The organism is Pseudomonas sp. 5Vm1k (genome assembly GCF_056161485.1).
Window position 1 is genome coordinate 1 of record NZ_JBSPCZ010000034.1, and the last position, 43621, is coordinate 43621.

Consider the following 43621-nt stretch of genomic DNA (forward strand, 5'->3'; position numbering starts at 1 on the left):
AGGTAGTTGGCACCGATTGAGTGCCGCTGAACCCTCGAAAGATCCGTCGGCCGCGGGTTCTAGCGGTCAGCTCGGAATCTCTTGCAAGGTCCTGGTCGGTGCCAAATCCGCTGCTAACTCACAGCGTTGCGCACGCGCAGGGCCAGGCCCTTCAACGGAGTGCCCTGCAGCACGTAGGACAGTTCGATATCCTTTTCGCTTTCTGTCAGGTTTGAGCCGCCCAGCTTGGCCAATTCAATATTGTCTCCGCTCACGTAGCGCAGCATGCCATTGAGCCCCGGCAAGCCCATGGCCACGAAATTGTAGTCATACCGTACCTGCCAACTGCGCTCCTTGGGGTTGAGAAACTCGGAGCTCAGAGTGCCTTCGGTGATTACCAGCGGCTCGGTGCCGAACAGGTAGGGCATGGCAGTCTTGCCGGTTAGTTGCATGTAGCCGGCACCGAATTTGTGAGCTCCCACGGCGTACGTCAGCATTAGTGCCGCATTACGGTTGTCTACCGGGCCGGCGTTGGCTGCGCCATCTTCCCCGGTGACGAACAGACGAAAGTCGCTTTTCAGGCTGCCGGGGCCCATCGGACGAGTATCGACAAAGCCGTAGAAGTCCTTGCGGTACAGGTCTGCGAGCTCCGCGTGGTAATACTTCAATGTCAATTGCGGCGACCAGGCATAGTCGCCGCCGAGGAAGGAAAAACGGTCCGACTCGGCGGCACCATTGAAGCGTCCGTTGGGTGAGGCCACCGACATCTTCTGGTAGTCGGTGGAGTCACGCAGGTTGATGCGGTCCAGCCAGCCGACATGCAGGGTCAGGTTGTCGATTTCCTGGGACTTGAGGTACGCGCCACGGAAGGTCTGTGGCAGCAAGCGGGTAGGGCTGGCGAAGGCGATTGGCAGGAGCGTACTGATGGTGCCCAGTTGCAACTCGCTTTTCGATGCCCTGACCTTGGCGGTCAGGCCCAGCTCCGAATATTCACTGGCCGGTTCCCGGGTGGTGGGGTTGTACGGCAGCAAGCCAGTGCCCGTGCGATCAGGCGAAGAGTCCAGGCGCACACCCAGCAACCCCGAGGCGTCCAGACCGAACCCCACAGGTCCTTCGGTATAGCCCGAGCGCACGTTCAGGATGAAACCTTGCGCCCACTCACGGGCAGCTGCCTGGGGCGTGGCATTCACGTAATTGCGATCGAAGTAGTAGTTGCGCATCGTCAGATCAGCGTGGCTGTCATCGACAAAGCCGCTGGCGTAAGCCTGGGTAAAGGTTAAAACGCAGGTGCAGGCGCTGAGCGCCCGAAGAGTAGTCTTGAGCATGCCGGTGTTCACTTTTATTGTTGTTGGGGGGGGAACCCGCACCGCTTGGGTACGGGGTATTGCGAGTGGGTTGTCAGTCAGGCTGAGAGCCGTTGCGTCGTACTGACAGGTAAAACATCGCCAATGCCGCGATGACAATCCCCGGTGCCGAGGCCATCATCACCCCGGTGGTACCGGTGCCCAGCGCAAGCATCTTGCCGGCTACCAGCGGGCCGCTCATCGCCCCCAGCCGGCCAATGGCGACCGCGCTGCCTACGCCCGTAGCGCGCACGGACGGGCGATAGAAATGCGGTGCCAACGCATACAGCACGCATTGCCCGCCGGTGGCAAAAAAACCGGCGACGAAACCGGCCGCGAGCATGCTCTGAAGTTGGCTGGCCATGCCCAGCGCGGTCAGCGAAGCGAGAACGCCGATATAGATCAGCGCCGACAGAGCCCAGGCCGGCAGTCGGTCCATCACCCAGCCCAGCAGTAAAGTCCCGGTCGCGGCGCCAAGCTGCAGGGCAAACATCACCCAGCTTGCTGATCGGGCGCTGAAACCCTGGCCGACCAACAAGCTAGGCAGCCAGTTGATCAAGATGTACACGACCATGAGGGTAAAGAAATAACTCACCCAGATCATCGCGGTCGGCAGTGCTGCGCCCTCGCGGAACAGGCCCCGGACCACGCCGATGGGGGCGACGTCCTGGACGCTGCGAAACTGCGCCGACTCCGGCAGGTAAAGCCCGAGCAGCGGCGCGATCAACAGCGGAACCAGCCCGCCCACGTAGAACACCACCTGCCAGCCACCGGCCAGTTGAGCGATGCCAATGCTGGCCGCCACCGCAGCACCCAGCGGCACGCCGCAATACATCAGGCTCACGGCCATGCCACGCAGGCGCGGGCCAGCCACTTCACTGGTCAGCGCGATCAGGTTGGGCAAGGCGGCGCCCAAACCCACGCCCGTGAGGCAACGGGCAACCAGCAAGCTGTTGAAATCCCAGGCCATGGCCGTGACCAGCGAGAACAGCCCGAACAGGGCCACCGACGCCATCAGCACGCGTTTGCGGCCGATGCGGTCAGCCAGCAGGCCGCCCAAGAAAGCACCGGGCAGCAGGCCGAAAATTCCGGCACTGAAGACCCAGCCCATATGTAATTTATCCAGCTCGAAGGCGGCCGCCATGCCTTGGGCAGCGATCCCGGAGGCCTGCAGATCAAGGCCCTCCATCAGGGCCACGAGGAAACACAGACCGATGGTCCGCGTCATGTGCAACGGTGTTGTCAGTTTTAGCGCAGTCATGGGCAGTACCCGTTTTATTGTTGTATGGGCAAAACAGGGCCGACCGACCGCTGCGTGGGCGGTCAGCCGGTGTGGTGCTCGGTCAGCGTTTGAGCAGATCTAGCGCGACGTCGACGATCATGTCTTCCTGACCGCCAACCATCCGCCGCTTACCCAGTTCGACGAGGATGTCGAGGGTCTTGAGGCCGTACTTGACCGCAGCGATTTCGGCGTGGCGCAGGAAGCTTGAGTAGACGCCGGCATAGCCCAGCGCGAGGGTTTCGCGGTCAACCCGAACCGGACGGTCCTGCAACGGACGAACGATGTCATCGGCCGCGTCCATCAGCGTGTAAAGGTCGGTGCCGTGGTTCCAGCCCAGGCGCTCGGCGGCGGCGATGAACACTTCCAACGGCGCGTTGCCGGCCCCCGCCCCCATGCCTGCAAGGCTGGCATCAATGCGATCGCAACCTTCCTCGACGGCGGTGATCGAGTTGGCCACGCCCAGGCTCAAGTTGTGGTGAGCATGCATGCCGGTCTCGGTTTGCGGTTTGAGCACAGCCTTGAACGCACGAAAGCGGTCGCGGATGTCCTGCATGTTCATCGCCCCACCGGAGTCGGCCATGTATACGCAGGTGGCGCCGTAGCTTTCCATCAGCTTGGCCTGAGCGGCCAACTGTTCGGCCGGGATCATGTGGCTCATCATCAGGAAACCGACGGTGTCCATGCCCAGCTCGCGGGCGTATTCGATGTGCTGTTTCGAGACATCCGCTTCGGTGCAATGGGTGGCGATGCGCACCACCCGGGCACCGGCGTTGTAGGCCGCTTTCAGGTCGTGGACCGTACCGATGCCCGGCAACAATAAGGTCGTGATTTTGGCGTGACTGATCACATCGGCGGCGGCTTCGATCCACTCCAGATCGGTGTGCGCCGCAAAGCCGTAGTTGAAGCTCGAGCCTTGCAGGCCGTCGCCGTGGGCGACTTCAATCGAATCGACCTTGGCCTTGTCCAGGGCGCGAGCAATGTCCTGCACATTCTGGATCGAATACTGATGGCGAATCGCGTGGCTGCCGTCGCGCAAGGTCACGTCGGAGATGTAGAGTTTTTTGCCAGGATTAAAAGTCATGTCGATCTCCTCAGGCGTTCAGCATCGACTGCGCCATGCGCTCGGCGGTGGCCAAGGCTGCGGAGGTCATGATGTCGAGATTGCCGGCGTAAGCCGGCAGGTAATGGGCGGCGCCTTCGACTTCGAGGAACACCGAGGTCTTCAGGCCCGAAAATTTTCCAAGGCCTGGAATGTTCAATGGTGCGTTTTCAGTGATCACGTCGAACTGCACTTTTTGTTTAAGGCGATAGCCCGGCACGTAGGCCTGCACGGCAGCGGCCATTTTTACGATGGAGGCCTCGACCTCAGCCTGATCGGCTGCCTCAGACAACACGAACACCGTGTCGCGCATCATCAGCGGTGGCTCGGCCGGGTTCATCACGATGATCGCCTTGCCCTTGGCTGCACCGCCGATCACCTCGATGGCTTTTGAAGTGGTTTCGGTGAATTCGTCGATATTGGCGCGGGTACCGGGGCCGGCAGACTTGCTGGCAATCGAGGCGACGATTTCGGCGTAATGCACCTTCGCCACGCGCGACACCGCCGCGACCATCGGGATGGTCGCCTGGCCACCGCAAGTGACCATATTGACGTTGAGCCGGTTGAGGTTCTGCTCAAGGTTGACCACCGGAACGCAGTACGGACCGATGGCCGCGGGCGTCAGGTCGATCAGGCGGATGCCGGGTTTGATCGAGCGCAGGAACGCATCGTTCTTCACATGCGCGCCAGCACTGGTGGCATCGAAGACGAAGTCGATGTCCTTGAACACATCCATGCGGGTCAGGCCTTCAACGCCTTCATGGGTCACCGCCACGCCCATGCGCTGAGCGCGGGCCAATCCGTCAGAGGCCGGGTCGATGCCGACCATGACCGCCATTTCCAGGTGCGTGGCGTTACGCAGCACCTTGATCATCAGGTCGGTGCCGATGTTGCCGGAGCCGACGATGGCGACTTTGAGTTTTTTCATTGTTATGACCTCTATTGCACGCAAGTTGCCGATCACTCGGCAGTGAACTCCACACCCACCCGACCGATGCCTTCGATCTCGGCCTCGAAACGGTCACCGGCAGCGACTGGCACCATCGGTCCGAGTGCTCCGGTGAGAATGATGTCGCCGGCCCGCAACGGATCGCCCAGGCGCGCCATGGTGCGGGCCAGCCAAACGGCCGCATTGAGCGGATGACCAAGGCATTCGGCGCCGCTGCCGCTGGACACTTTTTCACCATTGCGGGTCATGCACATGCTGGCTTGGCGCAGGTCGAGCCCGTCGATATGTCGAGCCGGCCCTCCCAATACAAAGCAGCCACTCGAGGCGTTGTCCGCCACGGTATCGACGAAGCGGATGTTCCAGTTCTGCACGCGGCTGCCAACGATTTCCAGTGCCGGGACGACCCAGCCAGTGGCCGCCATCACGTCGGCAAACGTGGTGTCGAGGAGGGGCAGATCGCGTTCGAGGATCAAGGCGATTTCGGCTTCGATTTTGGGTTGCAGCACGCGGCCCAGCGGCACGCTTTCGTTATCGCCGTAGCACATGTCGGCGAACAGCGTGCCGAAGTCCGGCTGGTCGACGCCCAACTGCGCCTGCACTTTGGAGTTGGTCAGGCCGATCTTGCGGCCGACCACGCGGCGGCCGTTGGCCACGCCGTGGGCGACGTTGAGCCGCTGGATGGTGTAAGCGGCCTCGGCGTTGTCTTCGCCGATTTGCTCGCGCAGTGGCGCGATGGCTTCGCCGTCAGCCTCGGCCTGGCGCAGGTTAGTGGCCAGTCGTTCCAGGGTGTCTTGAATAAGGGTCATGTCAGCCTCGGTGATCAATGGGTCAGGAAGTCCAGGACCATGCGGTTGAAAGTCTCGGCGTGTTCCCACTGGGCCCAGTGGCCGCAGCGATTGAACACATGCAGTTGAGCATGGGGCAGGCCGGCCAACAGGCGCAGGCCAGTGTCCATGGGCACGAAGCGGTCTTCGCGGCCCCAGACGATCAGCGTTTGGGCGGTGATCTCATGCAGGCGATGGCTGAAATCCGGAAACTGCTTGGGGTTCAAGGTGCTGCTCTTGACGAAGTTTTCCAGGTGGTCGCGGCGCGCAAGGATATTGTCCAGGCGGGTCTGGAACAGTTCGTCGGTCATGCTGCTGGCGTCGAAAACGAAGACGTTCATCATCTTCTTCAGGTTTTCGATGGTCGGTTCGCGGTACAACGCGCCGATCAGCTTGATGCCCTCGGTAGGCTGTGGGACGAAGGCGCTAGGGCCACCGGTGCCGCCGCCCATCAAGACCAGTTTGCCGATGCGCTCCGGGTAAGCGAGGGCAAACGCCACGGTGCTGTGCCCGCCCATGGAGTTGCCGATGATGTGCACGCGGTCCAGATCCAGCGCATCGACCAAACCCTTGAGGGCCTGGGCGTTGAGGTCCGAACGCGAGCCGTCGCAAACGATCGGGTCGCTTTTGCTCCAGCCTGGGCAGTCCATGAGAATCACGCGATAACCGGCGTTCACCAGCGGTTCGATGTTGCGGTGGAAGTTGGCCCAGCCGCTGGCGCCGGGTCCGGAACCGTGGAGCATGATCACGGTTTCGGCACCTTGACCCACGTCGTTGTAATGCAGTCGCAGGTCCAGCTCGCCCTCCTTGATACGGGCCAAACGGCTGGTGGACGCTTCGGTGAATGCAGTGGCAGTCATGACAGTTCCTCGGATTCAGTGGTTGTTGTTCAGCGGCTGGGCGCCAAGGCCGGCGAAGCCTGCGATCCATTCGGGAATCAGACGGTAGTAGCGGCCCTCTGTCTGATAAGGGCCGAAGGCGGACAATGCAGCGAAGGCAGCGACCCAGGTTTTCACTTCGTGGGTGGACTTGCCGGCCAATGCCGACAGCTCGTCATTGCCCAGCGCATCGAGGTCGCTCAGCCGACCCTGTTCGAGGGTGTCGAGAAACTGCCGGTCCCACGTAGGGTTGAGCGGGTGCAGGCTGTGCTGGTCTTCAACGAAGTCCCGGGCTGCCTGAATGACCCTCTGCTGACGCGCCTGGCGTTCATCGGCAGGCAAGTTGCGGCCGCTGCCCATCAGGCGATCGGCCATGCGCGCATCGACCCTCGCCAGTTCCGGAACCGGAGGCTGATGGGACAAACCACCGGAAGCCAGAAACAGCACGCGTTTATTCAGCGTCAGCGACCACTGGCCGATGGCTTCACCGAGCAGGCGCGCACGCTTGAAACCGGGCAAAGGCACGGCCACTGAGTTGATGAACACTGGAATCACCGGGCAGCTTTGCAAACCGCCAAGCAATAATTCCAGCGGCTGGGCGAACGCGTGATCGACCTGCATGCGGTAGGACACTGCAGCGTCGACACCCGCTTCGAGGACCGCCTGCGCGCAGGATTCGGCCAGCGCTTTGGGGACGTCCAAGGGACCGGCTGCGGTGTCGAAATCACCGATGGCGTGGGCGACCATGCCGATGCAGAAGGCCGGCATCACGTCGTAGAAAAAACCGTTGTAGTGGTCGGGGCCGAAGAGCACGATCAGCTCCGGGTCGAAGCGGGTGATGCGCTCGCGGGCGTCGGCGAGCATGCCGTCGACTTCGGCCAGCACGTCAGGCGTCGGGTCGACGTAACCCACCAGCGGCGTGTGCGACAAGCAGTGCAGAAAGGCGCTCATCTCAGGCCACCTTGCTGGCAATGATCGCCGCGGCAGGTTGCGGCAATACCTTGAGGGCCAGGGCCAGTTGATCGCAGGTCTGGCCGACGGTTTGCGGAATGGCCAGCCCGGCAAGGAAGCGGTCCGGGCGCACCAGGGCGATGGACGCCGAACCACGGGCGAACCATTCCTTGAGACGGCCGGTGCTGTCGCCGATGCGAATCACACCCTGGCTAACGTCACTGGCGGCTTTGAGCTGGACGTCTGGCAACACTTGGATAAAGCGTGTGCCCAGTGCTTGCCATTGTTCTTTCTGTGCAGCCGTCAGGCCCCAGGTCGGGTCGCAGCCCCAGGCGATGATCGCGAAGTGCTCGCCGATCACTTCATCCAGCAATACCGTATCGCCTGCTTCGGTCAGCACCCGAGGCTGAATGAACATCTTGCCCACGGGGGAGCCTTTTTCGTTGGGTACGATCAAGGCGCCCTGGGTGTATTGCGGCATCGGCTTGAAGCGCATTTCCACGAAGTAGCGTTTGACGGGCGGCACATAGTTGAGCAGCCACGACACGCCATCTCGCAAGGTGCCTTGCCAGCGCTTGGGTGGTGCAAGCACGTGGCCGGCGAGCACGGAAAGGTCAATCATCGCCTTGGCGTGGTCACGGCGTTCCTGTTCATAGCTGTCGAGCAGGCTGTCGGCGGCCAGGCCCTTGATCACCAGTGACAGTTTCCAGGCCAGGTTGGAGGCATCGCGCATACCGCTGTTGTAACCCTGGCCTTGCCATACAGGCATGATGTGCGCGGCGTCACCGGCCAGCAGCACCCGGCCCTCACGGAACCGCCCGGCCAGGCGGGCGTTGTGGGTATAGACGCGGCTGCGGATCAATTCGATGTTGTCCGGGTTCGGCAGCACCTTGCCGAGAAGTTTGCGCATGTTTTGCGGTTTGCTCAGCTCGGCTTCGGTCTCACCGGGCATCACCATGAACTCAAAACGGCGCACGCCGTGGGGCAGGGCGGCGGAAACGTAAGGGCGCACCGGGTCGCAGCACAGATAAACATGCGGCGTGCTCAACGGGTCGTTGGCAATGTCGACTACGATCCACTGATTTGGCGCGGTTTTGCCTTCGAAGCTGATGTCCAGGCTGCGCCGAACCAGGCTATTGCCGCCATCGCAACCAATCAGATACCGGGCATGCAAGCGTTCGCTGCGGCCGTTCTGATCCTTGAGGTTGAGCACCACAGCGCTGTCGCTTTGTTCAAAGCTGTCGAGCTCACGGCTGAACAGCACCTTTACGTTGGCAAAACGCTGCAAGCCTTCGAACAGGACACGGTCGGCCAGGGGCTGGATGAAAGCATTGCGCCGCGACCAGCCGAACTCATCGGTCTTGGGCTGTATGTCGGCAAAGCAGCGACCCTTGGGCGTCAGGAAGCGCATGGCGTGCCAGGGGGTAGTGTGCGGCAGCACGTTGTCGGCCAGACCGACGGCCTGGAACGTACGCAGGCTTTCGTCGTCCAGACCGATAGCGCGGGGGTAATCGATCAGGCTGTCGAGCTTTTCCACTATGGTGACATTCACACCACATTGGCCCAGGTAATTGGCGATCATCAAGCCAACAGGACCGGCGCCGACGATCGCGACGTCGGTGGTCAGTTCCAATGTGGAAGGCGTGGGGGCAGAACTCATGGGTATCTCCGTACAGCGCTTTTGGATTTCTTGTTGGGCGCAGTATGGAAATCGCAGGGCTGGTCGACAACGACAACCCTTGATAGGGTGCACTAGGTGCACATCATTGATTTATAACAATAATGGAGCCGTCCATGAGTGACACAGAATACAAGTCCGTACGTGGGCTGATGCGCGGTCTGGCTCTGATCAATAGCTTGAACCGCTTCGATGGCGGGGCCAGCACGGCGCAACTGGCCGAGCAGAGCGGACTGCATCGCACCACGGTCCGACGGTTGCTGGAGACCTTGCAGGCAGAAGGTTATGTGCGGCGCAGTGAGTCAGATGACAGCTATCGACTGACGTTGAAGGTCCGCGAACTCAGTGAAGGTTTTCGCGATGAGCAATGGATCTCCTCAATCGCCGCACCCTTGCTCGGTGAGTTGCTGCAGAAAGTCGTCTGGCCCACCGACCTGTGCACACTGGACGGCGATGCCATGGTGATTCGCGAGACGACCCATCGCTTCAGCCGCCTGTCGTTTCACCGCTCCATGGTTGGCCGGCGTCTGCCGTTGTTGATGACCGCGACGGGGCGCGCGTACTTTGCGTACTGCTCGCCCGCTGAGCGAGAAGAACTGATTGAGTTGATGATCAGCCGTGAAGATGAACAGTCGGTGCTGGCGGCGGATCGCCGTTTTGTCGATCGGCTGGTGGAGCACACCTTGGCCAAAGGGTATGGCGAAAACAACTCGCACTGGGGCCTGGAACGCAAGATTGCCGCCATTGCGATCCCGGTCATACACGAAGAACGGGTGATGGGCTGCCTGAACCTGGTGTACATCGCCAAGGCGATGCCCATTGAGGAAGCGGCGCGCCGTTATCTGCCGGCGATGCAGGGTGTCGTGAAACAGATCCAGGCTCAATTGGGCTGATGTTGCCTGCGTTGAAAGCCAATTCACCAAGTAAAGCTTACTGGCGTTCCACCGACAGAAAACATCAGAACTGGCCTTCACCGAATTGGGTTCGGTATTCTGCGGCTTTTCTCCAAACGGTATGAAAATCCTATGCGTCCACTGACCGATCACGCACCAGACACATTTGCCTCTATACGATTCGTTTTGACTGATATGGATGAGACGCTGACTCACCGTGGGCGTTTGGCAGCTGCTACCTATGAGGCGTTGGAGCGTCTCCAGGCAAGCGGCATTAAGGTGATACCTGTGACTGCCGCACCTTCCGGATGGTGTGATCAAATGGCTCGGATGTGGCCAGTGGATGGTGTTATTGGGGAGAACGGTGGACTGTTTTTCAGACGCGGCACGGACTCCCATAAACTCGTGCGGGACTATTGGCATGACGGCGATCAGGCCACCCTCGCACATCAAAAAAGAAAGCAGCTCATAGAGTTTGTCCTGGACCGATTGCCTTGGGCCCGCCTGGCGGAAGACCAGGATTTTCGACAGACAAGTGTGGCATTTGAACTACCCGGCGAGGATGCCCATCGCCAAGCGTTGGGCGATGCCCTGAGTGCCGCCGGTGCCGAGCATACGTTTAATAACCTATAGGCGTTGGGCTGGTTTGGGGCCTACGACAAACTGACCATGGCGCGACGCGTCCTGCACCGGATCTACGGACTTGGCACCGAGCAAATGTTGGACAAGGTTTTCTACAGTGGTGACTCGCTCAATGACGGCCCAATGTTTAATTTTTTTCGGCATACCTTGGGTGTCAGTACCATTCAGGAGTGCCTGCATCAATTACCGAAAGCGCCGGCCTGGATTAGCACCGGGCCTGGAGGGGCCGGATTTGTGGAGGCAGCTGAGGCGATCTTGGCCTGTCAGCGTTAAACGCCTATAAGTCCCGCGTTGCCGGCGCAGTAATCCTGTACTGCTGTGCGTAAAGCAATCAGTCGGATCAGAACCTATAGCGGCTGCCTCCTTCTGCCTACTCTGAACATCCGGCAAGTATTCTTCCGGCAATGTAGCCAAACGTCATGCCCGGGCCGAGGGTGATGCCGCCGCTTGGGTAGTAACCGTTCATGATGCTGTTCATATCATTGCCCACGGCGAATAAGCCGGGGATCGGCGCATCATGTTTATCCAATACCCGAGCACAGGCATCCGTGTTCAAACCGGCGAAAGTCCCCAGACTGCCGGGCACCAGCTTCACGGCGTAGAACGGCCCTTGGCGCAGGCTGCCCAATGAAGGGTTGGGGCTGTGCAGCACGTCTCCTTGAGCTTTGTTGTACAACGACTCGCCGCGATCGAAGAGTTGATCGTGACCTTCCTCGGCGCCCTGATTGAATGCGCTGACTGTGACTTGGAGTTGCTTCGCATCAATCCCGCATTGGCGCGCCAGTCCGATCAAGGTCGGATCCTTGAGCAGGTAGCCTTGGCGTACGTAGGATGCCGTCGGAAAAGGAAATGGCTTGGACCAGCCCAGACCATAGCGTCGCTGGGCACGATGGTCGCAGATCAGCCAGGACACCGGCGTTTCTTCCAGCCTGGTGACATTGAACAGCGCACACATGTAATCGTGATAGGAGTTGGCTTCATTGACGAAGCGCTGACCATCCTGGCGCACGGCGAGGAAGCCCGGCTTGGCCCGATCCATCAGATGCGGAAAACCGCTGAAACCACCGTCTGCTCGCGGCACCCGGGACACCGGCGCCCAGGCCGCGGCGTGCGGCAGGTCGGATACAACACCTGCCCCGACGCTTTCGCCTAGGCGCAGGCCGTCGCCAGTATTGCCCTTGGGTGCGGCGCTCAAGTGCTCGGTGCCATTGGGTGCATGGGCAAACAGGCTGGCAATGCGCTGTTGATCGTGTGGGAAACCGCCACAGGCGAGCACGACACCACACCGCGCACGAATTTCGACCAGTTGCCCCGCCCGTTCGATGCGTGCCCCGACCACGCGATCATCCCTGTTCAGCAGCGCTCTCACCGGCGCATCCGTCAGCAGACGGACGTTGCGATCCAGCGCGCTTTTCAACAAACGGGCGACCAGTGCGTTGCCGTTCACCAGGTGCATGCCTCGGCCATGCCTGATCAGGTCATGGGCATGGTGCAACAGACGCTTGCCGGCGTAGAACAGTGAGTTCGCAGACCTGCTGGCATTGAGGAAATGATTGAGGTCTGCGCCGCCGGCGATGCCCATGCCGGCGAGGCTGATGACGTCGAGCGGGCGCCGAAGTTTGTTGATCCAGGGTCCTAGTCGACGGCCGTCGAACGGTAGGGCGCAGACCGAGCGGCCACCTTCGGAGTAGCCTTCGCTGGCGTGAAAGTCCGGCATCTTGCTGCCGGAGAAAAACTGTACCTCGGTATGACGCTGAAAGAACTCGACCATCTTCGGACCTTGCTCCAGATACTTCTCCACTCGCGGATCAAGCACGTCGCAGTGCAGTTCATTGCGTAGGTAGATCCGGGACTGCTCGATGTCTTCAACTATTCCGTCGGCGATGGCCAGTGGGTTGCGCGGAACCCATAACCAGCCTCCCGACCAGGCACTGGTACCACCCAGTTGCGGCTCCTTTTCAACCACAATGACGTCCAGGCCGAGTTCGGCGGCGGTGACCGCCGCTGCCAGCCCCGACGCTCCAGAACCGACGATCAGAACATCACAGAGTATTGGGTCGCTGTTGTGCATAGAGGGTTACCGCAAAGAGGAATGAGGTTGGGCCAGGCCGGCGGGTTGTGTCAGGCTGCCTTTGATGAATACCGCGATGCCAGCAATCAGGGCCGGAACTGCCAGAGCCGCGAAGACCGTATCGAATGACCAGCCAGCACCGAGCATGTGAGCGCCGGCGAAGCCGCTAGCGATTGATCCCAGCCCGCCGATGCCTCGCATCCAGCTGACACCGGTGGCGCGTGCCGGCGTGGGATAGAAGTTGGCCGACAGCGCATACATGCAGGCGTTACCACCATTCATGCAGAAGCCCGCCGCAGCGGCGAGTACCGCGAACAATGCGAAACCGTGGTTAGCGGTGCCGATCAGGAAAATCGCCAGGCCGCCCAACAAGTAAGTTAGCGCCAGTGTGTGGTGCGGGTTGCGGCGATCAATGAACCAGCCGAGAAACAGCGAGCCGAAGGTTCCGCCAAACTGGAACAAAGCAGTGATCAGCGCAGCATCACTGACACTCAGGCCATTGTCTTTGATCAATGTCGGCAACCAGCTACCGAGCAGGTAGACCAGGAACAACCCCATGAAATAGGTCAGCCAAAGCAGCAGCGTCCCGGTGAAGAAACCCTTGGACAGAATTCGCCCCACCGGGCTGGCGCGAGGGCGTTCGACCTCGTCGATTGTGAAACGTGTCTGGTCGTTTGCGAGTTCTGGTGCCAAACGCTGCATGATCCGTGCACTGCCTTGTTGGCTCTGCACCGGACGTCGGGTGACTAGCCAGCGCAGGGACTCCGGCAAGCCGGCGATCAACAACGGCAACGCCAGCAGTGGCAATAAACCACCAATGAGCAATACGCTCTGCCAGCCAAAAAGGGGGATCACATAGGCCGAGGTAAAACCGCCCGCAGCCGCGCCGAAGGTGAAGCCACTGAGGACCAAGGTAATCAGCATCGAGCGTCGATGGAGCGGGGTGTATTCGCTGACCAGAGTACCTGCATTCGGCATGGCCGCGCCCAGACCAAGACCGGCCAACAGCCGCAGGACTTCCATCCATTCCAGGTTCGGGGCGAAGGCCGAGGCGAGGGTTAGCGCACCGAAGAACGCCACAGCGCAAATCAGCACAGGCTTGCGTCCCAGGCGGTCGGCCAACGGTCCGGCAATCAACGCGCCGATGGCCACGCCAATCAAAGCCGCACTCATCACGGGTCCCAGGTCCAGCTTGCTGACCGCCCATTCACGGGCCAGTTCGGGGGCGATGAAACCCATGATTGCGGCGTCGAAACCGTCCAGCGCAATCACCAGGAAACACAACACGACAATCCGCCACTGAAGGCGACTCATGGGGCGGGCGTTGATCAACTGGTCGACATTGATCGATTGCAAGGCGCTCATGGCGACCTCCATTATTATTTTTATTAGCGATGGCTGGCCGCTCCTTGTCAGAAGCGGCTCAACGCTGCTGCGGGGCTATTTCAATGGCGAAAAATCGGTCGGACGCAGCAGTCGAGATTCCAGGGTTACCACCGCGTCCAGTTCCTTGTTCTGCCGTGCGAATGCCTGCCAGCGTGGGTCGGCAGCCATGGCGTTGCGACGGGTAATACGGTCGTCGAGACTGGTATAGCCCCAGATATGCACCACCTGATTGGCTTCGCCGAATTCGGTTGTGAAGAAGCCAACCAGATTGCCCAGATGCTCTTCCTGCACGGCCAGAGCGGCACTTTTGTAAAGAGCCAGCCAATCGGCGAGTCTGGTCGGTTTAAGGGTGTAGGTGCGCAGTTCGTAGTACATGGTTTTCTCCAGTGCGGGATGGGTGTACAGCGGTGTTTTCGAGGTGGCTGGCGATATCGCTTGCTGCGAGGTAGCCGAAGGTGATGCCTGGGCCGAGGGTAATTCCGGGGCCAGGGTAGGTGCCGTTCATGATCGAATTCATTTCATTGCCAGCGGCGTAAAGGCCGGGGATTGGTGTGCCGCCCTGATCCAACACGTTGGCCTGGCCATTGGTGACCAGCCCGCGGGCGGAGCCGAGATCTCCGGTAAACAACCGGATCGCGTAATAGGGCGCCTTACGCAGTGGTTTGATGCACGGGTTGGGATGGTGTAACGGGTCACCCATATAGCGGTTGTAGGCTGTGCTGCCCTTGCCGAATTGTCTGTCGACGCCTTGCTCCGCATCGGCGTTGTACTGCGACAGAGTCTCTTCCAGGGCGCGCGCATCAATACCGACAGCGCTGGCTAACCCGGCCAGGCTGTCGGCACGCAGCAGGTAACCGGCGTCGATCAACGCGCTGTTGTCGACCGGCCGCGGTCGCGCCAGACCCATGCCGTAGTTGTTCAGAGCATCGGCATCACAGATCAGCCAGCAGGGCGCATTTGCGCCGCCGTTGGCGAACATGCCTTCGACGAAACAGTGATAGGAGTTGGACTCATTGACGAAACGCAGGCCGGCGCGGTTGACCGCGATCACGCCGGGCTTGGCGCGATCAGTGACCAGATGAGGGAAGCGCTCCAGGCTGCCATCGGACTTGCGTAGTACCGAGACCGGGGCCCAGAAAAAATTCGCTGCAAGGTGTTCACCGATAGCCGCTTTGACGGAGGCGGCCAGCCGCTGTCCGTCGCCCACATTGCCAGGTGGCGACAGGGTCCAGTGTTCCGAATCAGTTGCCGGGCGCTGCTCGGCGGCCTTTGGGCTGGCGGCAAAACCACCCATGGCCAGCACCACGCCCCCTCTGGCGAAAACCGATCGGGTTTGGCCGCGCCACGTAATCTGGACACCCTTAACCGTTCCCTGTTTGACGATCAATGATTCGGGCACCGCTTGTAGCCACAGTTCGACGCCATTGGCCAAGGCTGTGGTGGCCAGACGGGCGATCAAGGCGTTTCCGACGGTCAGACGTGTGCCGCGCGGATGGCTGAGGCGGTCGACGGCATAACGTCCCATCAGTTTCAGGCAGTGCCAGAGGGATTTTGGCGAGCGCTTGAAACTGAGGAAATGCTGGATATCGACCCGATTGACCATCATGCCGCCGAACAGCAGCATCCCGTCCGGAGGTCTTTTCAGGTCTTTGAAATGCTCACCCAGTCGGCGCCCGTCATACTCGTCGATTTCCAGCGCGCGGCCGGCCTGCGTACCGCCGGGAAGGTCCGGGTAATAGTCGGGCGACAGTGGCCGTAAGCTGTATTTGAGTTCGCTGTGGGTTTCCAGATAACGCAGGGCTTCACGGCCCTGCTCGATAAAGGTCTCGATCAACTCAAGGTTGTAGCCGGTACCAATAACCTCCTTGAGGTAGAGACGCATCTGCTCGGCGGGCAGATGGTGCCCGGCCGCGCGGGCCTGGTCGGTGTCGTGAAGCCAGACGGCACCACCGGAAATCGCCGAAGTGCCACCGAAGGCTTCGGTCTTTTCCACGAGCAAAACCTTAAGACCGCGACAACTGGCGGTTACCGCCGTGGCAAAACCGGCGGCACCGCTGCCCAGAACAATCACATCATAGGTCAAGCTGGCGTTCGCCGAAGACAGGGACGTCGTCGTGTTCATTGTCTATCACCTGTTAAGGACAGCGCTGGAGGTTCAGATCTCCAGCGGTGTCACGCCCATGAAATGACCGAGGCTGCCCAGTTGTGCCAAGGCCATTTCCGGACCGGCCTGGATCGGGCAGCCCATGCGGCGGGCGAAGGCGAGAAACGGTGTAATTGCCGGCGAGGTCACCACATCAGCCACCAGCGTTGTGGTTTGAAGGGTTTCCATCAGGGCTACTGGTAACGGCATCGGCCCATTAACCGTGGCGCCCATACCAACCGGCGATGCGTTGACTACCAGGTCGAACGGCTCCAGTGAGGTCGGGTTTGCACCGATGACAATCTTGGGAAAGTCGCGGCGCAAAAGATCACCGAAGGCCTCGACGCGCTCTTGGCTGAGGTCGCTAATGACCAAGTGGCTGACCCCGGCCTGGCACAGCGAATAGGCAATCGCGCTGCCGACGCCGCCCGTACCGATCACCAGGGCCTGTTTGTGTTGAGGGGCAAAATTGTGCTTGCGCGCGGCATTGAGAAAGCCATCGCCGTCAACGATATCGCCCACCAGTCGACCGCCGGCCTCACGGCGGATCACATTGACCGAGCGCAGTGCGATCGAGCGTTCACTGAGCACGTCCAGGCGGCTGGCGAGCAGTTGTTTGTAAGGGACGGTCACCACGCAGCCGCGCAGGTTTTGCCAACCGCGCAGGGTTTGGACGAAATCATCCAGCGCGCTCTGCTGCAGGTCGATGGCGAGCATGGCGATGTTCTGCTGGTGGTCGGCGAACCAGCGGTTGAAGTTTTCCGGCGACTTCACCTGGGCAATGGGTGAGCCGACGATGGCGACCAGTTCAGTCGAACCTTGAATCATGTGGAATTCCCGCTTATTGGCTGTGTTGTGGGCCGATACTGCAAGCGGGGGGCGAAACGGACAATCAATCGGAATGGCGAATTTATTGATAATCGCATTCACAGTGCGATAATCGCTGCCTAACTCCAATAAAGTATCCAAGTCGATGAAGCAGCCAAACATCCACTCACGGGATTTGATTGTCGGCCTCCAGAAGGGGCTGGCGTTGTTGCAGCTTTTCTCCCTGGAGCATCCACGCTTGAGCGTGCCCGACGCTGCCAGGCTGGCTGATATGACTCAGAGCGCCGCCAGACGCTTTTTACTCACCCTGGTGCATGACGACTTTGCACAGACCGATGGTCGTTACTACTGGTTGACCGCCAAGACGTTGCGCATCGGCCAGGCTTATGTCGATTCGGCGGTATTACCGCGCATGTTGAGGCCGATCGTCGAGCAAGTGGCGCGAACCACCCAGGAGCATGTATCGGTGGGTGTTCGCGACGGTGACGATATCGTCCATATCGTGCGTAGCCGTTACAGCCATATCACCTCGATGTCGATCCGCCCTGGCTCACGAGTGCCGATGTATTGCACTGGCAGCGGCCGGCTTTGGCTGGCGAGCCTTTCGGCGCAGGAGCTTGAGGCGTATTTCACTCGCAATACGCCACGCGCCATAACCCCTTACACCGTGACCGATCAAGCGCAGATCTGTGCCGAAATTGCCTTGGCGAACGAGCGCGGTTATGTCCTGGTGGATCAGGAATATGAAGTGGGCATGCGGGTATTGAGCGTGCCGCTGAGTGATCGGGAAGGTCAGTTGCAGGCAACGTTGACCCTCACCACGCATGCCTCGCGCATGACCCTCGACGAGATGCGCGAGCGTTATCTATCAACGCTGTACGAGGGGCAGGCGCTGCTACGGCCAATCATGACTCTTTGAGCGTTCAGCGGCCCGAGGCCCGGGCCTCCAGACGAAATTCACTGGGACTGTGCTGGGAGTGTTTGCGAAAAAAACGGCTGAAATAACCGACATCAGAAAAGCCCATGCCGTGGGCTATTTGCTTAACACTCTGGTGTGAATGGGCTAGCTCGCGCTTGGCCTCGAGGATCAACCGGGCGTTTATCAGGGTCATTGGCGTCGTGCCCAACTGCTCATGGCACAGTCGCCCTAGAGTGACAACGGTGATACCCAGGCGATTGGCGTAGTCATTGAGCGACAGGTGTTCGCGAAAATGTCGATTCACCAGTTCGCGAAAAGCAATGATCTGCTGGCTGCGCCGATCATGGTGGTGCACAGGCAAACCGTCCTTGTACTCGCCCAGGCGCAGCATCTGGATCACCAGCGCGAGCAGCAATGACATGCTGCACGCGACGTGTTCCCTGCCACGGCTATGATATTCCTCGTACAACGCCCGATACAGCGGCTCCAGCGGGTCATCGGCGGACTCCCAATGCGGCAGGGCGACGATGCAGGGCTTCTGGATCTGCGGTAATAGGCCGGGGGAGAGCACTTGGACGATGCTTTCCAGCGGGTGCTGGACGGCTGTGATCACATGCCCGTCGACCCGTCCGTGCCAGGCGAAGCCATGGACGATCTGCTCAGGGATGAACAGCAGACATGGGGCCTTGACCTGGACCCGTTGGTTATCCAGCAGCACTTCACCTCCACCGCTTTGCAGGTACAGCATCTGCAATAACCCATCGTGTCGATGGGCGGCGATTTCCCAGTTGTAGGCGCCGGAGCGTAGGGAGATCGATTCGACATGCAACGATTCATGCCAGATCGGCGGCGCCAATTCACCGTACAGGGCGTAGTAGGGGATTTTGTTCATTATTTTTATGTTCTACGGGAGCACGTGTTTCTACCTTAACGAAGAATTCGTGCGTTAGGCAATGCACGTTTGATTGGTCGTAAAAGTTTCTATGATTGTTGGTTTTGTCCATTTTGTGAGAGGGGCCGCACTTTTATCCTGAGTATCGGCCATTGCCTCTGGTGTATCAATTTAACGGGGCATTGGCTCCCTGCTGTATAGGGGGGGACTCCAGCAATCAAAGTTGTGCTTGTCGAGATCGATACTGACCAGTGCTAACTCGCCCTTGCCGATGATGGTTGAGTATTTAACGTTTAAGTGCCATTTGGCCTGGCCTTAAGTTTATAGAGACCTATTGAATGACCTTAAATCTCATGGGTGAGAAATTAGCCGGGTGTATCACTTTAATGCTCGGTACGTTATTGTCGTTGCAATCCTCAGCTGCAGGCGCTGAAGGGTTTTCCGACGACACCAAGATCGATCTGACGCTTAAGAACTTTTACCAGAATCGTAATTTCCTGGGCAATAACGTTGCCCAGGGACAAGCGGTGGAATGGGTTCAATTTTTCACCCTGGATGTTCGTTCAGGCTATACGTCAGGGCCGGTCGGCTTTGGAGTGGATATGATCGGCCAACTGGGTATCAAACTAGACGGTAGCCCGGGCACCAGTGGCACGCAACTGCTGCCGCCGGGCTCTCCCGACGATGTCAGTCGTATCGATCCCGCCGCTAAGATCAAGTATTCGAAGACGGTCCTCAAGGTTGGCGACACGGTAATGAATTTACCGATCCTACGCTCTGACCCCGGCCGCGCTAAACTGCAGACCTATGAGGGCGCCACGCTCACTTCGCAGGAAATTGAAAACCTGACGTTATATGCCGGTCAGATTCGTGCCACCAGCCTACGTAACTCCATCGATATGGACAGCAACCTCACTTACGGAGGCGCGACATCAGATCGATTCAACTATGTGGGGGGCGAGTACCACTTTAACCAGAACCGCACGATGATTGGCCTCTGGAATGCGCAGCTCAAGGATATCTACCAGCAGCAGTTCATCAACCTGACTCATACCCAACCGCTTGGCGACTGGGTGCTGGGCAGTAATGTGGGGGTGTTCTTCGGCAAAGATGACGGAAGTGCGCGTGCTGGTGATCTGGACAACAAAACAATCACCGGTTTGTTCTCTGCCAAGTACGGCATGCATACATTTTACGTTGGCTTGCAAAAGGTGGGAGGCAACAGTTCCTGGATGCGCGTCGGCGCAACCGATGGGACCAGCGGCGGCGGGAGTTTGGCCAATGATAACCTCAACTCCAGCTTCGACCGTGAAGACGAACGTTCCTGGCAACTTCGTTACGATCTGGACTTCGCTCAAATGGGAGTGCCAGGCCTTACTGTCTCAAACCGTTATATCCGGGGCGACAATGTCAGGGTTAGAGATAGTGGCATCGGCAATGGCACGGAGTCCGAACGCGAACTTTTTATCAGTTATACCGTGCAATCTGGAAGTTTTAAAAATCTGAACGTTGTCTGGAAGAACTCAACCGCCCGTCATAGCTGGCGTACTAGCTCGACCAGTGACTTTGACGACAATCGCTTATTCATCAGTTACCCTATTTCGTTATTGTGAATGCGTCCTCATGCGTTTGACAATTGTGACAATGCTTCAATAATAAGCGGGTTGTCTGATCTGTTTACTTGCAGTTTTGAGCGCGGTGGCTCTGTAGAGTGTTTCGGCCATTCGCGAATCATTTATTACTGTTTCGTAAACTATTTGTTGGCTTTAAAAATATTCGTGAATGAACGACTGCCGTCACTAAACCGATGGTGGAGGGTTCAATCATGGCTTTAGCACATTCGTGAACAGGTGGACTCGATGGATACCTCACATAGCCTCGGAAAATATGCGAATCGTATTTTCCTGCTTATTATTTTAATTTCAGGCGTCATCCTGGCGCTCGGCGGCATAAAGCTACTGTCACTGGGGGGTCTTATTATTATCTGATTACCGGTGCCTGCTTGGCTGTGGCCGCAGTATTAATGTGGCGAGGTAACGCTTGGGGGGCCTGGCTCTATGTCGCCACGCTGTTGTGGACTCTGGTCTGGGCGTTGGCGATTGGCGGCATTGATTTTTGGGGGCTGCTTGGTCGTCTGGCGTTTTCCTTCGTATTGGGCCTATGGCTGCTGACACCCTGGTTTCGCCGCTCGATGGTCGCAGGGCCACGTTCTCTCGTCCTTGGCCGGGCCGCTGTAGCTGGCCTGTTTGGTCTGTTGCTGGTAGTGATCGTCACCGGTTTTGTGCAAGGCGACAAGTTTGAAACCGCCGCCACTGAGTCCTTACCGCCAGCGGAAAAAATGGACCTCGATGGCAAGGATTGGAAAGCCTATGGCAAGGACGAATCCGGTACGCGTTTCTCTCCACTTGATCAGATCAATACGGGCAACGTAAAGAACCTTGAAGAGGCCTGGACCTATCGCACTGGTGACTATCCTCCACCTGACAAGGGCAAGAAGCGTCGTTTGGAAGTGACGCCGCTGAAGGTTGGCGACACCCTGTACTTGTGCACCCCACGCAGTGACATTGTGGCCTTGGATGCCGAAACCGGAAAAGTCCGCTGGAGGCACAATACCAGCAGCAACCTCACCGGTATCTCCGGCTCGGTGGCCTGTCGCGGTGTTGCGTATTACGAAGTACCAGGCGCTGGTGGGCGCTCCAGCCCGACGGCTTGTGCTACACGGATCTATTCGCCTACCGTCGACGCACGACTGGTTGCGGTGGACGCCATGACTGGAGAGTCCTGCCAGGACTTCGGCAACAAAGGTGAGATTGATCTCAAGCGGGGCCTGGGTGACGTCATTCCCGGTTATGCATTCGTAAGCTCGGCACCGTTGGTGTTGCGCGGCAAACTGGTCGTCGGTGGCTGGATCACTGATGGACAATTCGTCGGCGAACCCGGCGGAGTGATTCGTGCCTATGACGCGCTCAGTGGCAAGTTTTCATGGGCCTATGATCCGGGTAACCCGAACGATCGTGCAGAACCGGCCGAAGGCCAAAGCTACGTGCGTGGTACGCCGAACTCCTGGGGCCCAAGCAGCGGCGACGAGCAACTGGGTCTGGTTTACCTGCCTACCGGTAACGCCGGCCCGGACTATTTCGCAGCGCAGCGCAGCCAAGAGTCTGACGCTTATGCCAGCTCCGTGGTTGCACTGGACATCGAAACCGGTAACAAGCGCTGGCTGTTTCAGACGACCCACCATGATGTCTGGGACTACGATGTGGGCTCGCAACCGACGCTAATCGATCTGGAAATAAACGGTCAAAAAGTACCCGCGTTGCTGCAACCAACCAAGCGCGGCCAGGTCTTTGTTCTGGATCGACGTACAGGCAAGCCTTTGTCCGAAGTGAAGGAACTGCCCGCGCCACAGGAAAATGCGGTGCCCGAAGAACACTTGGCGGCGACCCAGCCGTACTCGGTTGGCATGCCGGCCTTCGACGGCTACCAGTTTCCGTTTAACGAGAACAGCATGTGGGGCGTTACCCCGTTTGACGAGATGATGTGCCGTATAAAATTCAAAGAGGCGCGCTTCAACGGTCCCATGACCAACCCTGGTACCGACCACTACATCACCATGCCTGGCTCATTGGGCGGGGTAAACTGGGGCAGTGTGTCGGTTGATCCCGAACGTAAGCTGATGATCGTCAATTGGTCGCGTATAGCCATGTACAACCGCCTGATTCCCCGAGCAGAAGCCGACGCCTTGGGCCTCAAACCTGACATTGGCGCTGGGGCAGATGTGGCAGGTGGCGTACCTCAAGCTGGCACACCTTATGCGGCCGATATCAGCCCCTTCATGTCGATACTCGGTGCGCCATGCCTTAATCCGCCTTATGGCCTTGTCACGGCGGTCGACCTCAACACCAGGAAAGTGGTGTGGAGCAGGCGCTTGGACACCACACGCGACAGCGGTCTGTTCGGGATAAAAACGCATCTTCCTATTCCTATGGGTACTCCAAACCTTGGCGGTTCCTTGACCACCCGAGGCGGTCTGGTGTTCATCTCTGGTGGTCAGGAACTGTCGCTACGAGCAATGGACCTGCGTACCGGCAACGTATTGTGGAGGGGCCGTTTGCCCGCAGGCGGCCAGGCAACCCCCATGACTTATATCTCACCGCAAAGTGGTGATCAGTTTGTGGTCATGGCGGCTGGGGGGCACAACCTGATGTTGACTCAGCCGGGAGACTCCATCGTGGCTTACAGGCTGAAGAAATAGAGCGCTGATTCAGGCGGTGTGAAAAAACGCTGAAGGTGCTTCAAGCTAACGCCTCGACTAGTTCGGGGCGTTTGCTTTTGTGCGGGCAGCAAGCGAGTGCCTGAGCGTGCTCGAGGTCGTCGGCTGATCGACATGACCCGAATCGCCGCTCGGCGGTTTTTGCGTACTTGTGGATGACGACTTTGTCGTAAAAGTCTCGACGGTTGCCGGGTTTGTCCATTCTTGTGAGCCGCTGCGCGCTTCTATCCTGAACATCGCCCATTGCCTCGAGTGCAGTTGGGTGAACTGTCTAGAAGTGCGTGCTGGAGATAACAATGAACAATAATGATCTGCAGAAAAACTGGCTAAACCTCGACTCTATGGTCTGCGTGATCACAGGCGCCGCGGGCGGTATCGGTGCGGAGATTGCCGCCGCGCTGGTACGTCAGAATGCCCATGTGGTGTTGCTGGATCGCGACGAGCAGAAATGCCGCGAATTAGCCCTTGAACTGGCGCAAAAAAGTGAAGCGGATGTCTCGGTGTTGTACTGCGATATCGCCAATCCCCTCAGCGTGCAGCAGGCAGCCGAGCAGGTACAGGCGCTTCATGGGCGCTGCGATGTACTGATCAACAACGCCAGTGTGCTGCAGGCCGGAGCGCTCGAAGGGCTGTCCCTGGAAAACTGGAATCAGGTGCTGTCGGTCAACCTTACCGGTTATCTTTTATGTGCCCAGGCGTTCGGACGGATGATGCTGGCCCGGCAAAGCGGCAGCATTGTACATATCGCCTCGATTGCTGCGCATTACCCGCAAACCTTCAGCGGTGCCTACAGTGCGGCCAAGGCCGGAGTTGCGATGCTCTCCCGACAGATCGCTGCAGAGTGGGGCCCACGGGGCATACGCAGCAATGCCATCTGCCCGGGACTGATCCGCACGCCCTTGTCGGCAGCTTTCTACGAAGACCCCAAGGTCGAGCAGCAGCGCAAGGCGATGACGGCTAACCAAAGGATCGGCGAGCCGGCGGACATCGCCGATGCTGTGCTGTTCCTTGCCAGCTCGCGGGCAAGTTATGTCAACGCTGCGGAGTTGACCGTCGATGGTGGTCTGGAAAGCATGTTGATGGCGTTGATTCCTCGTCCCGGTTTTGAGTCACCTGTGACCCGCCATCAGGCCTGACATCCGTTCGGCCGCCAGCGGCCGAATCCCGACTATCCCAGCATGCCCGTGCCCGTCGCTCAATCAATGTCGACGACGGCTTCCGTGCGGCTGGCTTCTATCGAGTGAGACTGACTATGACGACAACAAGTGATGTGATCTGCCGGTGCGATGTACTGGTGATCGGCGCCGGTGCCGGCGGCCTGGCGACCGCTATTACCGCCCGCAAGCAAGGGCTGGAAGTCATTGTGATCGAAAAGGACGCGTACTTCGGCGGCACTACCGCGTTTTCCGGCGGTGTGTTGTGGATTCCCGGCAACGGGTTGGCCAGGGCCAACGGCATCAAGGACAGCCGGGAAGCCGCACTGACCTACATGAAGAACGAAACGGGTGATTTCTACGATGCAGAGGCCGTCGACGCTTTTCTCGATAACGCGCCGAAAATGATCGACTTTTTTCAGCGCGAAACCGAGGTTCAGTTCATTCCGACCCTGTACCCGGACTATCATCCGCAGGTCGCCGGAGGCGTTGATATCGGCCGCTCGATCCTCGCCAAGCCTTTTGATATCCGCCAACTGGGTGCCGATATGGCGCGCCTGCGGCCGCCGCTCAAAACCATCACTTTTATCGGCATGATGTTCAATTCGTCGAATGCCGACCTAAAACATTTCTTCAATGCCACCAAATCTCTGACCTCGTTCCTCTATGTTGCAAAGCGTCTGGTGACCCATGCCAAGGAACTGCTGCTGTACCGGCGCGGGATTCAGGTTACGAGCGGCAATGCCTTGGCAGCTCGGCTGGCGAAGTCGGCGCTGGACCTGGGGATTCCGATTCTTACTCAAACCAGTGCCCAGCAACTGCTCAAAAGCGGGGGGCGAGTCAATGGGGTTGTCGCCCGAACAGAAGACGGCGTGGTGCAGTTTGAAGCACGCTACGGTGTAGTGCTGGCCAGCGGCGGCTTCTCCCATGATCAGCAACGGTTGAAGCAAGCCTATCCCCACGTACGCCGCGGCGGTGAGCATTTCTCGCCGGTGCCGCAGACCAACACGGGCGACGGCGCCCGAATGGCTGAAGCCCTGGGCGGCACAGTGGAAATCAAGCTCAAGGCGGCAGCCGCCTGGATGCCTGTGTCGAAAGTGCCGATGGGCAATGGAGGATTTACAGCCTTCCCGCATTTACTTGATCGCTACAAACCCGGGGTGATTGGTGTGACCCGCAATGGGCAACGTTTTACCAACGAATCCAACTCTTACCATGATGTTGGCGCCGCCATGATCGAGGCCTGTGCCGATCAGGCCGAAACCGCCATGTGGCTGGTCTGCGACCGTCGGACCATGGCCAAGTATGGTCTCGGTTATGCCAAACCGGCCCCTATGCCACTTGGTCAATTGTTGCGCAACGGTTACCTGCAAAGCGGTAAATCCCTGGCCGACCTGGCGCACAACGCCGGTCTCAATGCTGCCGGTCTGGAGCAGACGGTACGTGACTACAACCGTACTGCGGGGCAGGGTGTGGATCGGCAGTTCGGCCGTGGCACCACCACTTTCAACCGTTACCTCGCCGATCCGCAGAACCTGCCGAATCCGTGTGTGGCACCGATTGGCGACGGACCTTACTACGCCCTCAAGGTGATCATGGGCGACTTGGGGACCTTCGATGGCATCAAGACCAGCGTGCGCGGCGAGGTGCTCAATGACCAAGGGTGTGCGATTGATGGGCTATACGCGGTGGGCAATGATCGGGCGAGCATCATGGGCGGCAACTATCCCGCCGCCGGGATCACGCTCGGGCCCATCATGACCTTCGGTTATCTGACGGGCCTGCACTTGGCTCAGGTGGCTGCTGAAAAGCAAACCGACAGCGCTCGCAAGGATATTGCCTGATGAATCTCAAACCTGTTGTCGATCACCGCATTTACACCATCCGGCCACGCTGCATGGCCGAGTTCGTCGAGGTCTTTGATCGCTTGGCGATGCCCATCCTGATTGAGCATTTGGGGCCACCGCTGGGGTTTTACACCAGCAGCATCGGTCCGCTGAACCAGGTGGTGCACTTGTGGGGGTACGACAGTCTTGATGATTTCGAAAGGCGCAGCCTGGCGCGTGATACCGATCCGCGGTTCTCGATCTATCTGCAGGCCTCGGCACATCTGATCGTTGCCCAGGAAACCCGGATTATCCGTCCGGTGCGGTTCAACAGTCTCGAAAATATTTGAGCGAACCGCGGCCACCTTCGTTTCACCCAATAAAAAAGCGGGAGCAGTGATTGGGCGCCCCTACAACACAGAGGTGATTTTCATGCTGACAACCCAACCTATAGACATTCACGCGCTGATCAACAGCCGTGCCATCGGCAGCTTTCAGAAGTGGGTGGTGTTCCTCGGTTTCCTGATCATCGGTCTTGATGGCTTCGATGTGGCCATCATGGGCTTTATCGCTCCGCAGTTGAAAATTGACTGGGGCCTGAGCCATCAGCAATTGGGCCCGGTTTTGAGTGCGGCACTGATTGGCCTGGCCGTCGGCGCTCTGGTCGCCGGGCCGCTCGCCGACCGTTATGGGCGCAAGATTGTGCTGGTGAGCAGCGTATTTATATTCGGTCTGTGGACGCTGGCAACGGCCTTTTCCCCGGATATCAGCGCCATGGTGATACTGCGTTTCATGACCGGACTGGGCCTGGGTGCGGCAATGCCGAATGCCAGTACCCTGGTTTCGGAGTACGCGCCGCAGCGTAATCGTTCGTTCATTATCACCGTGGCCTTTTGCGGGTTTTCCGCGGGCGCCGCTGGTGGCGGTTTTCTTTCAGCCTGGATGATTCCTGCCTTTGGCTGGAAAAGCGTGCTGATTCTGGGCGGAGCCTTGCCGCTGATGGTAGCGCCGTTGTTGTATTTTAAACTGCCGGAGTCGGTGACCTTTCTGATCGCCAAGCAGGCGTCGAGCGCACGTATCCACGCCATTATGGAAAAACTTGCACCAGGTCTCAGTGACGCGAATTCGACCTTCTGCTTGCCTCTCAAATCGCTGACCCAGGTTTCAGGGGCGCAAATCGTGATGTCGCGCTCCTACCGTTTTGGCACCCTGATGTTGTGGAGCGGTTATATGCTGGCGTTGTTCCTGGTCTACCTGTTCAGCGGCTGGCTACCGACCTTGGTGAAGGAGGGGGGTGGTTACAGCGTTGCGGACGCCGCCATTGTCACGGCTATGTTCCAGATTGGTGGGCCGGTAGGCGCGCTGTGTATCGGCTGGGGGATGGATCGCTGGAACAAATACCGTGTGCTGATGACCGTGTTCGTGTTGAGCGGCGGGGTGATCTACACCATCGGCCAAGCCACGGAGCACTTCTTCCTGCTGTGCCTGATCGCCTGGATGGTGGGGTTCTGTCTCAACGGCGCAAGCGTCGGCATGAATGCTCTGGCTGCCAACTTCTACCCCACCGAAGCCCGCGCCACCGGTGCCAGTTGGATGAGCGGTATTGGACGCATAGGAGCGATCCTCAGCGCTTTTGCCGGCGCGCAGATGCTCAGTTGGGGCTGGACCTTCGCCGAAGTATTCTCAGCGCTTGTGTTACCCGCCAGTCTGGCGGCCCTTGCGATTTATGGGCTGGGGCGCAGTGCCAAAGACGTGCTTGCCGACAGAAACGTTGTTTCTGCACGAGGTCTTTGAAGTCGCTCTTCAGACGCTCTGGCGAATCCTCAAGCAATTCTGAACAAATATCGCAATTGTCCCCGACCGGCACAACCGGCTGTTAGTTTGCCGACCGTTGAGTTCAGGGATGACGGGGGCAATACCACCGCAGGACGCGCAGACGGAGGAACCCTGGTTCTGGCCGTAGTCGCAAGAGGCTCAGGATCGGCGCCTTGCGATCGATACGACATAGACACACGGAGGTGTCATTCAACTCCTGGCGCTCGTCGCGTCAGCCTTTCTCTAATGTGAATTTTATCCTGCGACCTCAGGGTCGTGAGGGGTTGTGAATGAAGCAATACGGGGCAGAGTTTCTCGGTACGTTTTGGCTGGTGCTGGGGGGCTGCGGCAGTGCCGTGCTCGCGGCCGGCGTGCCGGCAGTGGGCATCGGCTATCTCGGTGTATCCCTGGCGTTTGGCTTGAGTGTGTTGACCATGGCCTATGCCATAGGGCCCATTTCCGGCGCCCACCTCAATCCGGCAGTTTCCATCGGTGTTTGGGTCGGTGGGCGGCTGCCCTCGCGCCAACTGTTGCCTTACATTCTTGCGCAAGTATTGGGTGGGCTTGTTGCCGGTGGTGTACTTTTTCTGATCGCTAGCGGCAAGGCCGGTTTTGATGTAGGTGCGGGCTTTGCTGCCAATGGTTATGGAGAACACTCGCCGGGGGGCTATTCGTTGTGGGCGGCCTTTATCTGTGAGGTCGTGTTGACGGGAGTGTTCGTGTTGATCATTTTGGGAGCTACGTCGGTACGCGCCGCCGCTGGATTTGCACCGCTGACCATTGGGCTTGCGCTAACCCTGATTCACTTGATCAGCATTCCGGTGACCAATACCTCGGTCAACCCCGCGCGCAGTACGGCGGTCGCATTCTATGTGGGCGATTGGGCGATGTCACAGCTCTGGCTGTTCTGGCTTGCGCCGATTCTCGGGGCGGTAGCGGGGGCGTTGGTTTATCGATTGATTGCCGGCGGGCGCGACTGAACATCTCCTTGCGTCAACAGGGGGCAGGGCGGTTACCAGAGGCGGCCCTGGCCCGAGCCTTTCCTTTTCTATTTGTTCTGTAGAAAACGCTTGAGCCTCTTCAGGTCGCGACGTCTCTGGCGGAGTTGAAAAATATTGACCTTGTGGTGGCAACCCTCATCGAACGCGCATGGGGCATCGCGGTATTCGCGCCAAGGACAGAGCTCGCTTTCCGAATCCGAAAATCGTCGCCGAGTTTGACAGCGGCAGCATGCCGAAAATTCCGAATAGCGCATTTTTCGAAGGTGATGCATGCGTGCGCTGCGCAATGCCCAAGCGCCTATCCCGAGGCGCAAAGCGAACGGCAGGGTCAAAGTCCCCTGTCTCCAACGTTCAAGTCAGGAGCTAATTTCTGTGTTCTCAATCACTCAGCGCTTTTTGCGATTTTTCAACATCACCTTGGTGATGGCGTTATTGGCATTGACCGGATGCCAGACGGCACCGCAAAAAGGCCTGACTCCGGCGCAGATCGTTGTACTCAAACAACAAGGTTTCGAGTTGACCAACGAGGGCTGGACGTTCGGCCTGTCCGGCAAAGTCCTGTTTGGTAGCGATATCGAAAGCCTCAATCCGCAGAGCACCGAAATTGTACAGCGCATCGGCAAGGCTCTGTTGGGGGGCGGGATCGAGCGGGTGCGAGTCGATGGCCACACCGACACCTTGGGTAAAGAGTCCTACAACGAACAACTATCCCTACATCGCGCGAAAAGCGTCAGTAAAGTCCTGGTCGCAGTCGGGATGACAGAACAAAATATCCAACTGCGCGGTCTCGGCAGCAGTAAGCCCGTTGCCTCCAACGACACCCCCGCAGGCCGTACAGAAAACCGTCGGGTGTCGATCGTGGTTATCGCTGACTAATCGGCAAATACCATCTTCCGACTGTCCTCAGTCAACGATCCTTAGTTGGGCTCTTCGAGCGATAAGGTGAGGGACGGCATCATCGGGAAGCTGATTTCCTCGACCATCCCCACCGCGCTGACCTTGCGCGAATTACTAGTGGTTCTCGATAACACGTTAAGTGGTTTTGACCTGCTTGTTATTAATGAGGCTGTGCTTAGCAGTGCCGGACTGGTGCTGGAGCAAATGGTGCGTGGTTGTCCGGATATCAAGAACTTGCTTGTGTATCAGAGCGTCGACTTACAGTTGTCACCCGTCGGTAACTCTCCGGTTTCATCGCTGAGCTTTTCGCTGTCCTGCCCGCCGGATCGAGAGTCTATCCGGCAAGTAATGAAATACATCGATAAGGCCAGCGTACGAAAACTTCATGACAAACAGCGGTAGTAGGCTCAGTCGTCAACTCCTTTTCCACACCATCCACAATTAAGTCGGCCAGCCAAAACAAACCCCTGGCCATAATAAGTACGTGATAACGCCGGCGGTTTCAGGCAGAACTCCATAAATTGCGGTGACGCCTTCGCGAGCAAGCCCGCTCCCACAGGGGAATGCGGTCGAATGTGGGAGCGGGCTTGTTCGCGAAGCTTTTAAGATTTTAGTGCTTGAACATCACATGCCGAACGGTGGTGTAGTCCTCGAGCCCGTACATGGACATGTCCTTCCCGTAACCGGACAATTTCTGCCCGCCATGGGGCATTTCGCTGACCAGCATGAAGTGCGTATTCACCCACGTGCAGCCGTACTGCAAACGCGCTGACAGGCGATGCGCACGACCGATATCCGAGGTCCAGACCGACGACGCCAGGCCGTAGTCCGAATCGTTGGCCCACCCCAGCACCTGCGCTTCATCGGTGAACTTGGTCACTGACACCACAGGCCCAAATACTTCGCGACGGACGATTTCATCGCCCTGCTGCGCATCGGCCAACACGGTCGGTTCGAAGAAGAAACCATTGCCTTCCACCGCCTTGCCGCCCGTGACCAAACGAATGTGCGGCTGCGCCACGGCACGCTCGACAAACCCGGCCACGCGGTCGCGATGTTGCGCGGTGATCAGCGGCCCCAACTCGGTCGCCGGGTCATCCTGCAAACCATACTTGATGCTGCTGACCGCCGTGCCAAGCTTCTCGACGAATTTTTCGTAGATGCCTTTTTGCGCGTAGATGCGGCAAGCGGCGGTGCAGTCTTGTCCGGCGTTGTAGAAACCAAACGTACGAATGCCTTCCACCGCGGCGTCGATATCGGCGTCGTCAAAGATGATCACCGGGGCTTTGCCGCCCAGTTCCATGTGCATGCGTTTGACGCTGTCGGCGGTGCTGGAAATGATGTTCGCGCCGGTGGCGATGGAACCGGTCAGCGAGACCATCCGGACTTTCGGGTGGGTGACCAGCGGACTACCAACGGTAGGACCACGACCGAACACTAGGTTGAGCACGCCGGCCGGGAAGATTTTCGACGCCAGTTGCGCCAGACGCAACGCGGTCAGCGGGGTTTGTTCCGACGGTTTGAGCACCACGGTATTACCGGCGGCGAGGGCCGGGGCGATTTTCCAGGCGACCATCATCAGCGGGTAGTTCCACGGCGCGATGGAGGCGATGACGCCGACCGGATCGCGGCGGATCATCGAGGTGTGGCCGGCCAGGTATTCACCGCCGGCCGAACCGCTCATGCAGCGGCTGGCGCCGGCGAAGAAACGGAACACGTCGGCAATCGCCGGGATCTCGTCGTTCAGCGCGGCGCTGTAGGGTTTGCCGCAGTTGTCCGACTCCAGTTTGGCCAGCTCTTCGCCATGGGCTTGGATGGCGTCGGCGAGTTTGAGCAGCAGCGAGCGGTCTTTCGGCGGGGTTTGCGACCAGCCTTCGAAAGCGTTGTCAGCAGCGCGTACCGCCGCATCGACCTGGGCTTCGCTGGCTTCGTTGATTTCGACCAGTACGCGGCCGAGGGCCGGGTTGAACACCGGTTGGGCGGGGCCTTCGCCATCGATCAGTTGGCCGTTGATCAAGAGTTTGGTTTGCATGGCTGCTCCTCAGTTTTTTATAGGCCAAGGGAGTGAGCCTCCCTTGGCTCTTGGTCAGCGTTGTTGTGTCGATACACCAGAAAGATCAGCGACTTTGGCAAGCGGCTTGGAGAACTTCCAGGCATCGCCAGCCGGCGCCGTACCTTTGTCGTAGGGTTTGCCCAGTAGCATGTAAACAACGCCGGCACCCATTACCACCAGGGTGGTCAGAATCATTGCGTAGTTGACGTACCAAGGGGCATCCGGTGAACGCGGCCAAACCATGTTGACGATGGCGCACAGGCCATAGATCAATGCGACCAGGTTCACCCATAGGCCCCACGCACCGAGAGTGAATTGACCGTTTGGACGCCAGCCCTTGGCGCGAGCGATCAAGGCAGCAATGACGATCAACTGGAACGCGACGTAGATACCAATCGCTGCAAAGCCAACGATGGTCGCCACGGCATCCGCCATGAACATCCCCAGGCAGACAATGGCGGCTGGCACCAGGCCGCTGACCAGCAGTGCAAACGATGGCACATGGTTGGACGAGAGGCGCTTGAGCAGCGAACTGCCGACAATCATTTCGTCCCTGGCGTAGGCGAACAGTAACCGGCTGGCCGCGGCTTGCAGGCTCAGGACGCAGGAAATGAAAGACACCATCACCACTGCCATCACCAAGCGAGAACCGAGCGGGCCGAAAGCGTTGGCAAGGATGGTAGCGACCGGGTCGGTGTCTTCACCGGCCAGGACCTTGGCCATGTCCGGCACCGACAGGATCAATGCCAGGCAGGCAAACATCGCTGCTGCGCCGCCAATGTAAATGGTCATACGCATGGCCTTGGGGATGCGCTTGCCCGGGTTTGGGGTTTCTTCGGCAACATCACCGCAGGCCTCGAAACCGTAATACTGAAACAGCCCTGCCAGGGATGCGGCAAGAAACGCTGGCAAGTACGAGCCATTGACTTGGATATTGAAGGTGTCGAACAGCACGCTGAACGGTTGATGGCGCTCGAAAACCAACAGGTAACCGCCGACCAGAATCGCTCCAACCAACTCACAGAGAAAGCCGAACATCGCCACGCGTGCCAGCAATTTCGTGCCCACCAGATTCAGCCCGGTAGAGAGCAGGATAATCGCCAGCGCAATGTAGGTATTGGCTTCGGGGCCGGGGTGGAAGCCCATCAGGATTGCCAGATACGGCCCAGCGCCTACCGCGACCCCTGCGATGGTGGCGCACAAGGCCCACGCATACACCCAACCGACCATCCACGCCCAACGCTTGCCTACCAGGCGGCGCGCCCAGGGATAAACGCCGCCGGAGATCGGGAACTGTGAAACGATTTCACCAAAGATCAGGCATACCAATAGTTGCCCTGCACCGATCAACAAATAAGACCAGAACATCGGTGGGCCGCCAGCGGCCAGACACAAACCGAACAAGGTGTAGACGCCGACCACCGGCGACAGGTAGGTGAAGCCGAGGGAAAAGTTCTCCCACAGACTCATGCTGCGATTGAAATCCGAACTGTAGCCTAGGGCGCGGAGTTGTTCCGCGTCCTGATCGGCGCTGACACTTGCACGCGTGCTTGATGAGCCACTCATTTTATTTCCTCATTATCGATGGCAATGAATTGCAGTGGCGGGTGGCCCCACCAGAGCTCGTTTCGAGCTTCTTGTCTTAATGGATACCCAGGCTCAAACCTGTTTTTCTGGCTCGCTGTCATGGCCGTCGTCGTACCGCGAGAGCCATTTCACGGCAGCATCGCGATAACGGCTGAAGCCTTTGTAATCGACCAGTTGCTGGTCAAGATCCCGCAGGACTCGATGCATGCGACGAGCCCAGGCCGGGTTGGTGGCAATGTCTTCGAGACTGAGCAGGTAGGTGCGGATCGGGAAAACAATGGCGTTGCTGCGCGGCAGGCGATGCAATGGCTGCAACTCGATGCGCAGATAAACCAGCTTGCCGGCATTTTCCTCTGTCACGATGGTTCTATCCGGTGCCCATTCCGGCAGGCTTTCGGCCGAGACTTCAAGGCGCGGGTTGACGGTCAGCGACCAGTTCAAACGACGTACCGGGTGACCGGTGCGCAGGCGCAACAGAAATTTCAGTGCGCGGTCGAGCATGCCGATTTCCTTCACCAGCGGCACCGGCCCATGAAACTCTTCCCAACTCATGCCGAGGTTGAAACGCAGGGAATAATCGGCGCGCTGGGTAGCGATCCCGGCCCCCCAGTACAGCGTGCCGTCGCGTTCTTCTTGCAGCACCCAATCACCCTGGGCCTGACGGGTCACGTATTCCATCGGCTCGTAGGGCAGGGTGGCCGGATCGCCGAAGGTAAAGTGGTCGTCGATGTCCAGCAGGCGGTTAGTCCAGTGCCATTGTCGACCTTCACGCGCCAGGCTGAAGTATTGCGGGTAGTCCCGGGCATAGGACTCCATGATCAATTCAAGCAGGTCCCATTGCGCTTCCATCATGTGCGGTGCCGAGACGTAGTGCATGCCCGGATCTTTCTCCAGGGTGATCGCGCGGTCCCGGCATTCGCTGATGTAGTGCTCGTCGATATCGAAGGCCGCGCGAAATGCACCGTCGCCCACCGAGACATGCGGCTCAAGGTTCATTGAGTACATGTAGTTGTCGTCAGGAAACGGGAAGGGGGCTCGTGCGATGGTTTCGGGCCTGTTGGAGAAGGTGTAGTCGTCGCGATAGGTTTCGTCGGAATTGAATTGAATGTTCATGGTTATGTCTCCGTCGATCAGAGGTCGATGACCAGGCGATTGCACTTGGCGCGGGATACGCAGGGCATGATTTTTTTGCGGCTGGTTTTGTCTTCGTCGGACAGCCAGTCATCGCTATGCAGAAGCTCGCCGTCGAGTTCGATGACTTCTGTTTCACAATGACCGCAGGCGCCGCCGCGACACAGGTAGGGCATCGTGTAGCCGGCGGCTTCCACGGCTTCGAGCATGGTTTGGTCCGGAGAAACTTCGATAGTGGTGCCGCTGCGTCCGAGGGTGAAACTGAAGGCTTCGCCGCCGCTGCTTTGTTCAAGGAAGCGTTCGAAGTGCACGTGGCTGTCGGTCCAGCCAAGTTCTCGGGCGCAGAGCAACGTGGCGTCGATCATGCTGTCCGGGCCGCACACATAGACGTGACTACCCAGGGGACGGTCGGCGAGCACCTGACCAATGCTCATGCGCGGATCGACACCTTTACGGTACAGATGAACCTGTTTGCCGTAGGTAGCCCGTAATTCCTCGCCGAGTTGCGCATGTTCTTTGCCGCGGACTGCGTAATGCAACTCGAAGGGCACTTTGCTCAGGCGCAGCTCTTCAAGTTGGGATATCACTGGCGTGATGCCGACTCCACCCGCGATGAACACATGCAGTCGCGCTTGCTTGATCAGTGGGAACAGATTGACCGGTGGCGTGACCTCAATCAGATCGCCTTCACCGACGTTGTTGTGAAGCGATATCGAACCACCACGGCCGCTGTCCACGCGGCGCACGGCAATCTGGTAGCTGCTGGTGTCGTAGGGTGAGCTCAGCAACGAGTAAGGATTTCGCAGCTTTTTTTGTTCGTTGCCAATCAGTACCACGACGTGGCTGCCGCCGGAGAACGCCGGCAGATGCGCGCCAGTGGGCGAAACCAGAGTAAAGCGCTTGATTTCCGGGGTTACGGATTCGATTCGGGCCACTCGCAGATTTAATGTCCCATTGTTTTGGCTCATGTATCGAGCTCCTCGGCTTCTGGCAATTCACCCGGGACTTCGGCGTCAGCCTTGACCGCCTGAAACGCTGCGAGTCGCCGGGAATAGTGGTCGCGCACCACCAGCGTCAGTCCGCAACCGGGGCAGTCATAGACCCGTTGGGTGACATTTTCGGTGTAGGTGTCGCAGTGCACGCACCAGACCCGACGCACCAGCGTGCCGGAGTGCTCGCGCAGCACTTCATCGCGATTGAGGTCGAAACGAGTGGCCACTTGCATGGCGCGGCCCAGAAAACTTTCGGAACCGGCGAGGTACAACCGGGTGCCCATACGCGCATCGAAGAGCAGGTCGTTCAAGTCGTTGATCAAGGCCTGGTTATTGGCATACACCTGTAATTGATGACTTGGGTACTGCTGCAACCCGCTCAGAAAGTCCTGGCCAGAAAAGGATTCCTGGGAGTACAGCAACGTTATCGGTCGGTCCAGCCCGGCCATATCGCCCAATAAACGCAACATGGCGCTACCGCCGCTGCCTTGCCCTGCGATGATGTGCCGGATACCTCCTGGCAGCGGTTGCAACTGGTCATAGACCGGTCGGCTTTTGATACCGGTGATCAACATTTTTATTAGTTCTCCTGGCTATCGGTGCGACCGATGAGGGCCGGCTCTGATGCAAAGCCCAACGAAGGTGGGTCGCAAATAGCAGGAGCACAGGTTGTGCCAAATAGGTAACTATCTGTTTTTAATAATATTTAATTTTTGTGTGGCGCAAGACACAGGCAGGAATGGCTATGGGGATAGGCGTTTTTGCAGCGATATAGGCGAAAGCGAAAGGGTGGACACATCCCTGTGTCGAGAGGGTGTCAGTCCCGTTGAAGTTTGCGGATCAGCGTGCCGATGTCGATGCCGAGGTGCTGCGCCGCCTTGCGTTTGCTCCCGCACAAGTGCACCGCTTTGAGGATGACTTGGCGTTCGAAATGCTGAACCTGAAGCTTGAGATTTTGCTCGGGGTCATCTTCCGTCTTGTCACCTGCGACCGAGTGTTTCGGCTGTGGTTGGGGATGGGCTGGTTCGAGCATTTCGGCCGGTAAATGATGCTCCTGCGCCTCATCGTCTGCGAGCACCGCCAGCCGTTCGAAGATATTCACCAACTCTCGGATATTGCCAGGGAAGTCGTAGTTCATCAGACGCTTTCGGCAAGCGGCCGACAGGCTCAACGATGGTTCGCGATCACCGTTGATGCGGCTCAGCAGGATGTCGATGAGAAACGGCAAGTCATCCCGATGCTGACGCAGCGGCGGAATTTCCACCGGCAGGACCGCGAGGCGATAGTAGAGGTCGGCGCGAAACTCACCGATGCTCACCAGATGACGCAAGTCTTTGTTGGTGGCCGCAATGACTTGCACTTGCACGGTCTTGCTCAGGGGCGAACCCACCGACTGGATGGTGCTGTCTTCGAGGAATTTCAACAGCTTGGCCTGGACGTGCAGAGGGATTTCGCCTATCTCGTCGAGGAACAACGTTCCGCCCGACGCAGCCTCGATATAGCCCTGTTTGCCTCCTTGCAACGCGCCCGTAAAGGCTCCGCGCTCGTAGCCGAACATTTCAGACTCGAACAGGCTCTCCGGAATGCTACCGCAGTTAACATGAATAAACGGACGATCCCCCCAACCGGCGGCACGGTGAATATGCCGCGCGATAGCAGTCTTGCCGACGCCGGGCTCGCCCAGAAGCAACAATCGGGCGCGACGCCGGAAGGCACGCACGCCTGTGTCGGCGATGCTCGATAGCTGGGGCGACAGATGCAGGGCATTGTCCTGGGGATCGCGCAGACCCTGCGGCTCTACCGGCCGGTTAACCAATGACGTCCGGCGTTGCGGCGTGCTCGTGTCGTAGTCTTTCTGGGTCAGCATCATGAACGGTTTTTCGTACGCGCCCGTTGGAATCGCGTGGGTGCTGCTGAGAAGAACCCGGCCCTCCCGTGATCGGGTCAAGGCGCTGTTGCCGCCGCGATTCAGCGCTGCCTGCAAGTCGTCGTAATTCAATGCCGAGTTCTGATAAAACTCACTGTCGGACAGCCCGACGGCTTGTTGTTTCGACAGCCGATTAACTCGCTCGGCGGCGAGATTGAGAAAACGCACCCTGCCTTCACCGTCTGTCACGATCAGCGCTTCGCTGAAGCTGTCGAGCAAAGCGTGCAGCGCGGGTGTTTCCAGCAACTCGCCGAGAACCTCGCTGCTAATATTCACTGAAGAGCGCATGCCCATCTGCAACGTGGGTGGCAGGTTTTTGTCTTTCATGGGTGCAACTCTTGCGCACGGCGCACGCCCTGGTTTTTGCGAAAAACCGCCACCCGCCATGCAATACCCTCACGAATCAGGATGCGCGAACAATGCACATTGAAGTACAAGTCGCGCCCGCTCAAGTCGGGCAGCGGCAGGCTGTGCCAGGTGCGCTCGGGTAGGGCGTTATCCAGTAGCAGCCGAGCGATGCTGGTGCCATGGGTAATGCCAAAGGTCTCTTCGAAGGCCGCGTTGCGCCATTGTGGTTGCAGGTGTTCGTCGATCACCAGCACCGCATCCGGCACCGCATCGAAGACCCGGCGCAATGCGTCGATGCGCTGCTCGGCGTCATGCTGCATGCGCAATTCCTGGCTGACGTCGCGAATACTGCCCCACATCCGCAGCAGATGCCCGTTGACGATGGTCGCGCGTACATCGTTCTCGACGTAGGCCGGTGAACCATCGTGACGGCGATCCACCGAGAGCGCGCAGTCGACGCTGAAATCGGCTTCGATCAGACGCCGCACGAACTCCTCGTTGGCCGGGCTGCGAGGCCAGTAAAGACGAACCGGTTGCTGGTTGAAATCGACATCTGACGGCATCTCATAGACCTCGGCCATGGCCCGATTGCAGAGTCGCCAGTGGGAGTCGTTTTCGAATACCTGCCGGACGATTTCATCCGGCGATGTGTAGATGTCCACCGCTTCGGCGAACTCGATGCACCAGTAAGCGACCTTGGCGCTCTGCAGCATCTGGCTCATCACTTCATTGGCATTGTGCATTTCCCGTAGCCGATGGCCCAGCGACCCGAGCGGAATTTTCAGCAAGTGCAGGCGCGCCGGTTGAATCGAGCGCCACTCCAGCAGTCCGCAGGCGACCACTTGCAGTAGCCCGCCGTTTTGGCGAATCAAGGTCAGCTCCAGGCTGTGGATTTTCTGGTCGGCGGGAGGATTGGCGAACAGCAACTGCAAGGCACGTACTGACTCGACACTGTAGATACGTTCAATCGGCTGATTCAGCAGTTCCTCTGACGCATAACCCAATTGATCGCTCAGGCTGGCAGACAGACTGACGAGCTGCCCGTCGGCACTCACGGTGCTTGAAAGGGGCTGGCCTTTGCTGACCAGTAAATTCAGGGTGTCCATCGATTGATCGGCTCACTTTGGCTTATGGGGACCTGATTGAAAACACTCAGGCCATTACAGCAGGGGCATATCGCATGCCAACAAAAAGGCGAGTAAACATTGAAGCTTAGGCGCCTGAGAGTGAGTGAGCGCTGTGATATTGCAGCGAAATGCGCAGCTTTGCAGCACCTTGAGTTTCAGTTTAGTAAAGGTCCTTAACTCGGCATCTCCCGGAGGATCCGGCCGGCATCATTGACGGTCAGCGACTCTAGTTCTTTGATGGTAATTTTGGCCATTAAACGGACTCCCCCTACTTGTCCCCCCACAAAAACGTCGGCTCTTGATGGACGTTACTGGACTCTCGTAGAGCAGAACGCCGCTGGAGATCAAGTAAATACTGGCTTGGAAAAATCCAGAGTAAAACTTTGGAAGCTTTCAAGAAGTACGAAAAAGGAGATGGGGTGCTAGGGGGCGGGTGTTCGAATCACTCCGTCCCGACCATATTTATCAGTAACTTAGCCGAACTTTAGCCGTTCGGCTTTTTTACGCGTAGGGACTTTTGCGGGGGATCACCCCGTCTTCCTCCTCAAGATGGTCAGGGCCGGTCCTCGCGAATCGGTGGCTGACACTTTGTTCGCCGCGTCGATCAGTTGCCCAAGCTCTGCGGTAGAATAGTGGCTCGTGATGCTTCCGTTTTTATGCCCAAGCAAAATGTTTCGGTCCTCAAGTGTCACGCCTGCAGCACGCAACCTTCTGCCAAAGGTGTGCTTCAAGTCGTGAATCCGAAATGACCTAAATCCAGGATGCGTTGGCGACTGGTTGGCTTCTCCCACTTGTCCGCCGCGCGCTTCCTGGCTTTCCTCCAGGCCGAATCGTTCATTCGGTGCATGGCGGTGGCTCCAAACTGATCTGGCTGCCCGTATGGGAAGACCAGCTCCTTGTGTAGGCCGCGCTGCTTGTCGATGATGTTCATGGCCACCTTGTTCAGGACCACCAAGCGCTCATCGCCGTTCTTCACCCCTGCTTTTTCACTTTGCCCGCCGAATCCGGCGGGTATCAGAAACACGCTGGTGTTCAGTTCGGGCACACGTATCTCCCAATCCCACCGCAACTTGCATACTTCCTGTTCCCGGCAACCGCTGTTCACCTTGTAGAGAGCCATCCTCAACAGGTGATCCGGTAACTCGGGAAACAAGATCGCCTGCTCTTCCCACGACATTGGGTAGGGTTTCCGGGCGGACCTTTTTTCCTCCAACATCGAGATCATCGGCACGCTCTCTAGCCACGGCCGTTTTTCTGCATCCCGCCACTTCCTGTGGCACAGGTTCAATATCCGGACGATCCGCTGCAGGGCGATGTTCACCGTCCTGTTCGAAACGCCCGGCTTCACCTTGCCGGCTGCCGTTTTGATGGGTTTTTGCCGATCGCGCTTAAATGGGGCCAGAGTGCCGTCATCAATGTGCGTGATCGGCAAGTCGCCGATGTACGGGGCCAGCTGTTCGATGTGCGAGGCGGATATGCGCTGCCAGAAGAGGTGGAAGAAAAGCCCGGCCGAATTGCAGAGTTGGCGGCCTGGAAGAAGTATCGCGTGTTCCTCGGGCGTGTGACCAGCCAGCCGATCTGGCCCACAGCACCCACCTGGCCAGAACAGCCTGAGCCTTACACCAGCGAGACATCGTCCAGCAGGTCGACTGCATCGACTATTTGAAATTTGAAGACTGGTTAATAACGAACCCCGCCATCGAGCGGGTATTTTTTTGCCTGGAGAAAAGTGATGACCGTTACCGAAAAAGACCGCGACGTCCTCGCTCGCACACTGTGGGGCGAGGCCCGTGGTGAGAGCCTGGCCGGCCAAATTGCTGTGGCTTGGACTATCCGAAACCGAGTGAACGATGGAAAGGACAAATCATGGTGGGGTGAGGGCTATGCCGGCGTGTGCCAGGCGCCGTGCCAGTTCAGCTGCTGGAACAAGAACGACCCGAACTTCGCGTACCTGTCTGGCGCGAAGGCGATCCCATTCCGTGAGTTGGCCCAGGCCCGTATTGCCGCTGACCAGGTGATTGAGGGCAAGGTGCCCGATCCCACCGGCGGCGCCACGCGCTACTACGCGTTCGCCATGAAGAAAGCACCGGCCTGGGCGGCGAAGGCCACGCAGACGCTGAAGCTCGGCGGTCACGTCTTCTTCAAGGACGTGTCTTGAGTTCCGCGGCGTGGAAGTTGGTCGGCATCCTGTTGCTGGTGCTGGCCACCGCCGGCGGCACTTGGAAGGTTCAGGACTGGCGCTACGGTGAGCAGCTCGCCAAGCAGGCCGGATTGCACAAGGACGACCTGATAGCCATCAGTAACGCGGCCGCCGACCAGGTGCGCGCCGATCAGGACAAACGTCTGGCACTGGAACAGCGCCTGTCGGCCAGCAACCAAACCCACCACAAGGAACTGACGGATGCACAAACCAATCAGGCTCGCCTGCGTGATCGCCTTGCCACTTCTGATTTGCGGCTGTCAGTCCTCCTCGACGCTGCGGATCCAGCCAATGGCTGTTCAGTGCCAGCCGGTACCGAAGCCGGCGGCGTGGTTCATGGAGCCATTAGAGCCCAACTTGACCCAGCGCATGCTCAACGAATTGTCGCCATCACCGACGCTGGCGACCAAGGATTGATTGCGCTGGCAGCGTGCCAGGCCTACGTGCGGGAAGTGTCAAAAAGATAGATTGCAAGCTAGCCGACTTGCTCTGATAAGGGGGGCAATTGCCTACTATCCGCTGGTATCAATCTACGACTATGCTTCGGTACGTTTTGAAAAAATCTAGCAGCCAAATTAACCAGGGATATGCACATGTCGAGCAGTGACGCTCTGTTTTGCCAGCCTGAAAGACCTTTTATTGACTTTGGTTTGCATGAAAATATCTCCATAAAAGGGTTGTTTCTCTTGATTGGATCGGCGTTAAGCGCTAGCCCCAGCAATACCGGGCTTGTGATAGCGGTCCTTCAGAATCTTGCCCTAAAGAACGATCCAGGCTGGCAACAAAGAACATCCGGTTTTCTGAAAGGCGTTTGGGCTCTGGGTGGTATTGATGGGAAAACACTGGAGCGACTGGAAAGCAGTCTGTATCGCTACAACTCGTAGTTCGTGAGCGCACAAGTACTGAGATAGTCGTTCGCTCACGGCTAAACCCTCGCGCTGAATAATCAGCTGAGATGACCGTTTTCGACCCAGGGGTAAGGCCATCCAATAACCCGCGAAGCCGGTCAGCTTCCCTTTTGTAGCCCCCCGCCGTTATGTCGAGGTTGTGCAGCTCCTTGCGAACTTTTGCGAGCTGCCCGGACCGCTCCCTAAGATGGCTCATTGCTTCGTCACGTTGCGCCGATGCTTCGTCGTACATTTTCACCAGACCGAAGATTTATTTTCGGGCTTTGCGCAGTTGCAGATTCAGCTCCTGGACTTCGTTTTCCAGCATCAATTTGTAATGGGTGATGGTTTCCAGTTCGGTCGGGCATCCAAGCCAGTCGCTGGTGTCTTCGATTTCGAGAGGGTCCACGGTTATGCCTTATCGGTACTGTTCGGATATACAGTAATCGAGGCGCGGTAGGCGGGCGAGGATGATGCGACGAGCTGTAGTTCCATCAATCCGGTGACATCAACACCGCCAACGTCAGCTTGATGAACTCCTCGTTCTTGTCGATGGCCTCCAGCGCTCCGCGGACGTTGTCGGCGACGTCGGCTGAACCGCGGGCTTCGATTCAGTTGGTCGGCTCCAGGATGGCGGCCTCAAGGGCCAGTTGGTTCTCGTTGATCTTGTACAGCAGGGGAGGGAGTAGGTCTGAATGTGGCATGGGATCTCCTTTGTGGAAAAAACCAGCGTAACAGGGGATTTGAAGATCGGCAGGATGCCTGAGATGGAGGGGCGGTGGCCACTATATGGCCTTCACTTCGAATGTCTTCTGGGGTAGCCTCAAAGCATCGCAAATTTGAGGGTTGGCCATGGGCAAGGCGTTGTACATGATTTATGGGGTGTTTACTCTTGGGGTGCTTTCGATGGGCTACTCCCTTCTTTCATCTACTCAAAAACTGGAAGGCGATGTGTTTCAGTGCATGAGACTATCTGGCGTTGAACAAGGCAAGTGCATTGATAACGTGGGCAAACAGGCCGCCGCCTTGGGGAAAGTGGCTAGGGCCATCGCTGACGAGTGACCGAATACTATAGATGGACAGCGGTTCGATTTAAGGAGCCCCGCAGTATCTGCGGGGCCACCACTACTTTACTTGCCGAGCTTCTTGCGGACGTCAGTCACCATCGGACCGACCGCTTTCACGGCGGCTTTGAGCTGGTCCTCGGTGACGCCGAGTTCCTTCGTCCAGTGCTTCAATTCCCAAGCCTCCGATGTGTTCACGCGAGCTCTGTCTTTCGGGCCACGGTTGTGCAGATCATCAGTCATCATCAAATTCCTTTTGGTTGGCTTGGGGCAGTCCAAGCCAATCAAGCATAGGCCATCAGGACGTGTCGGCAGGACGCCGGGGAGGTTGTGCGCAAAACCTCCGCTGTAAGCCACGGATTATCGTTTGCATAAGCACAAAAAAGTGGATGTTTTGCCACCCTTAAAGGTGGTCATCTTCGTTCTAAAACAATAGCTTAGGTCGCTACAGCCCCCAGCTGTGAGTTCACGTCGCTTTTGGCTCTTTTTCGCGCTGTCTTTGGCACCAATCCAGTCCGATATTTCTCTTCCTTTCTCAGCGTTTTCGCATGTCAGATAGCCTTGCCATACGCCACGTTTCCT

General features: G+C 58.4%; 40 protein-coding genes and 2 pseudogenes. 16 read left to right on the plus strand and 26 right to left on the minus strand.

All coding sequences use genetic code 11. The features are described from left to right. Positions 1 to 113: 113 nt before the first annotated feature. From ACWIKB_RS32825 to ACWIKB_RS32860, 8 genes are all read right to left on the minus strand, one after another. Positions 114 to 1304 (minus strand): OprD family porin, encoded by a 1191-nt coding sequence (locus ACWIKB_RS32825; RefSeq protein ID WP_475271570.1) that lies wholly within the window; start codon positions 1302 to 1304, stop codon positions 114 to 116. Positions 1305 to 1377: 73 nt separating this feature from the next. After that, the gene (gene mhpT, locus ACWIKB_RS32830; protein ID WP_475271571.1) at positions 1378 to 2583 is read right to left on the minus strand and encodes a 3-(3-hydroxy-phenyl)propionate transporter MhpT; all 1206 of its coding nucleotides are present in this window, start codon (positions 2581 to 2583) and stop codon (positions 1378 to 1380) included. Positions 2584 to 2665: 82 nt separating this feature from the next. After that, a complete protein-coding gene (gene dmpG, locus ACWIKB_RS32835; protein ID WP_475271572.1) occupies positions 2666 to 3685 on the minus strand; it encodes a 4-hydroxy-2-oxovalerate aldolase in 1020 nt (339 codons plus the stop codon). 10 nt (positions 3686 to 3695) lie between these two features. Beyond that, a complete protein-coding gene (locus ACWIKB_RS32840) occupies positions 3696 to 4631 on the minus strand; it encodes an acetaldehyde dehydrogenase (acetylating) (protein WP_475271573.1) in 936 nt (311 codons plus the stop codon). A gap of 32 nt (positions 4632 to 4663) precedes the next feature. Then, positions 4664 to 5458, minus strand: coding sequence for a 2-keto-4-pentenoate hydratase (gene mhpD, locus ACWIKB_RS32845; protein ID WP_475271574.1), 795 nt, complete (start codon positions 5456 to 5458; stop codon positions 4664 to 4666). Between the two features lie 14 nt (positions 5459 to 5472). Next, positions 5473 to 6336, minus strand: a complete 864-nt coding sequence (locus ACWIKB_RS32850; protein WP_475271575.1) for an alpha/beta fold hydrolase — start codon at positions 6334 to 6336, stop codon at positions 5473 to 5475. 15 nt (positions 6337 to 6351) lie between these two features. Beyond that, positions 6352 to 7305 carry a 3-carboxyethylcatechol 2,3-dioxygenase gene (gene mhpB / locus ACWIKB_RS32855; RefSeq protein WP_475271576.1) on the minus strand — a complete coding sequence of 318 codons (954 nt, stop codon included), beginning with the start codon at positions 7303 to 7305 and terminating at the stop codon, positions 6352 to 6354. Position 7306: 1 nt separating this feature from the next. Further along, positions 7307 to 8965 carry a bifunctional 3-(3-hydroxy-phenyl)propionate/3-hydroxycinnamic acid hydroxylase gene (locus ACWIKB_RS32860; RefSeq protein WP_475271577.1) on the minus strand — a complete coding sequence of 553 codons (1659 nt, stop codon included), beginning with the start codon at positions 8963 to 8965 and terminating at the stop codon, positions 7307 to 7309. A 134-nt stretch (positions 8966 to 9099) separates the two neighbouring features. Between ACWIKB_RS32860 and ACWIKB_RS32865 the strand changes: the two genes are divergently transcribed. Both ACWIKB_RS32865 and ACWIKB_RS32870 read left to right on the plus strand, forming a co-directional pair. Beyond that, positions 9100 to 9876 (plus strand): DNA-binding transcriptional regulator, encoded by a 777-nt coding sequence (locus ACWIKB_RS32865; protein WP_475271578.1) that lies wholly within the window; start codon positions 9100 to 9102, stop codon positions 9874 to 9876. Between the two features lie 132 nt (positions 9877 to 10008). Further along, positions 10009 to 10509 (plus strand): HAD-IIB family hydrolase, encoded by a 501-nt coding sequence (locus tag ACWIKB_RS32870; protein ID WP_475271579.1) that lies wholly within the window; start codon positions 10009 to 10011, stop codon positions 10507 to 10509. Between the two features lie 379 nt (positions 10510 to 10888). Here the strand turns inward: ACWIKB_RS32870 and ACWIKB_RS32875 are convergent, their stop codons facing one another. The 5 genes from ACWIKB_RS32875 to ACWIKB_RS32895 form a co-directional block, all read right to left on the minus strand. Further along, positions 10889 to 12589 carry an FAD-dependent oxidoreductase gene (locus ACWIKB_RS32875; RefSeq protein ID WP_475271580.1) on the minus strand — a complete coding sequence of 567 codons (1701 nt, stop codon included), beginning with the start codon at positions 12587 to 12589 and terminating at the stop codon, positions 10889 to 10891. Positions 12590 to 12595: 6 nt separating this feature from the next. Next, complete coding sequence (locus tag ACWIKB_RS32880; RefSeq protein ID WP_475271581.1) at positions 12596 to 13954, minus strand: MFS transporter; 1359 nt, start codon at positions 13952 to 13954, stop codon at positions 12596 to 12598. A gap of 75 nt (positions 13955 to 14029) precedes the next feature. Next, a complete protein-coding gene (locus tag ACWIKB_RS32885; RefSeq protein ID WP_201188847.1) occupies positions 14030 to 14350 on the minus strand; it encodes an NIPSNAP family protein in 321 nt (106 codons plus the stop codon). Beyond that, positions 14319 to 16097, minus strand: a complete 1779-nt coding sequence (locus ACWIKB_RS32890) for an FAD-dependent oxidoreductase (protein WP_475271582.1) — start codon at positions 16095 to 16097, stop codon at positions 14319 to 14321. Before ACWIKB_RS32890 ends, ACWIKB_RS32885 begins: the two co-directional genes overlap by 32 nt. A gap of 33 nt (positions 16098 to 16130) precedes the next feature. Further along, complete coding sequence (locus ACWIKB_RS32895; RefSeq protein WP_475271583.1) at positions 16131 to 16946, minus strand: shikimate dehydrogenase family protein; 816 nt, start codon at positions 16944 to 16946, stop codon at positions 16131 to 16133. Positions 16947 to 17091: 145 nt separating this feature from the next. Between ACWIKB_RS32895 and ACWIKB_RS32900 the strand changes: the two genes are divergently transcribed. Beyond that, positions 17092 to 17865 (plus strand): IclR family transcriptional regulator domain-containing protein, encoded by a 774-nt coding sequence (locus tag ACWIKB_RS32900; RefSeq protein ID WP_475271584.1) that lies wholly within the window; start codon positions 17092 to 17094, stop codon positions 17863 to 17865. Between the two features lie 4 nt (positions 17866 to 17869). On the opposite strand, the gene ACWIKB_RS32905 is transcribed toward ACWIKB_RS32900, so the two are convergent. Next, the gene (locus ACWIKB_RS32905) at positions 17870 to 18757 is read right to left on the minus strand and encodes a helix-turn-helix domain-containing protein (protein ID WP_475271585.1); all 888 of its coding nucleotides are present in this window, start codon (positions 18755 to 18757) and stop codon (positions 17870 to 17872) included. A gap of 338 nt (positions 18758 to 19095) precedes the next feature. Between ACWIKB_RS32905 and ACWIKB_RS32910 the strand changes: the two genes are divergently transcribed. The 9 genes from ACWIKB_RS32910 (at position 19096) to ACWIKB_RS32950 (ending at position 30125) form a co-directional block, all read left to right on the plus strand. Further along, positions 19096 to 20370: an OprD family porin gene (locus ACWIKB_RS32910; protein ID WP_475271586.1), complete on the plus strand. Its 1275-nt coding sequence runs from the start codon at positions 19096 to 19098 to the stop codon at positions 20368 to 20370. A gap of 272 nt (positions 20371 to 20642) precedes the next feature. After that, complete coding sequence (locus tag ACWIKB_RS32915) at positions 20643 to 23012, plus strand: membrane-bound PQQ-dependent dehydrogenase, glucose/quinate/shikimate family (RefSeq protein WP_475271605.1); 2370 nt, start codon at positions 20643 to 20645, stop codon at positions 23010 to 23012. A 314-nt stretch (positions 23013 to 23326) separates the two neighbouring features. Next, complete coding sequence (locus ACWIKB_RS32920) at positions 23327 to 24166, plus strand: SDR family NAD(P)-dependent oxidoreductase (protein WP_475271587.1); 840 nt, start codon at positions 23327 to 23329, stop codon at positions 24164 to 24166. A 116-nt stretch (positions 24167 to 24282) separates the two neighbouring features. After that, complete coding sequence (locus tag ACWIKB_RS32925) at positions 24283 to 26028, plus strand: FAD-dependent oxidoreductase (protein WP_475271588.1); 1746 nt, start codon at positions 24283 to 24285, stop codon at positions 26026 to 26028. Further along, a complete protein-coding gene (locus tag ACWIKB_RS32930; RefSeq protein WP_201188861.1) occupies positions 26028 to 26360 on the plus strand; it encodes an NIPSNAP family protein in 333 nt (110 codons plus the stop codon). Before ACWIKB_RS32925 ends, ACWIKB_RS32930 begins: the two co-directional genes overlap by 1 nt. An 82-nt stretch (positions 26361 to 26442) precedes the next feature. Beyond that, positions 26443 to 27804, plus strand: a complete 1362-nt coding sequence (locus ACWIKB_RS32935) for an MFS transporter (protein ID WP_475271606.1) — start codon at positions 26443 to 26445, stop codon at positions 27802 to 27804. 311 nt (positions 27805 to 28115) lie between these two features. Next, complete coding sequence (gene aqpZ / locus ACWIKB_RS32940) at positions 28116 to 28805, plus strand: aquaporin Z (RefSeq protein WP_475271589.1); 690 nt, start codon at positions 28116 to 28118, stop codon at positions 28803 to 28805. Between the two features lie 393 nt (positions 28806 to 29198). Beyond that, positions 29199 to 29702 carry an outer membrane lipoprotein YfiB gene (gene yfiB, locus ACWIKB_RS32945; RefSeq protein WP_475271607.1) on the plus strand — a complete coding sequence of 168 codons (504 nt, stop codon included), beginning with the start codon at positions 29199 to 29201 and terminating at the stop codon, positions 29700 to 29702. A 45-nt stretch (positions 29703 to 29747) separates the two neighbouring features. Further along, complete coding sequence (locus ACWIKB_RS32950) at positions 29748 to 30125, plus strand: histidine kinase (RefSeq protein ID WP_475271590.1); 378 nt, start codon at positions 29748 to 29750, stop codon at positions 30123 to 30125. 208 nt (positions 30126 to 30333) lie between these two features. Here the strand turns inward: ACWIKB_RS32950 and ACWIKB_RS32955 are convergent, their stop codons facing one another. From ACWIKB_RS32955 to ACWIKB_RS32990, 8 genes and pseudogenes are all read right to left on the minus strand, one after another. Continuing rightward, the gene (locus ACWIKB_RS32955; protein ID WP_475271591.1) at positions 30334 to 31755 is read right to left on the minus strand and encodes a gamma-aminobutyraldehyde dehydrogenase; all 1422 of its coding nucleotides are present in this window, start codon (positions 31753 to 31755) and stop codon (positions 30334 to 30336) included. A 54-nt stretch (positions 31756 to 31809) separates the two neighbouring features. Continuing rightward, complete coding sequence (locus ACWIKB_RS32960) at positions 31810 to 33342, minus strand: APC family permease (protein WP_475271592.1); 1533 nt, start codon at positions 33340 to 33342, stop codon at positions 31810 to 31812. Positions 33343 to 33435: 93 nt separating this feature from the next. Beyond that, positions 33436 to 34476 (minus strand): heme-dependent oxidative N-demethylase family protein, encoded by a 1041-nt coding sequence (locus tag ACWIKB_RS32965; protein WP_475271593.1) that lies wholly within the window; start codon positions 34474 to 34476, stop codon positions 33436 to 33438. 17 nt (positions 34477 to 34493) lie between these two features. Beyond that, entirely contained in the window at positions 34494 to 35462 is a 969-nt protein-coding gene (locus tag ACWIKB_RS32970; RefSeq protein WP_475271594.1) for a PDR/VanB family oxidoreductase, read from the minus strand. Then, a complete protein-coding gene (locus tag ACWIKB_RS32975) occupies positions 35459 to 36061 on the minus strand; it encodes a dimethylamine monooxygenase subunit DmmA family protein (RefSeq protein ID WP_475271595.1) in 603 nt (200 codons plus the stop codon). The genes ACWIKB_RS32970 and ACWIKB_RS32975 overlap by 4 nt, the downstream gene beginning before the upstream one ends. A gap of 242 nt (positions 36062 to 36303) precedes the next feature. Beyond that, a complete protein-coding gene (locus ACWIKB_RS32980) occupies positions 36304 to 37740 on the minus strand; it encodes a sigma-54 interaction domain-containing protein (protein WP_475271596.1) in 1437 nt (478 codons plus the stop codon). Further along, positions 37737 to 38867 (minus strand): PAS domain-containing protein, encoded by a 1131-nt coding sequence (locus ACWIKB_RS32985; RefSeq protein WP_475271597.1) that lies wholly within the window; start codon positions 38865 to 38867, stop codon positions 37737 to 37739. Before ACWIKB_RS32985 ends, ACWIKB_RS32980 begins: the two co-directional genes overlap by 4 nt. 548 nt (positions 38868 to 39415) lie before the next feature. Then, positions 39416 to 40353 (minus strand): annotated as a pseudogene (locus ACWIKB_RS32990) (tyrosine-type recombinase/integrase); the annotation flags it as partial. 267 nt (positions 40354 to 40620) lie between these two features. On the opposite strand from ACWIKB_RS32990, the gene ACWIKB_RS32995 reads away from it, so the two are divergent. The 3 genes from ACWIKB_RS32995 (at position 40621) to ACWIKB_RS33005 (ending at position 41972) form a co-directional block, all read left to right on the plus strand. Next, the gene (locus tag ACWIKB_RS32995) at positions 40621 to 41046 is read left to right on the plus strand and encodes a cell wall hydrolase (protein ID WP_475271598.1); all 426 of its coding nucleotides are present in this window, start codon (positions 40621 to 40623) and stop codon (positions 41044 to 41046) included. Next, positions 41043 to 41555 (plus strand): lysis system spanin subunit, encoded by a 513-nt coding sequence (locus ACWIKB_RS33000; protein ID WP_475271599.1) that lies wholly within the window; start codon positions 41043 to 41045, stop codon positions 41553 to 41555. Before ACWIKB_RS32995 ends, ACWIKB_RS33000 begins: the two co-directional genes overlap by 4 nt. Positions 41556 to 41681: 126 nt before the next feature. Beyond that, positions 41682 to 41972, plus strand: coding sequence for a hypothetical protein (locus ACWIKB_RS33005; RefSeq protein WP_475271600.1), 291 nt, complete (start codon positions 41682 to 41684; stop codon positions 41970 to 41972). A gap of 274 nt (positions 41973 to 42246) precedes the next feature. Here ACWIKB_RS33005 and ACWIKB_RS33010 read toward each other — a convergent pair whose 3' ends face one another. Both ACWIKB_RS33010 and ACWIKB_RS33015 read right to left on the minus strand, forming a co-directional pair. After that, positions 42247 to 42384, minus strand: a complete 138-nt coding sequence (locus ACWIKB_RS33010; protein ID WP_475271601.1) for a hypothetical protein — start codon at positions 42382 to 42384, stop codon at positions 42247 to 42249. An 85-nt stretch (positions 42385 to 42469) separates the two neighbouring features. Next, positions 42470 to 42679: pseudogene (locus tag ACWIKB_RS33015) on the minus strand (hypothetical protein). A 148-nt stretch (positions 42680 to 42827) separates the two neighbouring features. Between ACWIKB_RS33015 and ACWIKB_RS33020 the strand changes: the two are divergent. Then, a complete protein-coding gene (locus ACWIKB_RS33020) occupies positions 42828 to 43037 on the plus strand; it encodes a hypothetical protein (protein ID WP_475271602.1) in 210 nt (69 codons plus the stop codon). A 68-nt stretch (positions 43038 to 43105) separates the two neighbouring features. Here ACWIKB_RS33020 and ACWIKB_RS33025 read toward each other — a convergent pair whose 3' ends face one another. Further along, positions 43106 to 43282 carry a DUF3606 domain-containing protein gene (locus ACWIKB_RS33025; RefSeq protein ID WP_475271603.1) on the minus strand — a complete coding sequence of 59 codons (177 nt, stop codon included), beginning with the start codon at positions 43280 to 43282 and terminating at the stop codon, positions 43106 to 43108. Positions 43283 to 43399: 117 nt separating this feature from the next. Next, the coding region (locus ACWIKB_RS33030; RefSeq protein WP_475271604.1) for a hypothetical protein at positions 43400 to 43621 on the minus strand (222 nt) is incomplete at its 5' end.

Excerpts from the sequence above, each read along its gene's own strand:
- ACWIKB_RS32825 (WP_475271570.1), bottom strand. The coding sequence starts at position 1,304 with ATGCTCAAGACTACTCTTCGGGCGCTCAGCGCCTGCACCTGCGTTTTA.
- mhpT (WP_475271571.1), bottom strand. The coding sequence starts at position 2,583 with ATGACTGCGCTAAAACTGACAACACCGTTGCACATGACGCGGACCATC.
- dmpG (WP_475271572.1), bottom strand. The coding sequence starts at position 3,685 with ATGACTTTTAATCCTGGCAAAAAACTCTACATCTCCGACGTGACCTTG.
- ACWIKB_RS32840 (WP_475271573.1), bottom strand. The coding sequence starts at position 4,631 with ATGAAAAAACTCAAAGTCGCCATCGTCGGCTCCGGCAACATCGGCACC.
- mhpD (WP_475271574.1), bottom strand. The coding sequence starts at position 5,458 with ATGACCCTTATTCAAGACACCCTGGAACGACTGGCCACTAACCTGCGC.
- ACWIKB_RS32850 (WP_475271575.1), bottom strand. The coding sequence starts at position 6,336 with ATGACTGCCACTGCATTCACCGAAGCGTCCACCAGCCGTTTGGCCCGT.
- mhpB (WP_475271576.1), bottom strand. The coding sequence starts at position 7,305 with ATGAGCGCCTTTCTGCACTGCTTGTCGCACACGCCGCTGGTGGGTTAC.
- ACWIKB_RS32860 (WP_475271577.1), bottom strand. The coding sequence starts at position 8,965 with ATGAGTTCTGCCCCCACGCCTTCCACATTGGAACTGACCACCGACGTC.
- ACWIKB_RS32865 (WP_475271578.1), top strand. The coding sequence starts at position 9,100 with ATGAGTGACACAGAATACAAGTCCGTACGTGGGCTGATGCGCGGTCTG.
- ACWIKB_RS32870 (WP_475271579.1), top strand. The coding sequence starts at position 10,009 with ATGCGTCCACTGACCGATCACGCACCAGACACATTTGCCTCTATACGA.
- ACWIKB_RS32875 (WP_475271580.1), bottom strand. The coding sequence starts at position 12,589 with ATGCACAACAGCGACCCAATACTCTGTGATGTTCTGATCGTCGGTTCT.
- ACWIKB_RS32880 (WP_475271581.1), bottom strand. The coding sequence starts at position 13,954 with ATGAGCGCCTTGCAATCGATCAATGTCGACCAGTTGATCAACGCCCGC.
- ACWIKB_RS32885 (WP_201188847.1), bottom strand. The coding sequence starts at position 14,350 with ATGTACTACGAACTGCGCACCTACACCCTTAAACCGACCAGACTCGCC.
- ACWIKB_RS32890 (WP_475271582.1), bottom strand. The coding sequence starts at position 16,097 with ATGAACACGACGACGTCCCTGTCTTCGGCGAACGCCAGCTTGACCTAT.
- ACWIKB_RS32895 (WP_475271583.1), bottom strand. The coding sequence starts at position 16,946 with ATGATTCAAGGTTCGACTGAACTGGTCGCCATCGTCGGCTCACCCATT.
- ACWIKB_RS32900 (WP_475271584.1), top strand. The coding sequence starts at position 17,092 with ATGAAGCAGCCAAACATCCACTCACGGGATTTGATTGTCGGCCTCCAG.
- ACWIKB_RS32905 (WP_475271585.1), bottom strand. The coding sequence starts at position 18,757 with ATGAACAAAATCCCCTACTACGCCCTGTACGGTGAATTGGCGCCGCCG.
- ACWIKB_RS32910 (WP_475271586.1), top strand. The coding sequence starts at position 19,096 with ATGACCTTAAATCTCATGGGTGAGAAATTAGCCGGGTGTATCACTTTA.
- ACWIKB_RS32920 (WP_475271587.1), top strand. The coding sequence starts at position 23,327 with ATGAACAATAATGATCTGCAGAAAAACTGGCTAAACCTCGACTCTATG.
- ACWIKB_RS32925 (WP_475271588.1), top strand. The coding sequence starts at position 24,283 with ATGACGACAACAAGTGATGTGATCTGCCGGTGCGATGTACTGGTGATC.
- ACWIKB_RS32930 (WP_201188861.1), top strand. The coding sequence starts at position 26,028 with ATGAATCTCAAACCTGTTGTCGATCACCGCATTTACACCATCCGGCCA.
- ACWIKB_RS32935 (WP_475271606.1), top strand. The coding sequence starts at position 26,443 with ATGCTGACAACCCAACCTATAGACATTCACGCGCTGATCAACAGCCGT.
- aqpZ (WP_475271589.1), top strand. The coding sequence starts at position 28,116 with ATGAAGCAATACGGGGCAGAGTTTCTCGGTACGTTTTGGCTGGTGCTG.
- ACWIKB_RS32955 (WP_475271591.1), bottom strand. The coding sequence starts at position 31,755 with ATGCAAACCAAACTCTTGATCAACGGCCAACTGATCGATGGCGAAGGC.
- ACWIKB_RS32960 (WP_475271592.1), bottom strand. The coding sequence starts at position 33,342 with ATGAGTGGCTCATCAAGCACGCGTGCAAGTGTCAGCGCCGATCAGGAC.
- ACWIKB_RS32965 (WP_475271593.1), bottom strand. The coding sequence starts at position 34,476 with ATGAACATTCAATTCAATTCCGACGAAACCTATCGCGACGACTACACC.
- ACWIKB_RS32970 (WP_475271594.1), bottom strand. The coding sequence starts at position 35,462 with ATGAGCCAAAACAATGGGACATTAAATCTGCGAGTGGCCCGAATCGAA.
- ACWIKB_RS32975 (WP_475271595.1), bottom strand. The coding sequence starts at position 36,061 with ATGTTGATCACCGGTATCAAAAGCCGACCGGTCTATGACCAGTTGCAA.
- ACWIKB_RS32980 (WP_475271596.1), bottom strand. The coding sequence starts at position 37,740 with ATGAAAGACAAAAACCTGCCACCCACGTTGCAGATGGGCATGCGCTCT.
- ACWIKB_RS32985 (WP_475271597.1), bottom strand. The coding sequence starts at position 38,867 with ATGGACACCCTGAATTTACTGGTCAGCAAAGGCCAGCCCCTTTCAAGC.
- ACWIKB_RS32995 (WP_475271598.1), top strand. The coding sequence starts at position 40,621 with ATGACCGTTACCGAAAAAGACCGCGACGTCCTCGCTCGCACACTGTGG.
- ACWIKB_RS33005 (WP_475271600.1), top strand. The coding sequence starts at position 41,682 with ATGTCGAGCAGTGACGCTCTGTTTTGCCAGCCTGAAAGACCTTTTATT.
- ACWIKB_RS33020 (WP_475271602.1), top strand. The coding sequence starts at position 42,828 with ATGGGCAAGGCGTTGTACATGATTTATGGGGTGTTTACTCTTGGGGTG.
- ACWIKB_RS33025 (WP_475271603.1), bottom strand. The coding sequence starts at position 43,282 with ATGACTGATGATCTGCACAACCGTGGCCCGAAAGACAGAGCTCGCGTG.